Below are 57,671 nucleotides of genomic sequence, written 5' to 3'. Positions count from 1 at the left end.
CATGCCCATGGGTCACACGACCACGGCCGAGACAGGCTCCGGGGGCCTGGCAGCGACCGAGCACCGCTTGGCCAACGGTCTGCGCGTGGTGCTCTCCGAGGACCACCTGACCCCGGTCGCGGCGGTCTGCCTCTGGTACGACGTCGGTTCCCGGCACGAAGTCAAGGGGCGTACCGGCCTGGCTCACCTTTTCGAGCACCTGATGTTCCAGGGCTCCGCCCAGGTGAAGGGCAACGGCCACTTCGAGCTCGTGCAGGGCGCCGGCGGCTCGCTCAACGGCACCACGAGCTTCGAGCGCACCAACTACTTCGAGACCATGCCGGCCCACCAGCTGGAGCTCGCGCTCTGGCTGGAGGCCGACCGCATGGGCTCGCTGCTCGCCGCCCTCGACGACGAGTCCATGGAGAACCAGCGCGACGTCGTCAAGAACGAGCGCCGCCAGCGCTACGACAACGTGCCCTACGGCACGGCCTTCGAGAAGCTGACCGCGCTCGCCTACCCGGAGGGCCACCCCTACCACCACACGCCGATCGGCTCGATGGCGGACCTGGACGCGGCCACCCTGGAGGACGCGCGCGCGTTCTTCCGCACCTACTACGCGCCCAACAACGCGGTGCTCTCCGTCGTCGGCGACATCGACCCGGAGCAGACCCTCGCGTGGATCGAGAAGTACTTCGGCTCCATCCCGGCGCACGACGGCAAGCCCACCCCGCGCGACGGCTCGCTGCCCGACATCATCGGCGAGCAGCTGCGCGAGGTCGTCGTGGAGGAGGTCCCCGCGCGGGCGCTGATGGCCGCCTACCGGCTCCCGGAGGACGGCACGCGCGTGAGCGACGCGGCCGACCTGGCCCTCACCGTCCTCGGCGGCGGCGAGTCCTCCCGCCTCTACAACCGCCTGGTACGGCGCGACCGTACGGCGGTCGCGGCCGGCTTCGGCCTGCTCCGGCTCGCCGGGGCGCCCTCGCTGGGCTGGCTGGACGTGAAGACCTCCGGTGACGTCGAGGTGCCGGTCATCGAGGCCGCCATCGACGAGGAGCTCGCCCGGTTCGCCGAGGAGGGCCCGACGCCCGAGGAGATGGAGCGCGCCCAGGCCCAGTTGGAGCGCGAGTGGCTGGACCGGCTCGGCACCGTCGCGGGCCGCGCCGACGAACTGTGCCGCTTCGCCGTCCTGTTCGGCGACCCGCAGCTCGCCCTGACCGCCGTCCAGCGCGTCCTGACGGTCACCCCGGAGGAGGTCCAGGAGGTCGCCAAGGCCCGCCTGCGCCCCGACAACCGCGCGGTGCTCGTCTACGAGCCGCTGTCCGCGGAGTCCGCGGAGCACACCCAGGAGGCGGGGCGCGGCGAGGACCCGGAGCAGGAAGCGACCGTAGAGGCCGGCAACGAGAACGAGGAGACGGCCAAGTGACCGAGCTCGCCACCATGGACTTCCACCCCCAGCCGCAGCCGGGCGAGGCCAGGCCCTGGGCGTTCCCGGCCCCCGAGCGCGCCACCCTGGACAACGGCCTGACCGTGCTGCGCTGCCACCGCCCCGGCCAGCAGGTCGTCGCCGTCGAGGTGCTCCTGGACGCGCCCCTGGACGCCGAGCCGGCCGGCCTGGACGGCGTCGCCACGATCATGGCGCGCGCCTTCTCCGAGGGCACCGACAAGCACGCGGCCGAGGAGTACGCCGCCGAGCTGGAGCGGGCCGGTGCCACCCTCGACGCGCACGCCGACCACCCCGGCGTCCGCGTCAGCCTGGAGGTCCCCGCCTCCCGGCTGGCCAAGGGCCTCGGGCTGCTCTCCGACGCCCTGAGGGCGCCCGCCTTCGCCGAGAGCGAGGTCGAGCGGCTGGTCCGCAACCGCCTCGACGAGATCCCGCACGAGCTGGCCAACCCCAGCCGCCGGGCCGCCAAGGAGCTCTACAAGGAGCTGTTCCCGTCGACCGCGCGGATGTCCCGTCCCCGCCAGGGCACCGAGGACACCGTCGAGAAGATCGACGCGGCCGCCGTCCGCGCGTTCTACGACCGGCACGTCCGGCCCGCCACGGCCACCGCGGTCGTCGTCGGCGACCTGACCGGCATCGACCTGGACGAGCTGCTCGGCGAGACCCTGGGCGCCTGGCGCGGCTCCACCGCGCAGCCCCGCCCGGTCCCGCCGGTGACCGCCGACGACACCGGCCGGGTCGTGATCGTGGACCGCCCCGGCGCCGTCCAGACCCAGCTCCTCATCGGCCGCGTCGGCTCCGACCGGCACGACCGCGTCTGGCCCGCCCAGGTGCTCGGCACCTACTGCCTGGGCGGCACCCTCACCTCCCGCCTGGACCGCGTCCTGCGCGAGGAGAAGGGCTACACCTACGGCGTCCGTTCCTTCGGGCAGGTCCTGCGGTCCGCTCCCGACGGCACCGGCGCGTCCATGCTGGCCATCAGCGGCTCGGTGGACACCCCGAACACCGGCCCGGCCCTGCTGGACCTGTGGACGGTGCTGCGCACGCTCGCCGCCGAGGGCCTCACGGACGCCGAGCGCGACGTGGCCGTGCAGAACCTCGTCGGGGTGGCTCCGCTCAAGTACGAGACGGCGGCGGCCGTCGCCGGCACCCTGGCCGACCAGGTCGAGCAGCACCTGCCCGACGACTTCCAGGCCACGCTGTACCGGCAACTCGCCAACACGGGCACCGTGGAGGCCACCGCGGCGGTCGTGAACGCCTTCCCGGTGGACCGCCTGGTGACCGTCCTCGTCGGGGACGCGGCACAGATCAAGGAGCCCGTCGAGGCGCTCGGGATCGGCGAAGTCACGGTCGTCGCCGCCGAGTAGCGGCACGCGCGTGTGCGGAGCCCTGGTGACCACCCGGTCACCAGGGCTCTGGAATGTCCGAATTGGGGTGGAGGTTGCCTGTCTGCCCTGTGGGATGCGCGACAAAAACAGGGTTCCGTTTGAGCATTGAAGGCGGGCCCTCGTAGGTTCTTCCGGGCTGTCCGTCAGGCATCGCGCCGCGTCCGCGGCACCGGACAGCCATCGCCGAGTCCCCGTACGGCGCGAGCCAGGGGAGCCGGGGACCCACGCAGTCCCTGGGGTGAATCGGGCGCCCGCGCGTGTCGCGAGGGGGCCCGTAGGAGACCTTCCTGCTCCGAACCCGTCAGCTAACCCGGTAGGCGAGAGGGAAGGAAAGGACCAGCCTCTACATGGCGTTCATGTGCGCCTCCGGGAAGCACCGTCGTCCCGGCCGGGTGAAGCGCACCACCGCGCAGGCCGCCGGTATCGCGGCCCTCACCACCACGGGTGTCATCGGCACCGTCTCCGCCGCTCCGGCGCTCGCCGCCGAGAACTCCGTCGAGCAGACCGGCCTCACCCCGGTCATCACGATCAGTGACTCCGTCGCCGAGCAGATCGACGCCCAGGCCGCCGCCCAGAAGGCGGTCGCCGAGCGCAAGGCGGCCGAGGAGGCCGCCCGCAAGAAGGCCGCGGAGCAGGCCGCAAAGGAGCGCGCGGCCAAGGTACGCGCCGCCCGCGAGGCCGAGCGCAAGCGCCTCAACACCTTCGTCGCGCCGATCAGCGACTCCTACGTCTCCACCGGCTACAAGACCGGCGGCTCCCTGTGGTCCTCGGGCGCCCACACCGGCATCGACTTCCACGCCGCGAGCGGTACGGTCGTGCACGCCGTCGGCACCGGCACGGTCGTCTCCACGGGCTGGGGCGGGGCGTACGGCAACGAGATCGTCATCAAGATGGCCGACGGCATGTACACCCAGTACGGCCACCTGTCGTCCATCGGCGTCTCGGTGGGCCAGAAGGTCACCCCGGGCCAGCAGATAGGTCTGTCCGGCGCGACCGGCAACACGACCGGCCCCCACCTCCACTTCGAGGCCCGCACGACCCCCGAGTACGGCTCCGACGTCGACCCGGTCGCCTACCTCCGCAAGCACGGCGTGAACGTCTGACGGGAGCGGGACGGGCGTCGCGCCGGGACCGACGTGGTTGCGGTGCGTGCCAGGGGTGCGGGTGTGTCGTGGCCGGTCGCGCAGTTCCCCGCGCCCCTTTCAGGGGCGTCACGCGCAGCGCCCCTGAAGGGGCGCGGGGAACTGCGCGAGCAACCCCCACGCGCCCGCACCCGGCCACCGAGGCGAACCCGGCATGGCAACACGCTGCCAGCCCGGCGACAACCCGTGAGATCTTCCGAAGCCCCGGCCTCAGTGCCGGGGCTTTCGTCGTTTTCGTGCCCCCGCTGTCCAAAATATATCCCTGGATTCCGGCCCCCCGTCGGAAATTCCGGCTCATTGCAATAGAGTCACGGAACGGGCGCCACTCGGCGGCGTTTCACGGGGATTAAGGCGGAGGTCGGACATGCGTATTCCGGCGCACTCGGTATGCACGGCGATCCGGGACGACATCGTCGCGGGTGTCTACGAGCGCGGCAGCCGGCTCACCGAGGAACTCCTGGCCCGCCGTTACGGGGTCTCGCGCGTCCCCGTCCGTGAGGCCCTGCGCACCCTGGAGGCCGAGGGCTTCGTAGTGACGCGCCGGCACGCGGGCGCGTGCGTGGCCGAACCGACCGAGCAGGAGGCCGCCGACCTGCTGGAGATGCGCATGCTCCTGGAGCCGCTCGGCGCCTCCCGGGCCGCCCAGCGCCGCACCGAGGCCCACCTCAAGGTGCTGCGCGGACTGGTCAGGCTGGGGCAGGAGCGGGCCAGGCGGGGCAACAGCGAGGACCTGCGCTCGCTGGGCGGCTGGTTCCACGAGACCCTTGCGCAGGCCTCCGGCAGCCACGCCCTGACCTCGACGCTCACCCAGCTCCGCCACAAGATCGCCTGGATGTACACCGTGGAGACGCCGGCCAACCCCGTGGAGTCCTGGACGGAGCACGGCGCCATCGTGGACGCCGTGGCGCGCGGCGACGGCGACCGCGCCCGGGCGATCACGGCCCTGCACACCGAGCGCTCGACGGTCTCCCACCGGCTGCGCTTTCCCGGCGCCACCGAACGGGCGAACGGCGTGAGGACTTCGCAACACCCCGTAAACATGTCGGGCCTGCGGCATTAACACGCGCGCCGTATACAAAGAGGTGTTATTCGGCGGGGGCTGTTTTCCGTGCCCGAATTCACGCGCGCCAGGAATTAGCGGTCGCGCTTCTTTCGTGTGCGCGCGGTAAAGCCGGGCGTCCGGGTCTTCACAAACTCCGGGACGGGGTCGTCGTAAAGCCATGGGCGGCCCCGTCGCGAAGTCATGTGCGGCTGTCATGGAATTGCGGCATGTGACGGCCGGCCCGGGTGGGGCGGCGGGAACGCGGCGAGGCCGCGCCACCCCCGAGGGAGTGGCGCGGCCTCGGACCGTGCGGGCGTCGGGCGCTCAGACGGTCTCGGGGAGCTCCTCGAGACCCTCGGCGACCAGCTTGGCCAGGCGGTCGAGGGCGGCGTCGGCGCCCTCGGCGTCGGAGGCGAGGACGATCTCCTCCCCACCCTGGGCGCCCAGCCCCAGGACAGCCAGCATGGAGGCCGCGTTGACGGGGTTGCCGTCGGCCTTGGCGATCGTCACCGGGATACCTGCGGCCGTGGCGGCCCGGACGAAGATGGAAGCGGGGCGGGCGTGGAGGCCCTCGGCCCAGCCGACGTTGACGCGGCGCTCAGCCATGTGATGCTGCCCTTCGGTGTTCAGGGTTGTCTAGACCAGTTTCCCATATCGTGAAGCATGCCCGGAGGGCGCGTGAACCCCTCCGGGTGTGTCGTCGGACCGCGGCCTCGGTCCGACGTCCGTCCTCCACAGACTGCCTCGCGCCGTTGTCGGACGCGAGCCGTACTCTGGGGCCCATGCAGACCCCGGCGGACCCGCAGGACCGGCACGAGTACCCGTCCCACTGGGAGGCTGACGTGGTGCTGCGCGACGGGGGTACCGCGCGCATCCGGCCCATCACCGTTGATGACGCCGAGCGCCTGGTCAGCTTCTACGAGCAGGTCTCGGACGAGTCGAAGTACTACCGCTTCTTCGCGCCCTACCCCAGGCTCTCCGCCAAGGACGTCCACCGCTTCACGCACCACGACTTTGTGGACAGGGTGGGACTCGCGGCCACCATCGGCGGCGAGTTCATCGCAACCGTACGCTATGACCGCATTGGCGCCGACGGGACGCCCGCCTCCGCGCCCGCCGACGAGGCCGAGGTCGCCTTCCTCGTCCAGGACGCCCACCAGGGCCGGGGCGTCGCCTCCGCCCTCCTTGAGCACATCGCGGCCGTCGCCCGCGAGCGCGGGATCCGCCGCTTCGCCGCCGAGGTGCTGCCCGCCAACACCAAGATGATCAAGGTGTTCATGGACGCCGGCTACACCCAGAAGCGCAGCTTCGAGGACGGCGTCGTGCGTCTTGAGTTCGACCTGGAGCCCACGGACCGCTCCCTCGCCGTGCAGCGCGCCCGCGAGCAGCGTGCGGAGGCCCGTTCGGTACGACGCCTGCTGGCACCGGGGTCCGTGGCCGTGATCGGCGTCGGCCGCGCGCCCGGCGGGGTCGGCCGCAGCGTCCTCGGCAACCTGCGGGACGCCGGCTTCACCGGCCGCCTGCACGCCGTGAACCAAGCCTTCCCGGACGACCTCAAGGAGGTCGACGGGGTGCCCGCGCACCGCTCCGTGCGGGACATCGGCGGGCCTGTCGACCTCGCCGTGGTCGCCGTACCGGCCGAGCACGTCCCCGAGGTCGTCACCGAGTGCGGCGAGCACGGCGTCCAGGGTCTCGTCGTCCTGGCCGCCGGGTACGCGGAGAGCGGTCCCGACGGCAGGGAGCGCCAGCGCGCGCTCGTGCGGCAGGCCCGCACGTACGGCATGCGCATCATCGGCCCCAACGCCTTCGGGATCATCAACACCGCGGCCGACGTCCGGCTGAACGCCTCCCTCGCACCCGAGATGCCCCGCCCCGGCCGCATCGGCCTGTTCGCCCAGTCCGGCGCCATCGGCATCGCCCTGCTCTCCCGGCTGCACCGGCGCGGCGGCGGCGTCACCGGCACCACGGGCGTCTCCACCTTCGTCTCCTCCGGCAACCGCGCGGACGTCTCCGGCAACGACGTCCTCCAGTACTGGTACGACGACCCCGAGACGGACGTCGTCCTCATGTACCTGGAGTCCATCGGCAACCCGCGCAAGTTCACGCGTCTCGCCCGGCGGACGGGAGCGGCGAAGCCGCTGGTCGTGGTGCAGGGGGCGGGGCAGGCGCCCCCGGGCCACGCGGTACGGGCGACGCGGCTGCCGCACGCCACGGTGTCCGCGCTGCTCAGGCAGGCCGGGGTGATTCGCGTCGACACCATCACCGAGCTGGTCGACGCGGGGCTGCTGCTCGCACGGCAGCCGCTGCCGGCGGGGCCGCGGGTGGCGATCCTCGGCAACTCGGAGTCGCTCGGGCTGCTGACGTACGACCGGTGCCTGGCGGAGGGGCTGCGCCCGGCGCGGCCGCTGGACCTGACGACCGGGGCGTCCGCGGCGGACTTCCACCGGGCGCTGTCGCGGGCGCTGGCGGACGAGTCGTGCGACGCGGTGGTCGTCACGGCGATTCCGACGATCGGGGAGGGGACGGTGGGGGACGCGGAGCTGGCGGAGGCGCTCAGGTCGGCGGCGGAGGGGGTTCCCGGGAAGCCGGTGCTTGTGGTGCACGTGGAACTCGGGGGGCTGGCGGAGGCGCTGTCGGCTGCGGGCCGTACCGCACCGCAAGCGGCTGCACCGGCACCCGGTGGCGGTGGCGGTGCCCACCCTCCCCCACTCTCGGCTTCGCTCGAGCGGGGGGACCCCCATCGCCCTGCGGAGCGCCTGCCCACCGCGGTACCGGCGAAACTCCCCTACTCCCGTCTCATCCCCGCCTACCCCGCCGCCGAGCGGGCCGTTCGAGCGCTTGCCGAAGCCGTGAAGTACGCGCAGTGGCAGCGGGAGGCCGCCGAGCCCGGGAAGGTGCCCGAGTTCGACGACATCGACGAGCAGGGCGCCGCCGAGCTGATCGGCGGGCTGCTCGAACGCGGCGAAGGGCTCACCATCGGCGTCGAGGAGACCTGCCGGCTGCTCGGCAAGTACGGCATCGACGTGCACCGCGCGCTGCCCGCCCCTACCCCCGATGCCTCCGTCGCAGCCGCCCGCGACCTCGGCTACCCCGTCGCCCTCAAGGCCACCGCCCCCCACCTGCGCCACCGCGCCGACCTGGGCGGGGTGCGGCTCGACCTGGCGGACGAGGAGCAACTGCGCCGGGCGTACGAGGAGTTGAGCGAGCTGTTCGGCCCGCCCGAGGAGCTGCGGCCGGTGGTGCAGCGGATGGCTCCCCGGGGCGTCGACACCGTCGTACGCGCCGTGATCGACCCGGCCGCCGGAGCCGTGGTGTCCTTCGGCCTCGCCGGGGCCGCCTCGCAGCTGCTCGGGGACATGGCGCACCGACTGGTTCCGGTCACCGACCGGGACGCCACCTCACTGGTGCGTTCGATCCGGACCGCGCCCCTGCTGTTCGGCTGGCGCGGCTCGGCCCCCGTCGACACGCCCGCCCTGGAGGAGCTGCTGCTCAGGGTCTCCCGGCTGGTCGACGACCACCCCGAGGTCGTCGCGGTCACCCTCGAGCCGGTCGTGGTCGCCCGGCAGGGCGTGAGCGTCCTCGGGGCCACCGTGCGCCTCGCGCCTCCGCCGGCCCGCGACGATCTGGGGCCCCGCACCCTGCCCGCCTACTGACCGCCCGCCGACCGGGACGAACGCCCGCACTCCTCGGCGGCGTTCGACGCGGCCGCGGGCGACCGCGGTGGCGCCGGACGCGGCCGCGCACGACTGGCCCGGGTCCCCTTGCCCACGGATTAGGATGGACGCCATGGCCAAGACCAGTACGACGACCCAGGGGCTGCGTGTCGCGATCGAGCGCAGCGGCTACTACCCGGCCCTCGTGGCCGAGGCGGTGGAGGCCGCCATCGGCGGCGAGCCGATCCGGTCGTACCTGGTCCACCAGGAGACGACGTTCGACCAGAACGAGGTGCGGCGGCACGTGACCGTGCTCGTCCTCACCGGCAACCGCTTCATCGTCAGCCACACCGACGAGCAGGCCGCCGACAGCACCTCCCCGACGCCGTACGCGACCACCTCGACCGAGTCGGTCAAGCTCGGCCGGATCTCGTCGGTCGTGGTGAGCCGGGTCGTGGCCAACCCGGAGCAGTACACGCCGGGCACCCTGCCCCGCGAGATCGTGCTGACCATCGGCTGGGGCGCCGTCTCCCGCATCGACCTGGAGCCCGCCGCCTGCGGCGACCCCAACTGCGAGGCCGACCACGGCTACACCGGCAACTCCACGGCGGACGACCTCAGCCTGCGGGTCAGCGAGGCCGGGGACGGCCCGGAGACGGTGCGCCAGGCGCTCGCCTTCGCGCAGGCCATCTCCGAGGCGACCGCGGACGTCACCCGCTGATGGCCTACGCCGCCTGGGACCATCCGGAACCCCTCGCCCTCGGCTCCGCGCCGCTGCCCGAGTACGGCAGCGGTTCCCTCGCCGACCTGCTTCCCACCCTGGCCGCGGGCATGGCCGTACCCGGAATGACCGCGTCGATCGCGGAGCTGACGCCCGCCGACCGCAACTGCGTCTTCCTGATCGACGGTCTGGGATGGGAGCAGATCAAGGCCCACCCGGACGAGGCGCCCTTCCTCACCTCGCTGCTCGGCAGCTCGCGCGGCGGCACGGGACGGCCCCTCACCGCCGGCTACCCGGCGACCACCGCGACCTCCCTCGCCTCCGTCGGCACCGGCCTGCCCCCGGGCGCGCACGGCCTGCCCGGCTACACGGTCCGCAACCCGCAGACCCGGGAGCTGATGAACCAGCTGCGCTGGCAGCCCTGGACCGACCCGGCCGCCTGGCAGCCGTACCCCACCGTCTTCCAGCTCGCCCAGGACGCCGGCGTGCACGCGGCCCAGGTCTCCTCCCCGCACTTCGAGCACACCCCGCTCACCAAGGTCGCGCTCAGCGGCGGAACGTTTCACGGGCGGCTGACCGGCGAGGAGCGGATGGACCTCGCGGCGGAGCAGCTCGCCGCCGCCGACCGTGCCCTGGTCTACACGTACTACGCCGAACTGGACGGGGCCGGGCACCGCTACGGCGTGGACTCCGACACCTGGCGGGGCCAGCTCATGCACGTCGACCGGCTCGTGCAGCGGCTCGCCGAGCAGCTCCCGGCGCGCAGCGCGCTGTACGTCACCGCCGACCACGGCATGGTCGACATCCCCTTCGACGAACAGCACCGCATCGACTTCGACGAGGACTGGGAGCTGAAGGCAGGCGTCGCCCTGCTCGGCGGCGAGGGCCGGGCCCGGCACGTCTACGCGGTGCCCGGCGCCGCGAACGACGTCCTGACCTGCTGGCGCGAGGTGCTCGGCGAGCAGTTCTGGGTGGCCTCGCGGGACGAGGCGATCGCGGCCGGCTGGTTCGGCCCGCCGGACCGGTTCGAGGAGCGGGTCTACGACCGGATCGGCGACGTGGTCGCGGCCGCGCACGACGACGTCCTGATCATCGCCTCCGAGCGGGAGCCCAAGGAGTCGGCGATGGTCGGCAACCACGGTTCGATGACCCCCGCCGAGCAGCTCGTGCCGCTGCTCGAAGTACGCTCCTGACACCCTGCCCCCACGATTCGCCGAAAGGTGCTCAACTTCTCATGCCCGAGCTGGTGTTCTTCTCCGGAACGATGGACTGCGGGAAGTCGACGCTGGCGCTGCAGATCGCGCACAACCGGTCCGCGAGGGGGCTGCAGGGTCTGATCTTCACCCGGGACGACCGGGCGGGGGAGGGGAAGCTCTCGTCGCGGCTCGGGCTGGTGACCGACGCGGTCGAGGCGGTGCCGGGCATGGACCTGTACGCCCACGTCGTCGACCGGGTGTCGCAGGGCGGCAGGGTCGACTACCTGATCGTGGACGAGGCGCAGTTCCTGGAGCCGGAGCAGATCGACCAGCTGGCGCGGGTCGTCGACGACCTCGGCCTGGACGTCTTCTCCTTCGGTATCACCACCGACTTCCGCACCAAGCTCTTCCCCGGCTCGCGGCGGCTGATCGAGCTGGCGGACCGCCTGGAGACCCTCCAGGTGGAGGCGATGTGCTGGTGCGGGGCGCGTGCCACGCACAACGCCCGCACGGTGGGCGGCGAGATGGTGGTGGAGGGCGAGCAGGTCGTCGTCGGTGACGTGAGCAGCCCCGCGGCGGAGGTCGGCTACGAGGTGTTGTGCCGGCGCCACCACCGCCGCCGTGTGACAAGCGCTTCCGCCCATGCCGGCGCGCTCTCGCCGGACGTTCTGCCGGTGACCTCCGACTGATCTTGGGCTTTCCTCCGACGGGCCTCCGGTCGAGGGGGCCCGGCCGGCCCCCGGGGTGTGGCCGGGCAACCGTCGTCGCTCGCAGGTGTGTGCCCGGTCTACCTCCCGTTGCCGGGCGTGGGCAGCCAGTCTTGTGGCACAGCCACGGAGCTGGCGAACGGGGGAAACATGAACGCACAGGTTGTCTCCAGCCACCGAATACGATCAGGCGATCGGGACGTCACCGGCCTGGGTGACGAGTTCAGCGCGGCGCTCTTCGCGTCGTTCCGCCGCAGTGATCAGCGGCTGAAGGCGCGGCACTATCTGAGCGGGCTGCTGGCGGCGAAGGGACGCAAGTCGATCCGGAACATCGCCGCATCCGTCGGCGGGCCCGCGGCCGAGCAGAGCCTGCACCACTTCATCAGCAGCTCCACCTGGGACTGGTCGCCCATCCGCGAGGCGCTCGCCGGCCACGTCACGCAGGCGCTGGCACCACGCGCCTGGGTCGTACGGCCGCTGTTCATCGCGAAGGCGGGCGGGCACTCGGTCGGGGTGGAACGGCAGTTCGCCCCGGAGCACGGACAGGTGCTCAACGGCCAGCTGGCCTTCGGGGCCTGGGCCGCGACCGAGGGGACCAGCGTCCCCCTCCAGTGGCGGCTGCACCTTCCCGAGTCCTGGCTCGGAAACGCGAGCATGCGTCGCAGGGCGGAGATTCCCGACAGCGCCGAGGCGGAGACACCGGACGAGTGTGCGACGGCCACGGCGCTGACCTTGCCGGACCGGTGGGGTGTGCCGAGGCGTCCCGTCGTGCTGGACACCCACGTGACGGGTCTCGGCGGGGTCGTCCGGCCCTTCGCCGAAGCGCGGATCCCCCTGCTCATCCGGGTGACGGCGAGTACCCGGCTGACCGTGGCGGACCGCGCCATGCCCGGGTACCGCGCGGGAACGCTGCCGGCCGGCCGCATCATGGAGTCCGCGCGGGGCCTGCGCCGTCCGGTGGGTGCCGCCCCGGGGCCGGTGCGGGGCACCACGCTCGCGGCGGCGGTCCGGGTACGGCTGCCCCGGCCGGACTCCGGGCCCGAGCTGTCGCTGATCGGCGAGTGGCACGAACGCGGAAAGGCGCCGACGGCGCTGTGGCTCGCGGCTCCGGCGACGGCACCGCTCGGTGATCTCGTGCGGTTGACCTGGCTTGCCCGGCGCGTGGCCCAGGACGAGAAGCAGATCGGCGAGCGGGTGGGCGTCCGCGACTTCGAGGGGCGCTCGTTCAGGGGCTGGCACCGTCACATGACCCTGGCCTCCGTCGCGCACGCCGTGTCGGTACTGGAGTCCGGGGCGGACGAACCGGGCCGGCCGCGTCTTTGCGAGCTGAGGCCCTCCGCCTGACCTTCCTTGCGCCACCGGCCCCTAGTCCGCCGCCCCTTGCGGAGCCTGGTCACCGGTGTTCCCCGCCGCCCCGGAGTTCGCCTGCCGGTGCTGCAGGGTCCGCCGGGTGCGGTGCAGCCGCAGAGCCAGCTGGATCTCCAGTGCCCGCTCGGGTTCCAGCCAGTCGGCTCCGAGGAGTTCGGCGATGCGCTCCAGCCGCCTGGACACCGTGTTGGGGTGGACGTGCAGACTCGCCGCCGCGCGCGTCGGGCTGGCGGAGGAGGCGAAATAGGCGTCGAGGGTGCGGGTCAGCTCGGTGAAGCGCTGGGTGTCGTAGTCCAGTACGGGACCGATCACGGCCTCGATGTAGTCGCCGATGCCGTGGGTCTCGGAGAGCAGGACGCCGAGGAAGCCCATCTGCTGCGGGGTGGCGACACCACCGAGGTTGCCCAGTTCGGTGAGCGCCTCCAGGCAGCTGAGGGCCTCGCGGTGGGCCTGCGCGACGTGGCCCGGGCCCGAGACCGGCCCGGCCGCCCCGACCGTGACGGGATGTCCGACCACCGGCGCGAGCTCAGCGGACACGGCGGTGGCCGCGGCGAGCGGGTCCGCGCCGGGGACCAGCAGCGTCACACAGCCGTCCCGGAACTTCGTGAGCCCGGACATGCGATGGGCGTACGACGACGCCCACGCGGCGGCCCGGCCGCCCGGGCCTCCCTCGGGCCGGGCCACCACCATCACATGCGGTTCGTCGATGGAGATGCCGAGCCGGCGGGCCTGCGTCACCAGATGGCGCGGCAGCGGCCCGACGTCGCCGAGCAACTCCTCCAACAGTTCGTCACGGATCTGGTCGTGGGCCACGGTCGAGGTGCGCTGCAGCAACAGGATGAGGGCGACCGCCCGCGCGGTGAGCTGGAGCAACCGCACTCCGAAGCCGTCCGTGAGCGGTTCGTCGGGGACCAGCAGGACGGCGCCGAGGTTCTCGCCGCCGGCCGTGACCGGCGCGACCCAGCCGCCCTCGGTCATCGGCACCGGGCAGCCGGCCGCGTGGGCGTCGTAGGTCCACCTGAGCACGTCGGCCTCGGCGAGCTCGGGCGGTGTGCCGGTCACGACGACCTTGCGTCCGAGGCAGTCCCTGACGACCATCGCCCCCGACAGCTCCCTGACCGCCGCCTCGGCGAGGGTCTGCGGGTCGCAGCCGCTGAGCACCAGGTCGATCAGCCGGATGTAGGCGGCCTCGACGCGGCGCTGCACGTCGAGACTGCTCCGGGCGCGGGAGGTGTCCAGTTCCAGCTCGGTCACCTCGGCGCGGGTCTCCTCCAGCAGCCTCGCGCGTTCGATGGCGACGCCCGCGAGCTTGCCGAGCGACCGCAGGAGGCTGATCTCGTCCGGCGTGAAGTACCGCACCTTCCGGTCGGCGCCGTAGAGGGTGCCGAAGACCTTGGTGCCGTAGCCGAGCGGAACCGCCAGGATGGCGTGCAGACCCTCGGCCCGAACGACGGCATCGATGTCCGGGGAGTGCGGAATGTCCCTGTCGGTCAGGTAGTCGGGGCTCCAGGCGGGTGCCCCGCTCCGCTGGACGAGACCGCCGAGGCCGGAGTCGTCCGAGGTCTGCAGGCCCACGCTGCGCGAGGTGGTCTCGCCCTCCGCGGCGCGGATGGAGGACGCCCGGCCCTCGGCGTCCGCGTCGCGCAGTCCGATGTAGGCCATGTCGAAGTTCAGCAGCCGGCGTGCCCGGCGTGCGATCTCGTGCAGCAGCGCGTCCATGCCGTGCACCAGGGTGAGGTCGTGGGCGGTGTCCACGAGCGCGGCGAGCCCGGCCTCCCGCTGCTGCGCATGGCCGATCCGGGACTGGACGGACGAGGCCAGGCGGACGGCCTGGTCGAGCTCGGCGAGGGTGTCGTCGGACACCTCCTCCTGCCGGGCGGTGCGCAGCAGTTCCTCGAACCGCGCCGCCGGTGCCCCTTCGGCGAGCAGTTCCAGCACGGACATCGCATCGGGCGACGTGGCCGACACCTGTCCCTTCATCATCTTCCCCCGTGATCAAGCAAGTAGCTCCTTAGAGAGCCTAAGCTTGGGGACCTGCGGCGGCAACCACCGTCCGCGCTCGCCCGAGCGCGCACGGGTGGTGGCCGAGCCACCTCTCTCCCCGGCCGGATGTGTGGTCTGATCACCTGTCGCCCGTCGGGACGGCACGGAAGGATCGTGCCGGGGCCCGTGATCACGGGGATACGAACGGTGACGGGGCACGCCGAAGGCGGTGCCCGTCACACAGAGGGGAACGTCGGGGGACGGATGTCCGAGATCAAGAGTTATCTACGTTCGCTCGAACGCAGCCGTGACTCCATGCGAGCGGAGCACCGGCGCGGGGAGTTCTCGTTGCGCGGCAGGGAGTGGGACCTGCTCGACACGGTCTTCGCCCCCGTGCACGCGGGCACCACCGAGATCGTCCTGGACCTGCTCGGCCTCTCCGATTCCGGCCGCCGCCCCTGGCGCGGCTCGTTCCTGGAGGTCGGCTGCGGCACCGGAGTCGTCGCCGTGACCGCCGCCCTCGCGGGCTGCGAGCGGGTCTTCGCCTGCGACATCAACGCCGAGGCCGTGACGAACACCGTGCTCAACGCGCGTCGGCACGGCGTCGCCGACCGGGTCCTGGCCGTGCACAGCGACCTCTTCGAAGCGCTCCCCGCCGGGCAGCGCTTCGACACCATCGTCTGGAGTTCGCCGTACGTCCGTGCACCGGAGGACTACCGGTTCGTCACTCCCCTGGAACGCGCCTATGTGGACCCCGGATACGAAGCGCACCGCAGGTATGTGGACGAGGCACCGCGCCGGCTGACGGACGACGGCCGGGCCCTGCTGCACTTCAGCAGCAGGGGAGACGCGGACGGACTGCACCGGATCGCCGAGGAAGCGGGACGGCAACTGAGGGTGCTCGCCCGGCACGTCGTCGTCGACCGGGGGGACGCGGTCGAGCACTTCCTGGTGGAGATACGTTCCGGCGAGTCCCGTCCGGAGCGGTACGGCAGTGCCGTGCACCGGACCGGGCTCGTGGCCGGCCCGCTCGGACGGTGACTCAGCCCGTCTGAGTTGCCGTCAGGAGTCGGCTCCACGCGGCACGTTCGCTCTCGATCGCGGCGGTCTCCAGTTCGTGCGCGAGCGAGTCGAAGGCGATGCCGACCCAGCCGTACGCGTCCAGCACCCGGCAGGCCGGGCCGTGTTCACCCGACAGGGTGTCGCCGTGGAACCCCTCGTGGCGTTCCAGCGCTTCGAGCCCCTGCCGGGGCACGGCGTGCGAGGTCATCCAGGCGATGAGCCGTTCGACGCGGGTCACCGCGGCCCGTGGGGACTCCGGCGCGTTCTCCGACGTCCAGAGCAGGCGTTGGGGGCGGGCGCCGCCGGCCACCAGGGAGCGCCAGTGCGGACCGCCGAGGCTCTCCTCGTAACGGCGGTAGACGAGCCGCGCGACGGCCACGCCGGCCTGTCCGCGCAGCGCGGCGGCGCGGGGGTCCGCCGAGCCGTCCAGCACGGCGTCGACGCGGGCGTTCAGATGGCCGACGTCCAGGGAGACGAGGGAGGCGACGGCGGACGCGGGGTGACCGTCGGCCGTGGCGCGCTCCAGGCCGCGGAAGTAGACGTCCACCGCCTGGGCGTACCGCTGCACGGAGTACACGGAGCTGAGGTGCACGCCGACCCCGTGGGCGAGCACGTCACCGGCGGCCGCAAGTCCCCTGCCCACGACGGGAATCCGGATCAGTACGTTGGGGCGGTCGACCATCTCCGCGAGCCGCCTGGAGTGGTCGGCCATGGCCCGGGCGTTCCCGGCCAGCCGGGGCGAGATGCCCAGGGAGACCCAGCCGTGCATGCCCTTCGTCGCCCGGAACACCGGTTCCAGCGCCGCGCAGGCTGCACGGGCGTCCTCGGCGATGAGTGCGTAGACGCGGTCCTCGGCCGGGGCGGCGGCGCCGGAGAGTCCGGTCAGCTGGTCCTGGTAGGCGGTGGTGTCCGAGACGGCGCGGGCGACGGCCGCGGGCCTGGAGATGACCCCGCCGACCAGCCCGTCGGCCACCAGCCGCCGCAGGCTGCCGTCGGCCAGCCGGCCGCGGTGGTAGTCGTCCAGCCAGAGGGTGACCCCCTCCGCCGCGAGCTGGTCCGGGACGCCACTGCGTTGCGAGCGCGGCCACGTGGTCAATGACTGCCTCCGTTCCAGCAGCCGAACAGGATGCAAAGGGCAGCCGTGATTCTAGGCCCTGGCATTTCTCTTTTGTGCATGCGGCGATAACGGCCGAGTTACTGCGTGATCACGTCGCGGCGACCTGACAAAGTATGCGTCACGATTTGCGTGACGGCTCGTCATGTGCCGCGCGGGGCCGTCGGGTGACACCTGACAAACTAAGTCCGGGTGCGTTGCAGGCGGTGAGGGCGGCGTGTGAGGCTCCCGGAGGACTGGTGAGCGAGTAATCGCAGTGTTCTCTGGAGGGGCCTTGACCGCAGAGCTCGACGGACGGTCGCCGGTGATTCGCCGCGACGGCGAGGGGATTTCCCGGCTCTGGGGAAAGGGGTCGGTGGTCACCACCAAACTCGCCGCCGAGGAGACCGGCGGCGCGTTGGGGATCACGCACTTCAGCGCGGTGATGGGGGAGCGCGCACCGCGCCACACCCACACGCTGGAGGACGAGATCTTCATCGTCGAGGGAGGGGAAGTCGTCCTCACCGTCGGAGACCGCACCGAAATCGTCAACGGCGCCGGCGTGCTGTTTCTTCCGCGTGGTGTGCCGCATTCCTACCTGGTGGAGAGCGAAACCGCCCGTTTCTATGTCATCACCACTCCCGGTGGATTCGAGAGGTTCTTCTCGGAGACCGGCTATCCGATTCGACTGCGCGGTTCGGCACCGGTCGGCGACGCGTGGTCGGCCGACCGCACCGCGGAATTTTCGGAGCGTCTCGGACTCGGCCTGATCTGGGGCGACTGACCACCCGGCAATTCCCGGACCCGGTACGGCCGTCCACCCGACCCTGTACGGCTGTCCACAAGCTTGCACCGACACAGAAAGAGAACGCGGTTCCATGAAAAGACGAAGTGTCCTGGCCGGCACGGCCGCCGCGATAGCCGCCACGACCCTGGAGACCGCCCCGACGGCGACGGCCGACACCGCTGCCTCTGCCGCCCCCGACGCTGTCACCGTCCTTCCGGGCGACCCCCGCTACGCCGACCTCGTCGTCGGCAACAACTCCCGCTGGGTGGCCCGGCCCGACTCCGTCCGGCTGGTGCGGACCACCGGGCAGGTGGTGCGCGCCGTTCAGGAGGCCGTGGACGGCAACAAGCGGATCTCGGTGCGCAGCGGCGGCCACTGCTACGCGGACTTCGTCTTCAACCCCGAGGTCCGGGTCGTCATCGACACCTCCCTGCTCGACACCGTCGCCTACGACGAGAAGCTCAACGCCTTCGAAGTGGGCGCGGGAGCGACGCTGCTCCATGTCTACGACTCCCTCTTCAAGGGCTGGGGCGTCACCATCCCCGGCGGCATGTGCTACTCCGTGGGGGCGGGCGGACACATCAGCGGTGGCGGCTACGGAATGCTGTCCCGGCGGCACGGCCTGACCGTCGACCACCTGTACGCGGTCGAGGTGGTCGTCGTGGACGCGAACGGCAGGGCCCGCAGCGTGGTGGCCACGCGCGAGGCCGCCGACCCCAACCGCGACCTGTGGTGGGCGCACACCGGCGGTGGCGGCGGCAACTTCGGCGTCATCACCCGGTACTGGTTCCGCAGCCCCGGTGCCACCGGCACCGACCCCTCCGCGCTCCTGCCCAAGCCCCCGAAGGAGGTTCTCGTCAGCGCGCTCGCCCTGCCCTGGAGCGAGCTGGACAAGGACGCCTTCACGTCGCTCGTGCAGAAGTTCGGCGCCTGGCACGAGAAGAACGGCTCCGCCGACTCCGCCGCGGCCTCGCTGTGCAGCTTCCTGATGATGAACCACCAGGCGAACGGCAGCATCGGCCTGCTCACCCAGATCGACGCCACCGTCCCCGACGCCGAGAAGGTGCTCGACGACTTCCTCACCGAGGTCACCTCCGCGCTGTCCGACACGGCCGTACGCCCGATGTCCGAGCCGGTCGGCGAACTGGCGGCGCTGCCCGACCTGTTCACACCGCAGCGACTCCCGTGGCTGCACTCCGTCAAGCTGCTGGGCACCAGCAACCCGACCCTGACCAATCCGACGCTGCGCGGCCACCACAAGTCCGCCTACCTGCGCAAGAACGTCACCACGGCGCAGGCCGCGGCGATGTACCGGCACCTGACGCGCACCGACCAGGAGAACCCCGCGTCCATGGTCGTCCTCCTCTCCTACGGCGGGAAGATCAACACCGTGGGCTCCGGCGACACCGTGTCGGCGCAGCGGGACTCGATCTTCAAGGGGCTGTTCCAGAGCTTCTGGTCGGGCGCCGACGACGACGCCGCGAACATCGGCTGGGTGCGTGACGTGTACGGCGAGGTCTTCTCGGCCACCGGGGGCTATCCCGTGCCGGGCGCGGCCACGGACGGCTGCTACATCAACTACCCGGACGCCGACATCACCGACCCGAAGGTCAACACCACCGGCGTGCCCTGGTACACGCTCTACTACAAGGGCAACTATCCGCGGCTGCAGCAGATCAAGGCCGCGTACGACCCCCGGAACACCTTCCGGCACTCGCAGTCCATCACCCTTCCCGACCACACGTGAGGCGAGCTGTGCAGCAGCATGACGTCGTCGCGGCCGAGCGGACGGAGCCGCCCCGGACGGCCGCCGAAGCGGCACCCGGCAGGAGACGAGGCGTGGCCTTCGCGCTGCTGGCGTCGGTCCAGTTCGTGCTCATCCTCGCCATGAGCGTGCTCAACGTCGTACTCCCGGACATCCAGCACGAGTTCGGGCTCGACCGGGCGGAACTCGCCCTGCTCTCCGCCTCCTACGGCATGTCGTTCAGCGGACTGCTGCTCCTGGGCGGCCGGCTGTCCGACCTGTACGGCAGCCGGCGGATGTTCCTCCTCGGTACCGGGATCTTCGGGGCGAGCTCGGTACTGGCGGCGGTGTCCCCGGGCCTGTGGACCCTGCTGGCCGCGCGCTTCGCCCAGGGCGCCGGTGCCGCACTCGCCGTACCGGCCGCGATGGCGCTGGTCAGCGTCGTGCACCCCGAACCCGCGCGGCACGCCCGCGCCATGGCGGTCTGGGGCGGGCTCGCGGCCTCCGGCGGGACCGCCGGGATGCTGCTGTCCGGGGTGGTGGCCTCGTCGAACTCCTGGCGCTGGGCGTTCGTCGTGCCCGTCGCGGTGACGGCGGTGACCCTCGTCGCCGCCCCCCGGCTGGTCCCCGAGGGCGCGGCCCCGCGCGGCGGCCGGCTGGACGTCCTCGGGGCCGTCCTGGTCACCACGGGGATCGCGCTGCTCAGCTACGGCCTGGTGGAGGCACCGGAACGCGGCTGGACCTCCCCGGTGGCGCTCTCCACCCTGATCGGCGGCGGTGCGCTGCTGCTGGCGTTCGTCGTCACCGAGGCGCGGGTGCCCCAGCCGCTCCTGCCGCTGTCGTTCCCCGCCTCCCCCCGCAGGGCGATGGCGCTGCTGGCGGTCTTCCTGGGCGCCGCCGGGATCACCACGATCTTCTTCATGCTCGCGCTGTACTTCCAGGAGGTCCGGGGCTACTCCGCGCTGGAGACGTCGGCGGCGTTCCTGCCGTTCGGGCTGACCCTCGTCGTCAGCGGACTGAGCGTGGGCAGGCTGGTGCAGCGCTTCGGGGCGCGCGTGGTGCTGGTCACGGGGCTGGTGCTCGCCGGACTGGGGCTGGCGGCACTGGGCCGGATCGGCACGGACACGCCGTACACGGGCGCGGTACTGGCCGGACTGGTGCTCTTTCCGGCGGGGGTGGCGCTCGTCTTCGCCGGATCCACCGTCACCGCGACCACCGACGTCCCGCAGGAGCAGGCCGGTCTCGCCGGCGCCGTGGTCAACACCGCGCTGGAGGCCGGGCCGGCCATCGGGCTCGCCGTCCTGGTGACCCTGGCCACCGGACGCACCACGGACCTGGTGCACAAGGGCGCGAGCGCGGCGTCCGCCCTGACCTCCGGCTACGGCTTCGCCTTCACCGTCGCGGCCGTGGCCTTCGGTGCCGCCGGGGTCTGCGTGCTCGTCCTGCTGCGCCCGCGCCCGCTTCGGGACGGAAGCTGAAGGAACCCGCTCCCTCCGCCTGCCGGACGGAAGGACCCCGCTCCTTCCGTCGTCACCCCGAGGCACCCTGATTTCCCATCCATCACGACATGTACCGAGGAGCACCCCCCCATGACCGCCCGTTTCAAGGACAAGGTCGTCATCGTCACCGGGGCCGGAGCCGGCATCGGCCGGGCCAGCGCCAGGGCCTTCGCCCGCGAGGGCGCCACCGTGGTCGCTGCCGGAGCCCGGCCGGAATCCATCGAGGAGACCGTGCGTCTCGTCGAAGAGGACGGTGGCACGGCCGACGCCGTCGTCGCCGACGTCACCCGGCCCGAGGACATGGAACGCCTGGTGCGCACCACGGTGGAGCGCCACGGCGGCCTGCACGTCGCGCACAACAACGCGGGCGTCTTCGGCAAGCCCACCCCGGTCGGCGACCTGGACCTGGCGGCGTGGCAGTCCGTACTGGACGTCAACCTCAACGGCGTCCTGATCGGCATGCAGCAGGAGATCAGGCACATGCGGGCGCACGGCGGCGGCGTCATCGTCAACACCGCGTCCAACATCGGCTACCACGGGCGCCGCCCCGGCATGGCCGCCTACGCCGCGTCCAAGGCCGCCGTGAGCACCCTCACCCGCGTCGCCGCCCTGGACCACATCAAGGACAACGTGCGCATCAACGCGGTGAGCCCCGGCGCCACGGACACCAGCATGTCGCTGCGTCCCGGGGAGACCGACGCCGACCGTGCGGCCCGGCTGGCCACGACGGTTCCGATCGCGCGCGTCGCGGCGACCGACGAGATCGTCAACGCGGTGCTGTGGCTGGCGTCCGACGAGTCGAGCTTCGTCGTCGGCCACGACCTCGTCGTCGACGGCGGCGTCACCACCTGATCCCGCCACCGGGTCCCCGCACCCGATTCACGGCGTCCCGGTTTCGTGGCCCATAGGGTCACGAAAGCGGGACGCCGTGCTTTCCGGGAATTCTCGAACCCGGTCGCATGAATTTGCCTCGACCCGTGGGTGAATTCGTCCCGACCCGCCGGGACATGACGAAGTAACGGTTCTCCGCTTTACGGAGGTTCCACGATTCCGCAGAATCGGTGAAGCAACTCACGAGTTCAGCCGAATAAATCCTTCTGCATCCCATGAGAGGAACCGAGTTGGACAGCGAGCTCGCTTACATCGAATCGCTCCCCGCTCTCCAGCAGCCCGACTGGCGAGGCCGTCCCGAAACGGAGCGGGCGAGGCGGGAACTGAGCGCGCTGCCGCCGCTCGTCGAGGCCGCGGACGTGACCCTGCTGCACGACCACCTCGGGACGGTCGCCCAGGGGAACGCCCAGGTCATCCAGGCCGGGGACTGCGCCGAGGACTGGGCGGAGAACGGCCGCGTGGACGTCGCCCGCAAGGCCGCGGTGCTCGACCTCCTGGCGGGTGTCATGCGCGTCAACACGGGCCGCCCCGTGGTACGCGTGGGCCGGCTCGCCGGTCAGTACGCCAAGCCGCGCTCCAGGCCCACCGAAACCGTCCAGGGTGTCGAACTGCCCGTCTACCGCGGGCACATGGTCAACGATCCGAACCCCGACCCGGTACTGCGCCGTCCCGACCCCCGGCGCCTGCTGACCGGCCACCGGGCCGCCGCCGAGGTCATGGCACACCTCGGCTGGGCCGGCAGCGCCCGGCGCGCGCAGGCCCCCGTCTGGACCAGCCACGAGGCCCTCCTCCTCGACTACGAACTGCCCATGCTGCGCCGGCAGGACGACGGCGGCCTGCTGCTCACCTCGACGCACTGGCCGTGGATCGGCGAACGCACCCGGCAGGCGGACGGCGCCCACGTGGCGCTCCTGGCGGCCGTGCGCAACCCGGTGGCCTGCAAGGTGGGGCCGACCATGACACCGGAGGAACTGCTGCGCCTGTGCGAGCGGCTGGACCCCGGCCGGGTCCCCGGGCGGCTGACGCTCATCGCACGGATGGGCGCCGGCACGGCACCCCACAGGCTCCCCGCCCTGGTCGCCGCCGTCCGCGCCGCCGGGCACCCGGTGATCTGGCTGTCCGACCCGATGCACGGCAACACCGAGTGCGGTCCCGACGGCCTGAAGACGCGTTTCGTGAAGAGCCTCGTACGCGAGGTCGAGGAATTCCAGGAATCCGTGGCGGCCGCCGGCGGAATTCCCGGCGGCCTGCACCTGGAAACCACTCCGGACCAGGTCACGGAATGCGTTGCCGACGCAACTCACCTGGATTCGGTCGGAGACAAGTACACGAGCTTCTGCGACCCGCGGCTCAATCCCCGGCAGGCCGTGGAAGTCGCCTCGGCCTGGCGCCGCTGAAAGGAGACCTGTTCATCATGCAGGAAAAGATCGCGCTGGTCACGGGAGCCGCAGGCGGAATAGGCGAGGCCGTCGTCCGCACCCTCGGCGAACGCGGGGCCTCGGTGGCCGCGGTGGACAAGGACGCCGGCCGGCTGAGCGAGGTGACCGGGAAACTGGCCGCCGCCGGGCTCCGGGTACGGGCGTTCCCCGCCGACGTCACCACGAGTGCGGCGGCCGAGCGCCTGGTCGCGGACGTCGAGGACACCCTGGGGCCGCTCGACCACCTGGTCAACGGGGCGGGCGTACTGCGCCTGGGCAAGGCCCGGGACCTCACCGACGAGGACTGGGCGGCGACCTTCGCCGTCAACACCACCGGTGTGTTCTTCATGTCGCGCGCCGCGGTCGACCGCATGGTCCCGCGGCGCTCGGGGTCCGTCGTCACCATCGCCTCCAACGCGGCCGGCACGGCACGCGTGGACATGGCCGCGTACGCGGCGTCCAAGGCCGCCGCGACCATGTTCACCAAGTGCCTCGGCCTGGAGGTCGCCCGGTACGGCATCCGGTGCAACGTGGTCGCGCCCGGCTCCACCGAGACGCCGATGCTCACGTCCATGTGGAAGGACGACCACGGGCGCACCGCGACCCTCGACGGATCGCCCGACGCCTACCGGGTCGGCATCCCGCTCGGCAAGCTGGCCCGTCCCTCGGACGTGGCCGAGGCGGTGGCGTTCCTCCTCTCGGACCAGGCCGCGCACATCACGATGCACGACCTCACCGTCGACGGCGGCGCGAGCCTCGGCGTCTGACGGACCCGTCGACCCCTCGCCCTGCCGCCCCACCGAGCCAGGGGCACATCGGCACATCGGCACATCGATTCAGCGATACGAGGAAGGCCATGCCAGGCATACCCCCCATCCAGCCCTATCCGCTGCCCCGGGCCGGCGACCTGCCCGCCAACACGGCGGTCTGGAAAGCCGATCCGGACCGCGCGGTCCTGCTCGTCCACGACATGCAGCGGTACTTCCTCCGGCAGTTCCCCGAGGACCGGGCTCCCGGCGCCGACCTGGTGCGGAACGCGACCCGGCTCCGCGAACAGGCGCTCGCCTCCGGCATGCCCGTCGCGTACACCGCGCAGCCGGGTGGCATGACCGACGAACAGCGCGGACTGCTCAAGGACTTCTGGGGGCCGGGCATGGACGTCGCTCCCGCCGACCGGGAGATCGTGGCGCCCCTCACCCCCGGACCGGACGACTGGCTGCTCACCAAGTGGCGCTACAGCGCGTTCTTCCGGTCCGACCTGCTGGACCGGATGCGCGCCCACGGACGCGACCAGCTCGTCCTCTGCGGCGTGTACGCGCACATCGGCGTCCTGTCCACCGCGGTGGAGGCCTTCACCAACGACATCGAGACGTTCCTGGTGGCCGACGCCGTCGCCGACTTCACCGAGGCCTACCACCGGCTGGCCCTCGACTACGCCGCTGAGCGCTGTGCCCTGGTCACCACGACGACGGAAGTGATCGAGGAGCTCGGCCGATGAACGCGCCGATCAACGAGCCGATGAACGAGGAGACCCCCCGTATGGCACCCGACCCGCTCGACCGGATCCTCGGGCCGCGGCCGCCCGCCTTCGCGCTGCTGCACCGTCCCGAAGCCGGCGGCGCGGACACCCTGGAGGTCCTGTGGGGTACGACGTCGACGGTGGACGCCGTCGCCCGGATACCCCTGAGCGAGGCGCCCGATCCCGATGCCGGGGCGCGCCACGAGGTCCTGGCGCTGATCCCCTACCGCCAGGTCGCCGAGCGCGGCTACGCCTGCGCCGACGACGGCGAACCGCTGATCGCGATCACCGTGGCGGAGCAGACCTCTGTCCCGCTGGGCGACGCCCTGCGGCGGCTGCCGGACGAGCCGGTCGTGCTCGGCGGCGGCGACTTCGACCTGGACGACGACGAATACGCCGGAATCGTCCGCAAGGTGATCACGGACGAGATCGGCACGGGCGAGGGAGCGAACTTCGTCATCAAGCGGTCGTTCGTCGCCGACATCACCGGCTACACCGTGCACAGCGCCCTGGCGTTCTTCCGGCGGCTGCTGGAGCGGGAGCAGGGCGCGTACTGGACGTTCGTCGTGCACACCGGCGACCGCACCTTCGTCGGCGCCTCCCCCGAGCGGCACGTGAGCCTGCGGGCCGGCCGCGCCGTGATGAACCCGATCAGCGGCACCTACCGCTACCCGCCCTCCGGTCCCACCCTGCCGGGGGTGATGGAGTTCCTCGCCGACCGCAAGGAGACCGACGAGCTGTACATGGTCGTCGACGAGGAGCTCAAGATGATGGCCCGCGTCTGCGACCCCGCTCCCCGGGTCGTGGGGCCGTATCTGAAGGAGATGGCGCGGCTCGCCCACACCGAGTACTTCATCGAGGGCGCGAGCGACCACGATCCCCGCACCATCCTGCGGGAGACCCTGTTCGCCCCGACGGTGACGGGCAGTCCGCTGGAGAGCGCCTGCCGGGTGATCAACCGTTACGAGCCCCGCGGGCGCGGCTACTACAGCGGCGTGGCCGCCCTGATCGGGCAGGACGAGCAGGGACGGCGCACGCTCGACTCCGCGATCCTGATCCGCACCGCCGACATCGACGACACGGGCCGGCTGAGCATCGGCGTCGGTGCCACCCTGGTACGGCACTCGGACCCGGGCTCGGAGGTCGACGAGACGCGGGCCAAGGCGGCCGGCCTCCTCGCCGCCCTGGGCGCCGAGGACCCCACGCGCCTCGCCGACCACCCGCGGGTACGCCAGGCCCTCGGCCGGCGCAACGACTCGATCGCCGGGTTCTGGATCGGCGAGCGCGCCCACCGGGCCGGCCCCAGGTCCGAACTGGCCGGCCGCCGGGTCCTCGTGGTGGACGCGGAGGACGCCTTCACCTCCATGATCGGCCACCAGCTGCGGGCCATGGGGCTGAAGCCGACCGTGCGGCGCTTCGACGAGCCCTACTCCTTCGACGGCCACGAACTCGTCGTCATGGGCCCCGGCCCCGGTGATCCGCGCGACACCGGGCACCCCAAGATCGCACACCTGCGGTCCGCGATCCGCGCGCTGCTGGACCAGCGTCGGCCCTTCCTCGCCGTCTGCCTGAGCCATCAGGTGCTCAGCACCCTGCTCGGCCTGGAACTGGTGCGCCGTCCGGTGCCCAACCAGGGGGTCCAGCGGGAGATCGACCTGTTCGGGGCGCGGGAACGGGTGGGCTTCTACAACACGTTCGCCGCCCGCGGCACACAGGACGAGTTCGAGGTTCCGGGCACGGGGATCGTCGAGGCGAGCCGGGACGGCGCCACCCAGGAGATCCACGCGCTGCGCGGGCCGGGTTTCGCCTCCATGCAGTTCCACGCCGAGTCCGTGCTCACCCAGGACGGCGTACGCATCGTCGGGGACGCGCTCGAAGGGGTGCTGCGCACGTGCACGTGGTGATCGCCTGGTGGCAGCTCGACCGGTCCGCGCAGACCATCGCCTCGCTCCGGAACTTCCTGCGCGACGAGGCCGTGGACCGTTTCTCCCGGGTGCCGGGGCTGCGCCTGAAGGTGTGGATCTCGGACGAGCGCACCGACCGGTGGGGCGCCGTCTTCCTGTGGGAATCGGCTGAGGCCGCGGCCGCGCCCCTGCCGGCCCGGGCCGCCGAACTCATCGGCTACCCGCCCACCGAACGGCACGCCTTCGACGTCGAGGCCACCACGGAGGGCACGTACGACACCGTGCGGCTGGCCCGCCTGGGCCTCGCCTTCGCCGGCTGAGCCCGCGCTCCCGTCGCAACCGCGACGGATCCTTCCCCCGACCTCCCGACCAGCTTCCCCACAACGACAAGGATGACGATGAAGGTACTCATTGCCGGGGGCGGTATCGGCGGCCTCGCGGCGGCGCTGAGCATCGCGCGCCACCACCAGGTCGTCGTACTGGAACGCAGGGACGCCTTCGGCGAACTGGGCGCGGGCATCCAGCTGGGCCCGAACGCCTTCCACGCCCTGGACCGTCTCGGCGTCGGCGCGGCGGCCCGTCGGCACGCGGTGTACACCGACGAGCTGAGGTTCATGGACGGCACCACCGGACAGCGGGTCGCGAGCATGCCGCTCACCAGCGCATACCGCACCCGCTTCGGGAACCCCTACGCCGTCGTGCACCGCGGCGACCTCTACCAGACGCTCCTGGACGGCTGTGCAGCCGAGCGGAACATCACGCTCCACACCAACTCCTCCGTGACCCGGTACGAACAGGACCCGGCCGGCGTCACGGCGATCACCGACACCGGGCGGCGTTTCACCGGCTCCGCGCTCGTCGGCGCCGACGGCATCCGCTCCGCCGTGCGCGGCCAACTCGTCGGAGACGGCGCGCCTCGCGTGTCCGGCCACACGATCTACCGGTCCGTCATCCCCATGGAGCGGGTCCCGCGGGAACTGCGCTGGAACACCGTCACCGTGTGGGCCGGCCCCAGGTGGCACTTCGTCCACTACCCCATCGGCAGCGGGAAGTTCCTCAACCTGGCGGTCACCCGCGACGACGGCGCCCGGGACGTCGTGGTCGGCAGGCCCGCGGAGCGGACGCACGTCCTGTCCGAGTTCCCCGGACTGAGCGACACCGCCCGGCAACTGCTGGAACTGGGGACCGACTGGAAGGAGTGGGTCCTGTGCGACCGCGACCCGGTCGAACGCTGGACGGACGGCCGCGTCGCCCTCCTCGGCGACGCCGCGCACCCGATGCTCCAGTACGCGGCCCAGGGCGCCTGCATGGCCCTTGAGGACGCCGTCCTCATCGGCCAACTGCTCGCGGGCGCGGCGGGGGACGTCCCGCAACGCCTGGAGAAGTACAACGCCGAGCGGTACGAGCGTGCCGCCAGGGCCCAGTTGGTGTCCCGTGCCATAGGCGAACAGCTCTACCACCCGGCCGGAGACGCCGCTGCCGCCCGCAACACCATGCTGTCCGGCCTCACGGTCGACGAGCTGTACGACAAGGTCGAGTGGCTGCACGGGGCGCGCATCGGCGGGTCGGGAGAACAGCGTTGACCAGGGCGCCCCGCCGACCACCCCTCCGTTCCCTGGATTTAACCCGGGACTCCTTGGCGACCCCCCATCTACACGCGTAACTTGGGTCGGCCTCCCCCCACGCGCCCGGTTCAAGCGCCGCCCACCCGCGGCGCGTTGAAGCATCCGACGTCCGAGGAGACCGCAAGCGTGTCCAGACCCGCAGGGAGCAGATCCCGCATGCGCCGCGCCGCCTACCCGCTGATTTCCGTGAGCGTGGCGAGCGCGTTCGCGATGACCGCCCTTCCCGCCGCGTACGCCACGCCGTCCGCCTCGGCGGTGATCGCCGAGGTGTACGGCGGTGGCGGCAACTCCGGCGCGACCCTGACCCGGGACTTCGTGGAGCTCGGCAACGCCGGGTCCGCGGCCTACAGCCTGGCCGGCTACAGCGTGCAGTACCTGCCCGGGGCGCCGTCGGCGTCCTCGCAGTGGCAGGTGACCGCACTCGGCGGGTCCGTCGCGCCCGGCGGCCGTTTCCTGGTCGCCGAGTCGCAGGGCAGCGGCGGCACCACGGCCCTGCCGACCCCGGACGCGACCGGCTCGATCGCGATGAGCGCGACCATCGGCACCATCGCCCTCGTCTCCGGCACCACCGCGCTGACCTGCAAGACCGCCGCCGACTGCGCGGCCGACAGCCGTATCGTCGACCTGGTCGGCTACGGCACCGCGGTGGTCCGCGAGGGCAGCGGCCCGGTCACCGGCGCCTCCAACACCGCCTCCGTGGCCCGGTCCGAGACGCCGGCCGACACGGACGACAACGCGGCGGACCTCACCGCCGGCACGCCCTCGCCGGTCAACTCGGCTGGACAGACACCGGGTTCGGGTGACGGCGGCGGGGGAGGGGACGACGACCCGACCCAGCCGGGCACCGTCCGCGTCCACGACATCCAGGGCACCACCCGCAGGTCCCCGCTCGCCGGGCAGACCGTCGCCAAGGTGCCGGGCATCGTCACCGGCGTCCGTACGTCCGGCTCCAAGGGCTACTGGATCCAGGACCCGACGCCGGACGCCGACCCGCGCACCAGCGAGGGCGTCTTCGTCTACACCGGCTCGGCCGCCCCCACCGTGGCGGTCGGCGACTCGGTGCTGGTCAGCGGCAAGGTCAGCGAGTACTACCCGAGCAGCACCAGCCAGTCGGTCACCGAGATCGACGGACCGACCGCGACCGTGCTCTCCGGCGGCAACGCGCTGCCCGCGGCCGTCACCCTGGACGCGGCCTCCGTACCGGACGCGTACGTCCCCACCGCCGACGGCGGCAGCATCGAGTCCCTCGCCCTCCAGCCGGCCGTCTACGCCCAGGACTTCTACGAGTCCCTGGAGGGCATGCGGACGACGTTCGCCGACGCCCGGGTGGTCGGCGCGAGCGACGCGTACGGCGAACTGTGGGTCACCGTCAAGCCCGACGAGAACCCGACCCCCCGCGGCGGCACCCTTTACTCCTCCTACGACCAGCCCAACACCGGCCGCATCGAGGTGATGTCCCTGGACACCGCCACCGCCTTCCCGGCCGCCGACGTGGGCGACGAGCTGTCCGGCACCACGACCGGCCCGCTCGACTACTCCACCTACGGCGGCTACAACGTCCAGTCCACCCAGCTCGGCACCCTCGTCGACAACGGCCTGAAGCGGGAGGTCACCCGCCGCCAGAAGGGCGACGAGCTCGCGGTCGCCACCTACAACGTGGAGAACCTGGACGCGCTGGACGACCAGGAGAAGTTCGACCGGCTCGCCGAGGGCGTCGCGGTCAACCTCAACTCGCCCGACATCGTGGCCCTGGAGGAGATCCAGGACGACAACGGCGCGACGGACGACGGCACCGTCACCGCCGAGGCGACCCTCAAGAGGTTCACCGACGCCATCCGCGCGGCCGGCGGCCCGCGTTACTCCTGGCGCTACATCTCACCGGAGAACGACAAGGACGGCGGCGAGCCCGGCGGCAACATCCGCCAGGTCTTCCTCCTCAACCCGAAGCGGGTCTCCTTCACCGACCGTCCCGGCGGCGACGCCACCACGGGCACGGGTGTCGTCACGACGCACAAGGGGGCCCGGCTCACCTACTCTCCCGGCCGGATCGACCCGACCAGCGACGCCTGGGACGACAGCCGCAAGCCGCTGGTGGGCGAGTTCGTCTTCCACGGCCAGACCGTCTTCGTCGTCGCCAACCACTTCGTCTCCAAGGGCGGTGACCAGCCCCTGCACGGCCGCTACCAGCCGCCGGCCCGCGGCTCGGAGGCCCAGCGCGCGGCCCAGGCCACCGAGGTCAACACCTTCGTCAGGTCGCTGCTCAAGGCGGACGAGGACGCCAAGGCCGTCGTCCTCGGCGACCTGAACGACTACGAGTTCTCGCAGACGGTGACCGACCTGACGGACGGCGGCGTCCTGACCCCGCTGATCACCACCCTGCCGGCCGCCGAGCGCTACACCTACGTCTACGACGGCAACTCGCAGACCCTGGACCACATCCTGACCAGCCCGGCGGTGACCCACGTCGACTACGACGTGGTGCACATCAACGCCGAGTTCGCCGACCAGGCCAGCGACCACGACCCGCAGATCGTACGGATCGACGTCAGCAAGTGCCGTAAGCACTGAGCGACGTCTCCGCGGCGGGGGGGGGGGGGGGGCCCCCCCCCCCCCCCCCCCCCGGGGGCCCCCCCCCCCCCCCCCCCCCCCCCCCCCCCCCCCCCCCCGCCCCGCCCCCGCCCCCCCCCCCCCGCCCCCCCCGCCGGCCGCGGCGGGGGGGGGGGGGGGGGGGGGCCCCCCCCCCCCCCCCCCCCCGGCGGTGGCTCAGCGCGGCCCCTGGACCACCGAGAAGACCGCGCCCTCCGGGTCGGCCACCGTCGCGACCCGCCCGTGTGCGCTGTCCCGGGCCGGCTTCAGCACCTGCCCGCCCAGCTCGGCGACCTCCCGCAGGGTCGCGTCCGCGTCGGCCACCTCGAAGTACGTCAGCCAGTGCGGCCCCCGGTCCCGGGGCAGCGAGAGGCCGACGCCGTGGATGCCGGCCACCGGGCGGCCCCCGACGTGCAGGGTCACGTAGTCGAAGTCGGCGGACACCACCGGCTCCTCCTCGTAACCGAACACCGTCTCGTAGAACTTGGCGACGCTCGACGTCTCGAAGGTGAGCAGCTCGTCCCAGACCGGTGTGCCCGGGACGCCGGTCACGGTCGTGCCGAGATGGGCCGATCCCTGCCAGATGCCGAACACCGCGCCCGAGGGGTCGGAGGCGATCGCCATCCGCCCGGCCTCGGCCGCGTCCAGCGGGCCGACGCCCACCGTGCCACCGCACAGCCGGGCCGTCTCGGCCGTCAGGTCCACGTCGTCCGAGGCGAAGTACGGCGTCCACGCGATCGGCAGACGCAGGTCCGGCGACAGCTGCCCGATCCCCGCGACCTCCTGCCCGTCGAGCAGCGCCCGGACATACGGGCCGAGCTGCTGGGGGCCGGGCTCGAACTCCCAGTCGAACAGGGTTCCGTAGAACTCCTCGGTCGCGGTCAAGCCGTGCACCATCAGACTCACCCAGCAGGGGGTGCCGGGCGCGCGCCGAGCGTGCGTGCCGCCGTTCGCGCCCGCCGATCCCCGTACCTCGGTCATCGTCACTCTCTCCTCGGCCCCTCACGGTGGCCGTGTCGCTTCCGCTCTCCGGACCGGCTGTGCCGCAGCCGCGGGCACGCCCCGTGCCGATGCTCGCACCCTCCGTGGCGCTCTGCGTGCACGACCGTGGGGCGGCTTCGCCGCGAGGATGCCTGGTCTGCCGCTTCTCGCCCGTTTCCGGTCGATTGCCGTCGGGTGTCCATCAGCTGTACAGCATGTGCCCGATCCCGTACGCCCGGTGATCGAGCCTGTCCGGCCGAGCAGAGTAGTCGGACCTGGACGATGCGGCCACCCCTGGCGTAAGGATGGGGCCATGGAAGCCATCATCACCGCAACCGAACTCGCCGACGTCCTGACCGGGCCGACTCCGCCCGTCCTGCTGGACGTCCGCTGGCAGCTGACCCCGCCCGGCACCCCGCCCTTCGACGGCCGGGCGGCCTACGCGGCCGGGCACCTGCCGGGCGCCGTCTACGTGCACCTGGACGGCGAACTCGCCTCGCCGCCCGGCGGGAACGGCCGGCATCCGCTGCCCGACCTGACGGTCTTCGGTGCGGCGATGCGCCGCGCGGGGGTGTCGGCGGACCGTCCGGTCGTGGTGTACGACGGCGGACAGGGCTGGGCGGCGGCGCGCGCCTGGTGGCTGCTGCGCTGGACGGGTCACCCGGACGTGCGGGTCCTCGACGGCGGGTTGCCGTCCTGGACCGGCGCTCTTTCGGCCGACGTCACCGAGCCGGCCGAGGGTGACTTCGAACCGGCCCCCGGTGCCGGGCAGTTGCTCGACGCGGACGGGGCGGCGGCGCTGGCTCGTTCAGGTGTGCTGTTCGACGCCCGTGCGGGGGAGCGGTACCGGGGTGACGTGGAGCCGATCGACCGGGTCGGCGGCCACATCCCGGGCGCCGTGTCGGCGCCGACCACGGAGAACGTCGGCCCGGACGGCCGCTTCCTGCCCGCGGCCGAACTCCGTGACCGCTTCAAGGGCCTGGGCGCCTCGGAGGGGGCCGAGGTGGGCGTGTACTGCGGCTCGGGCGTCTCCGGTGCCCACGAGGTGCTGGCGCTGGCCGTCGCGGGCATTCCGGCGGCGCTGTACGTCGGTTCGTGGTCGGAGTGGTCCGCCGACCCGTCCCGTCCGGTGGCGGTCGGCCCCGACCCGCAGTAGCGCAACGAAGGGAGGGGGCACGCGTGCGTGCCCCCTCCCTCCTGCTTCAGCCTCTTACTCCTGCTTCTTGCGCCGCGTCCCGAAGACGATCTCGTCCCAGCTCGGCACCGCGGCCCGGCGGCCGGGCCGGACGCCGTCCGCCTCGGCCTGGCGGTCGGTGGCACCGATCAGCCGGTCGCGATGGCTGCCGACGGAGCGGGGCATGAGGACGTCCGCGTAGGCGGAGCCCGCCGAGGCCGCCGGCGCCGGGGGCTCCTCCGCGGCCGGTTCCGGAGCGGGCTCCTCCGGCACCTCCACCGGGCGCTCCGGGACCACCATGTCGCCCCGGAAGCTCGGCACCGCCTCCAGCAGGCTGGTCAGCGAGTCGCGTTCGCCGGTCGTCTCCTCGACCGGTTCGGACGACTGCGCGGGCAGGCTCGGCCGCTCACGGTCCCGGTCGCCGGAACGGTCCAGCGGACGGTCGCGCGGCAACCGCGCGATGCGCGGCACGAACGGAAAGCTGGGCTCCGGTACGGCGAGGTCGTCGGACTCGCCGATCAGCGAGCGCGCCTCGTCGTCGACCGCCTGGACGAGCCGCCGCGGCGGGTCGTAGGTCCAGCTCGCCGAGTGCGGTTCGCCCGCGACCCGGTAGACGAGCAGGACCTCCCAGGTGCCGTCGTCGCGGCGCCAGGAGTCCCACTGCACGGTGTCCTTCTCGGCACCGCGCAGCACCAGCCGCTCCTGCACGGCCTCGCCGAGCAGCGGCCCGGAGTTCTCGCCGGGCCTGCGGACCGGCGTCTTGCGGGCCCGCTCGGCCATGAAGGCGCGCTCGGCCAGTACCGGACCCTCGAAGCGCCGCACCCGGTCGACGGGGATCCCGGCGAGTTGCGCGACCTCTTCGGCCGTCGCGCCCGCTCGTATCCGCGCCTGGATGTCTCGGGGCCGGAGATGGCTCTCGACCTCGATCTCGATCTGACCGAGCCGGGGCCGGTCGCCGCGTACGGCGGCACGGAGCCGTTCGTCGATCGGAAGGGTGTACTCCGTTGAGTCGGCAGCCTTGAGCACCAGCCGTGTGCCGTCATTGGAGACGGCCACGACACGCAGTTCGGGCATGGGGACCTCCCGGGTGGTGCCTGCCGACGTCACGTGCGTCGCTGCTTCCGCTAGTCGAGTGTGGCCTGCCCGGGTGCAGCCTGCCACAACCTTGCCGAGTTGCCCGGCGTGTCGGGCACGGGCCCTGCACCGCCGTTATGGCACGGTTACCTATTCGCAACGCTAAGTGACCAACTCCGTCACCCTGTGCAACTAGCCCCCTCCCGGCGGTCCTGCAAGGCCTCGGACGCCCTGGCGGGAGACCGGACCCAGGGCTCGCAACAGTACTCCATTCGGGCCACGCGCGTGGATTGGCGCGCCGTCCAACTTCTGGCAACAACCGCCCCCCGGCCGCCGTTTGCCCCTATCGGGCGATCTTGAACGTGGCGTACTTCACGCAATCCACAGAAACGGAACTAATGGTTTCGTCCGTACGTCCCTTTCTTTTGCAGTCGATCGAACAAGTGCGGGAAAGGCAGGCAAGGTTCGGGAATGCGCGAAAGGCCCGGTTCCGGTGACGCGACCAGTACGGGGGAGGAGGTGAAGGGAAGTCCGAAGCGGATCGACCTCAGCGTGCCCCAGGTCGCGGGCAGCGCGGTGGCCGCGGTGGTGGCCGCCAAACTCGCGTCCTACTTCGGGGTGTACGGCACGATCCTCGGCGCCGGAGTCGTCAGCGTGATCGCCACCTGCGGCGGCTCGGTGTTCCAGCACTTCTTCAGGCGCACCGGCGAACAGTTCCGCGACGCGGCGGTGACCGGGTCCAGAACCCCGCCTCCCCGGGAGCAAGCGCCCCCGGCCTCCGGCGAGTTCACCGAGGGCACCGTCTACCGCGCCCGAGTGCGGACCCGGCGCCGCCCGCTGGTCGCGGCCGCTCTGGTGTTCGCGGTGACCATGGCCGGCGTAACGACGTACGAACTGGTCTCCGGCAACAGCTTCAGCGGCGGCTCCGGTACGACGGTGGGCGGGGCGGTCACCGGCACCACCACGTCGCCGGGGTCGTCCGACTCCACGGACCCGTCGGACCCACCGACCCCGTCGGCCCCTGCGGATTCCACGGATTCCACGGGTGCTTCGGGCTCCTCCGGCTCGAAGTCCGGTGTCGGCACGGCCGCTTCGCCGACCCCGTCTCCGTCGGCAACCCCGAGCGGGTCCGCGAGCGGGGAGCCGAGCACGGCCCCCGCGCCCGACGGCTCCTCGGCTACTGCCCCAGAACCCTCCGCAGATAGTCGTTCTGGAACAGCCGGTCCGGATCGAGCCGATCCCGCAGCGCCGTGAACTCGCCGAAGCGCGGGTAGACCTCGGCGAAGTAGTCCGCGTCCCGGGTGTGCACCTTGCCCCAGTGCGGACGGCCCTCGTGCGCGGTGAAGATGCGCTCGGCGGCGGTGAAGTACGCCTGGTACGGCGTACCCCGGAACATGTGCACGGCGACGTAGGCGCTGTCCCGGGCGGAGGCGGTGGACAGGGCGATGTCGTCGGCGGGGGCGGTGCGTACCTCGACCGGGAAGTTCACCCTGAGGCCGGAACGGTCGACCATCGCCCTGAGTTCCCGCAGCGTGTCCACCAGCGCCTCGCGGGGCACCGCGTACTCCATCTCCACGAACCGCACCCGGCGCGGGGACGTGAAGACCTTGTACGGAATGTCCGTGTACGACCGCGCGGACAGCGCCGTGCTGGAGATCCGGGCGACCGTCGGGACGACGGCGGGCACCGCGCGGCCGAGCAGCTGCGCGGCGTGGAAGACCCCGTTGGAGAGGAACTCGTCCTCGAACCAGCCGGCCAGCTGCCCCACCGGCTGCGGCGGGCCCGCACTGCGGTTGTTGCGCTTGGTGTTGGTGTTGCCGGTGTGCGGGAACCAGTAGAACTCGAAGTGCTCGTTCTCGGTCCGGAGCTGGTCGAACTCGGCGAGTACCCGGTCCAGGGGCATCGGCTCCTCGCGCGCGGTGAGCAGGAAGACCGGCTCCACCGCGAACGTGATCGCGGTGACGATGCCCAGCGCGCCGAGGCCGACCCGCGCCGCCGCGAAGACCTCCGGGTTCTCCTTCTCGGAGCAGGTGAGCACCGAGCCGTCCGCGGTGACCAGTTCGAGTTCCCTGATCTGGGCGGCGAGCGAGGCGGACTCGCGGCCGGTGCCGTGGGTGCCGGTGCTGGTGGCCCCGGAGACCGTCTGCTCCATGATGTCGCCCATGTTGGTCAGCGACAGGCCCTCACGGGCCAGGGCCACGTTGAGTCTCTTGAGCGGGGTGCCGGCCTCGACCGTGACCGTCATGGCCTTGCGGTCGATGTTGCGTATGCCGGTCAACAGCTGCGGGCGGACCGAGACACCGTCGGTCGCGGCGATCGAGGTGAAGGAGTGGCCGCTGCCGACCGCCTTCACCTTCAGGCCGTCCTCGGCCGCCTGCCGTACGGCCGCCGCCAGCTCGTCCACGGAGGCGGGCACGATCTCCCGCGCGGGGCGGACGGTGACGTTCCCTCCCCAGTTACGCCACGTGCCGCTCTTCCCGCTCGCTGTACTGCTCAACGGTGCCTCCCCGACCCGTGACCGGCCTGCTGAGCCGGCGGTACCCGAGGAAACCGACCGCGACCGCGACGGCACCGGACACGGCCGGAACCCCGTACCCGGCACGGGCGCCGGCCGCGTCGATCACCCAGCCGGCGACCGAGGAGCCGAGCGCCACCCCGACCGCGAGGCCGGTGCTCACCCAGGTCATGCCCTCGGTGAGTTTCGCGCGAGGTACGTGCTTTTCGATGAGGGACATCGTCGTGATCATCGTCGGTGCGATGGACAGGCCCGCAACGAACAGCGCCACGGCCAGAAGCGGCAAGTTTCCGACCAGTAGGAGGGGGATCATACTCACGGCCATCGCACATATGCCCAGCAGCCACCTGCGTTCCGGCTTCCCCGCGAACCTCATGAGCCCGAAGACCGCTCCGGCGACGCAGGAGCCCGCCGCGTACAGCGCCAGGACGACGCTGGAAGCGCCCTTGTGGCCGCGTTCGTCGGCGAAGGCGACGGTCACCACGTCGACCGCCCCGAAGATCGCCCCGGTGGCCACGAAGGTCGCCACCAGCACCTGGAGGCCGGGCGCGCGCAGCGCCGAACCGCCTCCGTGGTGCCCGCGCGGGTGCGGCTCGGGCTCGGTGGCCCGCTGGGCGGTCAGCCAGAAGACGCCGGCGGCGAGGAAACCGGCGGCCAGCAGCGGACCCGCCTCCGGGAACCAGGTCGTGGACAGGCCGATGGAGAGGATCGGCCCGAAGATGAAGCAGACCTCGTCGACGACGGACTCGAACGAGTAGGCGGTGTGCAGCTGCGGGGTGCCCCCGTAGAGGGCGGCCCAGCGGGCCCGGATCATCGCGCCCAGGCTCGGCACCGCGCCGATCCCGGCGGCGCACACGAACAGCACCCAGTCCGGCCACCCGTAGTGCGCGGCGAACAGCAGCCCGGCCGCCGCGGCGAGCGCGAGCAGGGTCGCGGGGCGCAGGACGCGGCGCTGGCCGTGCAGGTCGACCAGCCGGGACACCTGCGGCCCGATCGCCGCGGCGGACAGCGCGATGGTGGCCGACAGCGCGCCCGCGAGCCCGTACCGCCCGCTGAGCTGGGAGATCATCGTGACCACGCCGATGCCCATCATGGACAGCGGCATCCGGCCGACGAAGCCCGCGGCGGAGAAGCCCTTGCTGCCGGGGGCGGCGAACAGAGCACGATAGGGGCTGGGCACGGGGATCTCCGACGACTGAGCTGGGTAAGGCGCGACTGCGGCTGATACAGCTTACGAGTGCGGTCACCCGGATGCACCCGCTGGGTGCCGGGGGATAAACCTCCGGAATCCGACTCTTCACGCTCCTGTTTCCGGGCCGTCAGTGCCGGGTGGCAGGATCGGCTCATGTCAGACGCGCTCGATGCCACCCCCTACGACGCCCTGCTCCTGCTCTCCTTCGGCGGCCCGGAAGGCCCGGACGACGTGGTCCCGTTCCTGGAGAACGTGACGCGCGGGCGCGGTATCCCGAAGGAACGTCTCAAGGAAGTCGGGCAGCACTACTTCCTGTTCGGCGGGGTCAGCCCGATCAACGACCAGAACCGCGCCCTGCTGGACGCCCTGCGCAAGGACTTCGCCGAGCACGGCCTGGACCTGCCGATCTACTGGGGCAACCGCAACTGGGCGCCGTACCTGACGGACACCCTGCGCGAGATGGTCGCCGACGGCCGCCGCCGCATCCTGGTGCTCGCCACCAGCGCCTACGCCTCCTACTCGGGCTGCCGCCAGTACCGCGAGAACCTCGCGGACTCGCTGGCCGCGCTGGAGGCCGAGGGGCTCGAACTCCCCAAGGTCGACAAGCTGCGGCACTACTTCAACCACCCCGGCTTCCTCGACCCGATGATCGACGGAGTGCTGGCATCCCTCGCCGACCTCCCCGACGACGTCCGCGCGGGCGCCCACATCGCCTTCACCACCCACTCCATCCCGACCGCGAGCGCCGACACCTCCGGCCCGGTCGAGACGCACGGCGAGGGCGGCGCGTACGTCGAGGAGCATCTGGACGTGGCCGAGCTGATCGCCGACGCGGTCCGGGAGCGCACCGGCATCGACCACCCCTGGCGGCTCGTCTACCAGTCCCGCTCCGGCGCCCCGCACATCCCGTGGCTGGAGCCGGACATCTGCGACCACCTGGAGGCGTTGCACGGCGCCGGGGTACCGGCCGTCGTCATGGCCCCCATCGGCTTCGTCTCCGACCACATGGAGGTCCTCTACGACCTCGACACGGAGGCCACGGCCAAGGCCGGGGAGCTCGGTCTGCCGGTACGGCGGTCCGCGACCGTCGGGGACGACCCGCGGTTCGCCGCCGCGATCCGCGAGCTGGTCCTGGAGCGCGCCGCCGCGGAGAGCGGGCGGGAGGTCACGCCGTGCGCCCTGGGCGCGCTCGGCGCGAGCCACAACGTCTGCCCGGTCGGCTGCTGCCCGGCCCGCGCCCCCCGCCCGGCCGCGGCCGGCGCCGACAGCCCCTACGCGTGAGGAACCCCGTGACCGACGCCCTGCACACGGACCTGCTGGACCTCGCCCGGGAGGCGGCCGCCCGCGCGGGCGAGCTGCTGCGGGACGGCCGCCCGGCCGACCTCGCCGTGGCCCGGACCAAGTCCAGCCCGATCGACGTCGTGACCGAGATGGACATCGCGGCGGAGAAGCTGATCACCGACCTGATCGCCGGCCACCGTCCCGGCGACGGCTTCCTCGGCGAGGAGGGCGCGTCGACGGAGGGCACGAGCGGCGTCCGCTGGGTGATCGACCCGCTCGACGGCACGGTCAACTACCTGTACGGACTGCCGACCTGGGCGGTTTCCATCGCCGCCGAGCAGGACGGGGAGACCGTGGTCGGCGTCGTGGCGGCCCCGATGCGCGGTGAGACGTACCACGCGGTGCGCGGCGGCGGGGCCTGGGCGACCGGGGCGTGGGAGGGCGAGCGTGAGCTGCGCTGCCGTCCGGCGCCGCCGCTGGACCAGGCGCTGGTGTCGACCGGCTTCAACTACGTCACCGCCGTCCGCACCCACCAGGCCGAGGTCGCGGCCCGGCTGATCCCGCTGCTCCGCGACATCCGGCGCAGCGGGTCGGCCGCGATCGACCTGTGCGACGTGGCCTGCGGCCGGCTGGACGGCTACTACGAGCGCGGGCTGAACGCGTGGGACTGGGGCGCGGGGGACCTCATCGCCCGTGAGGCCGGCGCCCTGACCGGCGGCCGCCCCGGAGAAGGCCCCGCACGCGCCCTGACGGTCGCCGGCACCCCGGGCGTCTTCGAGCCCCTCCAGCGCCTCCTGGAGGACTTCGGGGCGTGGCACGACTGAGGGACGCTGCCCGCCGGAGCTGAGGCGGGCACGGCACTGCCGGTCACCGCCGGTCACCGGCATGACGGCCGAGCGCCGTTGCGGCGCGGAAAGATCCCGCTCCTTTCCGGCGGCAGGAATCGAACGCTGTTGCGGTGGGAAAGGATCAGGTACGAGCAGGGCCCCGGCGCTGGATTCGCCGGGGCCCTGTTCGTGATGCGGTGTTGCGGGACTGTCAGACGCTGGTCGCGCCGACTTCCACACCGTGTTCGGCTGCGAGGCGGCGCAGGTCGTCGAGCTCGGCCTGCTCCACTTCGACGAGGAAGTCGTCACCCTCGTCACGAGCCCGGGTGATGTCGGACTCGGTCGCCTTTATGCGCTGCAGAAGTCCTGCGGTGAATGCGTCCATGCTGCGCCCCCTCGTCCTGGGTCGTGGGTCGGTGGCACGGGGGTGTGCCGTTCGGAAGGGGCGATCACGTCTCTCGCGGGTGCCCAGCGCTGCCCTGCTGGGCGGCGACGGTGCCGGACACCCCCATCGTCCACTCTGCTGTAGCGGCGGTGTACGTACCGCATGGTGCTGCGGCACATGCAGAGCGTGATCGCGGGGTGTACATGCCGTCCTCCCCCCGCTCCTCTCCGTGGAAACCTCAACCGCAGGAGAAAATCCCGCATTCCCGCCCGACGGCCTCGGATCCGGCCGCCCAGGCCCCTGTCTTACTGCCGACTTATGGCCGAAAAGGGCAGGATGGAGGTCACACATCCCAAGAAGACCCCTGCCCGGGTGCGCCGGTGCGCGCTACGCGGGTGGACAGAGGAAGGACAAGCGACGTGCGCGTACTCGTCGTCGAGGACGAGCAACTGCTCGCCGATGCGGTGGCCACCGGACTGCGCCGGGAGGCCATGGCAGTCGACGTCGTGTACGACGGTGCGGCCGCCCTGGAGCGCATCGGCGTCAACGACTACGACGTGATCGTCCTCGACCGCGACCTCCCCCTCGTGCACGGCGACGACGTCTGCCGCAAGATCGTCGAGCTCGGCATGCCCACCCGCGTGCTGATGCTCACCGCCTCCGGCGACGTCAGCGACCGCGTCGAGGGCCTGGAGATCGGCGCCGACGACTACCTCCCCAAGCCCTTCGCCTTCAGCGAGCTGATCGCGCGCGTGCGCGCCCTCGGCCGCCGTACCAGCGTGCCGCTGCCGCCCGTCCTGGAGCGCGCCGGCATCAAGCTGGACCCGAACCGCCGCGAGGTCTTCCGCGACGGCAAGGAAGTCCAGCTCGCGCCCAAGGAGTTCGCGGTGCTGGAGGTGCTGATGCGCAGCGAGGGCGCCGTGGTCTCGGCCGAGCAGCTCCTGGAGAAGGCGTGGGACGAGAACACCGACCCCTTCACCAACGTCGTACGCGTGACCGTGATGACCCTGCGCCGCAAGCTGGGCGAGCCCCCGGTGATCGTCACCGTCCCCGGCTCGGGTTACCGGATCTGATGACCGTGGCCGCCACCCCCGCACCCCCACAGGCACCCCCCAAGCCCACCTGGGACCCCCGAAGGCCGCAGCCCGTCCTGCCGTGGCTGCGCCCGACCATCCGCATACGGCTCACCCTGCTGTACGGCGGCATGTTCCTGATCGCCGGCATCCTGCTGCTGTCGATCATCTACCTGCTCGCCGCCCAGGCGATCAGCACCGGCAACCAGCCGCTTTTCAAGATTGTCGGCTTCGACAAGCTGTCGGTCTCCAGCGACAACTGCCCCGCGATCAACATGGCCGGCACGGCCAGCTCCGTGTCCCTGGGGGACTTCAACAACGCGATCGCCCAGTGCGTGGACCACCAGCGCCAGGCTGCGCTCGACGACCTGCTGAGCCGCTCACTCCTCGCCCTGCTGGGCCTGGCCGTGATCGCCTTCGCGTTCGGCTACGCGATGGCCGGCCGCGTGCTCTCCCCGCTCGGCCGCATCACCCGCACCGCCCGCGCGGTGGCCGGCTCGGACCTGTCCCGCCGGATCGAGCTGGACGGCCCGGACGACGAGCTGAAGGAGCTCGCGGACACCTTCGACGACATGCTGGAGCGGTTGCAGCGGGCCTTCACCGCCCAGCAGCGGTTCGTCGGCAACGCCTCGCACGAGCTGCGCACGCCCCTGGCGATCAACCGCACACTCCTGGAGGTGCATCTCTCGGACCCGGGCGCGCCCGTGGAGCTGCAGCAGCTCGGCAAGACGCTGCTGGCCACCAACGAGCGCAGCGAGCAGCTCGTGGAGGGCCTGCTGCTGCTCGCCCGCAGCGACAACCAGATCGTCGAGCGCAAACCGGTCGACCTGGCCGAGGTGGCCTCCCAGGCCGTCGACCAGGTGCACACCGAGGCGGAGGCCAAGGGCGTGACGATCCGGGGCGTACGGAAACCCGCCGTGGTCCAGGGCAACGGTGTGCTCCTGGAGCGGATCGCCCTGAACCTGCTGCAGAACGCGGTGCGCTACAACGTGCCCGAGGACGGGTGGGTCGAGGTCAACACCGAGGTCCAGCACGGGCAGGCGGTGCTCTACGTCGCGAACACCGGTCCGGTGGTCCCGGCATACGAGATCGACAACCTCTTCGAGCCCTTCAGGCGGCTCCGTACCGAGCGGACGGGCAGCGACAAGGGAGTGGGCCTCGGCCTGTCCATCGTGCGTTCCGTGGCCCGGGCGCACGGCGGGCACATCGTGGCCCAGCCCCGGGAGGGTGGCGGTCTCGTGATGCGGGTCACGTTGCCGGTCTGACGCCGTTACAAGATCGCGACACACGCGGGGGATGTTCGCTTTGCGCTGAATTTTCCAGCGGCGCGGCACGTTCCCCTCTGTGTGATCGATCACAAGGGCGGATTTCCGGCCATCTACTCTCCGTGATCATGGCCAGGGGAATAAAGCCGGGAAAATCCCTGTTTTCAGGGGTCTTGATCACGGGAAGTACAGGGTGAGGCGCCTTTGAAGTGTCTCGACAGGACCGTGTACGGTCCCCATCGCCATTCAACCTGATCGCTCTCGAGGGGTCCGGTTGGGTGTCGATTGAGTAACAGACCTTGATGTGAGGCAAAATCTCCGCCTCGGGTCGGGCACAAGTCCGGCCTCTCACGCGTTACGTGCGCTGGAGACACCGCAGACACCCAGAGGGGGAGAGCGACATGGCAACCGATTACGACACTCCACGCAAGACCGACGACGACGTCGACTCGGACAGCCTTGAAGAGCTGAAGGCCAGGCGGAACGACAAGTCGACGTCCTCGGTGGACGTCGACGAGTTCGAGGCCGCCGAAGGCCTGGAGCTGCCCGGCGCGGACCTCTCGAACGAGGAGCTGGCCGTCCGGGTGCTGCCCAAGCAGCAGGACGAGTTCACCTGCATGAGCTGCTTCCTGGTGCACCACCGCAGCCAGCTGGCCCGGGAGAAGAACGGTCAGCCGATCTGCCGCGACTGCGACTGAGGACGGGTCGGGCATGACCGGCTCGACCCCACCTCGGAAGCGCCGCTTCCCTTTGCCGGGAGCGGACTCTGGGCCGTCCGACGGCCCACGCGCGCGTGATGACGAGCGGGGCTCACCCGATGCGGGAGCCTCGCTCGAACCGGCGGCCGGCCGGGGTGACCTCCCGGCGCCGGCGCCGGCGGACAGGCCCGCGCCCGTCGCCCGGACGGGGGTCCCCCCGCTCGAGCGAAGTCGAGAGCGGGGGAGGGCCGCGGCCATCCGTGACAAGGCCGTGGACATGGCCCGGGAAGGGGCCCGTAAGGGCGGCAGCCGGGCGAAAGCGGGGCTGGCGTACCTCGCGGACCGGATCATCGAGATCGCCCCGCGTGTCCCCGTACGTGACCTCGGGACCCTGCGTCGGCAGTTCCCGGGCCTCGGGCCCGAGCAGCTGGCCGACAAACTGGTGGCGGGCGCGGCGGGCGCGACCTCGGCGGTCGGGGCCGGTGTCGGAGCGGCGGCGATGCTGCCGGTGCCGCCGGCGATGCCGACCGAACTGGCCGCGGAGATCACCGGGGTCGCGGCGATCGAGCTGAAGATGATCGCCGAGCTCCACGAGGTGTACGGCGTGCGGCCGCCGGGGAACCTGAAGGCCCGTAGCACCGCGTATCTGTCCTCCTGGTCGGGGGAGCGCGGGATCGACGTGATGAAGCCGTCGACGGTCAACAACGCCCTCGGCGGGCAGATGAAGCGTGAGCTGCGCCAGCAGATCATGAAGCGGATGGTGCGGGACCTGCCCAACCTGATGCCGTTCATGGTGGGCGCGGCGGTGGGGGCGGTCATGAACCGCCGGGACACCAGAAAGCTCGCCGCGCGGATCCGGGCGGACCTGAGAAAGATCCAGGTGCCGTGGGAGGAACTGCCGGAGCTGCCGCCGCTGGAGAAGCCGGCGGAGCCGCTGCCGATCGCCGAGCTGCCGGAGGACTTCGGAGGCTGACGGCCGTCCCGGCGGACACCGGACACCTTGGAAGTCGGCGCGGCCCCCGGCGGGGCCGGCACGGCGCCGAGCGCGCCGCTGGGAGTGCCGCGATATGCCGTCTGCCGCGCCGTCGTGGCTGGTCGCGCAGTTCCTCCCCCAGCCTTGCGGCCGGGGGACCCCCGGCGCCCCTTCGGGGGCGCTGCCCCGCTCAGGCCTTCGTGCTGCTCTTCGCCGCCTCGATCGCCGCCGCCAGGGCTTCCGGCTCCCGGGTCGACAGGTACAGGTACGGGGTCGGGTCCTCCGGGTCCGTGACCTCCACCCGCAGGGCCCTCGGGATGTAGGAGCGCAGCAGCAGGAAGGCGCGGACGTCGGCCTTGTACGTGCGCCAGGCGCGCGCCTCGTCCGGGTCCAGGATCTCCGCCGGGCCGAGGGCCGACACCGGGATCTTCGCCTCGCCCGCGATCAGCGAGTCGCCGACGACCCGGATGCGCGGGGAGCCGTACGAACTGGCCACCACCGCCGCCGCCGCGGTGCCGCCGGCCAGGCCGCCCAGCATCGGCAGGGTGCCGAACGGCAGCAGGATCAGGGCGAACGAGACGCCGACCAGGAAGCTGATGAACCACCAGGACCGGGGGGCGGTGAGGCGTTCTTCGTACGGGGTGGCGGAGAGCTGCATGGAGCCAAGCTTGGCACGGTGTCCGGATTCACCGGACGCGCGGGTAAGGTCTGCGGCTGTGAGTGGTAGTTCCGCAGCTCTTCAGCCTCCTGCCAGTGCCCGGAAACCGGAGCGGCACCCCGACGCGCCCGCGCCCGGCGAGCTCATCGGCGCACACTACGAACAGTGTTTCGGGTGTGGCCATGAGCAGTCCCACGGGCTGCACCTGGAGGTACGGGCCGGCGAGGGTGTCTCCCTCACCGCCGAGTTCGCCGTGCGCCCCGCGCACCAGGGCGCTCCGGGCCTCGCGCACGGCGGGGTGCTCGCCACCGCCCTGGACGAGACGCTGGGCTCGCTCAACTGGCTGCTGCGGAAGATCGCCGTGACCGGACGGCTGGAGACCGACTTCGTGCGGCCCGTGCCCGTGGGCACCACGCTCCACCTGGAGGCCGAGGTGGTCGCCGTGGCCGGCCGGAAGATCTACTCGACCGCCACCGGGCGCGTGGACGGCCCCGAGGGGCCCGTCGCCGTCCGCGCCGACGCCCTCTTCGTCGAGGTCCCGGTCGAGCACTTCGTCGACAACGGCCGCGAGGAAGAGATCCGGGCCGCGATGAAGGACCCGGACCAGGCCCGGCGCGCCCGCGCCTTCGAGGTGAATCCGTGAACCCTGCAGAATTCCCGGCCCCGGCCCGCTCGGCGGCCCCGCTCGGCGTCCTCGTCCGCCGTGTCGACCCCGACGTACCGCTTCCGGCGTACGAGCACCCCGGTGACGCGGGTGCCGATCTGCGCACCACCGAGGCGTGCGAGCTGAAGCCCGGGGAACGGGCCGTACTGCCCACGGGGGTGTCGATCGCCCTCCCGGAGGGGTACGCGGCCTTCGTACACCCTCGTTCGGGGCTCGCCGCCCGGTGCGGTGTGGCCCTCGTGAATGCCCCGGGGACGATTGATGCCGGGTACCGTGGGGAGATCAAGGTGATCGTGGTGAATCTCGACCCGCGCGAGGCGGTGCGGTTCGAGCGCTTCGACCGGATCGCCCAACTGGTCGTCCAGCAGGTCGAGAGGGTCCGCTTCCACGAGGTGGCGGAACTTCCCGACTCGGCGCGGGCCGAGGGGGGCTTCGGGTCCACCGGCGGTCATGCCGCGGTGGGCGACGTGAGCGGCACAAGCGGTCAGGCCGCCGAGGGCGGTCGGACGGGTGGGAATCGATACGCTTCGGTCGTATCCGACCGGGAAGGACAGTGACGTGTTCGGACGTCGCAAGAAGAAGGGTGCCGCCGAGGACGCGGCCGGCGAGGCCGAGCAGGTCGTCGACAGCGTCGACACCGAGGCGGACGAGGAAGCTGAGGGCGAGCGCGAGCGCGTTCGTCTGGAGCCGGAGCCCCGGCCCGACGGGCCGTGGGACGACACCGAGGTGCGCGAGCCCGGCGAGGGCCGGGTGGACCTGGGCGGTCTGTTCGTGCCGGGCGTGGACGGCATGGAGCTCCGGGTCGAGGTCGCGGGCGACGCGATCGTCGCGGCGACCGTCGTGCTGCGCGACAGCGCCGTCCAGCTGCAGGCCTTCGCCGCACCCAAGCGCGAGGGCATCTGGGGCGAGGTCCGCGAGGAGATCGCGACCGGCATCACTCAGCAGGGCGGCATCGTCGACGAGGTCGAGGGTCCGCTGGGCTGGGAGCTGCGCGCCCAGGTGCCGGTACAGCTGCCGGACGGCACGGGCGGCTTCCAGGTGGTGCGGTTCGTCGGTGTGGACGGTCCCCGCTGGTTCCTGCGCGGGGTGATCTCCGGGCAGGGGGCGGTGCAGCCGCAGGCGGCCGGTCTCCTCGAGCAGATCTTCCGGGACACCGTCGTGGTCCGCGGCGAGGGCCCGATGGCGCCCCGCGACCCGATCGTCCTGAAGCTGCCCAACGACGCCCAGATGGTCCCCGAGGGCGTCCAGCAGGAGGAGTCCTCGCGCTTCTCCGGCGGCATGGGCCAGCTCCAGCGCGGACCGGAGATCACCGAGGTCCGCTAGGAGCTCCGCGGGGAGAACCGTCCGAGAGCCGCACCCTTCGGGGTGCGGCTCTTTTGCGTGCGCGACCCCTTGACGGCGAATTGGTCTGTACCTACGGTCACGGCTCAACGCGCCGTTCATAAAGGCGCCTCGCGTTCACTTATATGAACGAAAGGCCTTCAGGTATGCGCAGAACCGGACTCCTCGTGGCCGTCGTCGCCCTCCTCGCCGGAGCCCTCTCCTGGCCGGCGCAGGCCGCCCCCAGCACCTTCGTGCACCCCGGGGTCACCGTCTCCAGGAGCCAGCTGGACTTCGCCCGCACCGAGGTGCTGGCCGGTGCCCAGCCCTGGAAGGCGGCCTACGACCAGATGATGGCGAGCAAGTACGCCGACCTGAACCGCACGCCGACCCCCTGGGCGACCGTCGAGTGCGGCTCGTACTCGAACCCCGACCACGGCTGCACCGACGAGCGCGAGGACGCGATCGCCGCCTACACCGACGCCCTCGCCTGGTACATCACCAAGGACGCCCGCTACGCCCAGAAGGCCATCCAGATCATGGACGCCTGGTCGGCCACCATCACCGGCCACACCAACAGCAACGCGCCCCTGCAGACCGGCTGGGCGGGCTCCTCCTGGCCCAAGGCGGCCGAGATCATCAGGTACACGTACACCGGCACCTGGGCGAACGAGGCCCGCTTCGCCACCATGCTGCGCAACGTCTACCTCCCCACCGTCATCAAGGGCTCCAACTCCAACGGCAACTGGGAGCTGTCGATGATGGAGGCCGCCGTCGGCATCTCCGTCTTCCTGGAGGACAAGGCGTCGTACGACACGGCCATGGCCAGGTTCCGCACCCGCGCCGCCGCCTACGTCTACCTGGCCTCCGACGGGTCGGTGCCGAAGACCGTACCCAGCCAGAACCTGGACACCACCGCCAAGATCGTCTCCTACTGGCAGGGCCAGTCCACCTTCGTCACCGGCCTCACCCAGGAGACCTGCCGGGACTTCACGCACACCGGGTACGGCATCTCCGCGATCTCGCACGTCGCCGAGACCAGCCGGATCCAGGGCCAGGACCTGTACGGCACCGACGTCGGCGAGCGGCTGCGGCAGGCGCTCGGCTTCCAGGCCAAGTACCAGCTGGGCACCGCCGTCCCCGGCTGGCTCTGCGGCGGCTCCCTGAACCTCGGGCTCGGGCCCGTCACCGAGGTCGGCTACAACGCCCTCCACAACCGCCTCGGCATCGCCATGACCAACACCCAGACGCTGACCCTGAACAACCGCCCCGCGGGCACCAACAACCTCTTCGTCGCCTGGGAGACCCTCACCCACGGCGACAACCCCAACTGAACCGACGGCACGGGCGCCGGAGCCGCGGCACCGGCGCCCATCAGGGTTGCGTCAAAGATGCCCGCTGCCGGGGTCCCTGCACCATTCGCCGGGATTGTTGGCCGTAAGGTCGACGCTGCGTTGACGGCAGTTGCAGGAAGACAATAGGACCATGGCACGCGGCAGGCTTCGGATCTATCTCGGTGCGGCACCGGGTGTGGGCAAGACCTACGCCATGCTCTCCGAGGCGCACCGGCGCGTGGAGCGGGGCACCGACTGCGTGGTCGCCTTCGTCGAGCACCACGACCGGCAGCGCACCGAGGTGATGCTGCACGGCCTGGAGCGGATCCGGCGCAAGGAACTGGACTACCGGGGCGCCGTGTTCACGGAGATGGACGTGGACGCCGTCCTGCACCGGGCCCCCGCCGTCGCCCTGGTGGACGAACTCGCCCACACCAACATCCCCGGCTCCCGCAACGCCAAGCGCTGGCAGGACGTGGAAGAGCTGCTGGCGGCCGGGATCGACGTGATCTCGACCGTCAACATCCAGCACCTCGAATCCCTCGGCGACGTCGTCGAGTCCATCACCGGCGTGCGCCAGCGCGAGACGGTGCCCGACGAGGTGGTACGGCGCGCGGACCAGATCGAGCTGGTCGACATGTCGCCCCAGGCGCTGCGCCGGCGCATGGCGCACGGCAACATCTACCAGTCGGACAAGGTCGACGCGGCCCTGTCCAACTACTTCCGGCCGGGCAACCTCACCGCCCTGCGCGAGCTGGCGCTGCTGTGGGTGGCCGACCGGGTCGACGAGTACCTGAAGCAATACCGCAGCGAGCACCAGGTCTCGGCGATCTGGGGCTCGCGGGAGCGGATCGTCGTCGGGCTCACCGGCGGACCGGAGGGGCGGACGCTGATCCGGCGGGCCGCACGGCTCGCCGAGAAGGGCGCCGGCGGCGAGGTGCTCGCCGTCTACATCTCCCGCAGCGACGGCCTGACCTCGGCCTCCCCGAAGGAACTCGCCGTCCAGCGCACCCTGGTCGAGGACCTCGGCGGCACCTTCCACCACGTCGTCGGCGAGGACATACCCGCGGCCCTGCTCGACTTCGCGCGCGGCGTCAACGCCACCCAGATCGTGCTCGGCTCCTCACGCCGCAAGGCCTGGCAGTACGTCCTCGGACCCGGCGTCGGCGCCACCGTCGCCCGCGAGTCCGGACCCGACCTGGACGTCCACATCGTCACCCACGGCGAGGCCGGCAAGGGCCGCGGGCTGCCGGTGGCCCGGGGCGCCCGGCTCGGGCGGGGCCGGATCATCGCGGGCTGGCTGGTCGGCCTGGTCGGCCCCGCCGTCATGGCGGTGCTGCTCAACACCGTCGACCTCGGCCTCGCCAACGACATGCTGCTCTTCCTGACCCTCACGGTCGCGGCCGCGCTGCTCGGCGGGCTCTTCCCGGCGCTGGCCTCGGCGGCCTTCGGGTCGCTGCTGCTGAACTACTTCTACACCCCGCCCCTGCACCGGCTGACCATCGCCGACCCGAAGAACATCGTGGCCATCGTGATCTTCTTCGGGGTCGCGCTGTCCGTCGCCTCGGTCGTGGACCTCGCGGCCCGCCGCACCCACCAGGCGGCCCGGCTGCGCGCCGAGTCGGAGATCCTCTCCTTCCTCGCCGGCAACGTGCTGCGCGGCGAGACGAGCCTGGAGGAACTGCTCGAACGGGTCCGGGAGACCTTCGGCATGGAGTCCGCCGCCCTCCTGGAGCGGGCGAGCGACGTCGAGCCGTGGAGCTGCGCCGGGCGCGCCGGTTTCGGGCCCGCTCTGGAACGGCCCGAGGACGGCGACGTCGACATGCCGATAGGCGACCACATGGCCCTTGCGCTGACCGGCCGGGTGCTGCCCGCCGAGGACCGCCGGGTGCTGGCCGCCTTCGCCGCCCAGGCGGTCGTCGTCCTGGACCGCAGGCGCCTGCAGGAGGAGGCCGAGCAGGCCCGCGCGCTCGCCGAGGGCAACCGGATCCGTACGGCCCTGCTGGCCGCCGTCAGCCACGATCTGCGCACCCCGCTGGCCGGCATCAAGGCGGCGGTCACGTCGCTGCGCTCGGACGACGTGGACTGGTCCGAGGAGGACCGGGCGGAGCTGCTGGAGGGCATCGAGGAGGGCGCCGACCGGCTGGACCACCTCGTCGGCAACCTGCTCGACATGTCCCGGCTGCAGACCGGCACCGTCACCGCGATCGTCCACGAGACCGACCTCGACGAGGTGGTCCCGATGGCGCTGGTCGGGGTGCCGGACGGCAGCGTGGACCTCGACGTCCCCGAGACCCTGCCGATGGTGGAGGCCGACGCCGGGCTCCTGGAGCGGTCGGTGGCCAACCTGGTCGAGAACGCCGTCAAGTACAGCCCCTCCGAACGGCCCGTGCTGGTCTCCGCCAGCGCCATCGCGGACCGCGTGGAGGTACGGATCGTGGACCGCGGGCCCGGCGTGCCCGACGAGGCCAAGGAGCGCATATTCGAGCCCTTCCAGCGCTACGGTGACGCTCCGCGCGGCGCCGGGGTCGGACTCGGACTCGCGGTCGCCCGGGGCTTCGCGGAGGCGATGGGCGGCACCCTGAACGCCGAGGACACGCCCGGCGGCGGGCTCACCATGGTCCTCAGCCTCCGCGCGGCAGGATCGGTCACCGAAGCGGCGCAAGCCGTGGCAGAACCCTTGGCAGAACCGGAAAGGCAGGCCTCATGACCCGTGTGCTCGTGGTCGACGACGAGCCGCAGATCGTGCGCGCCCTCGTGATCAACCTCAAGGCGCGCAAGTACGAGGTCGACGCGGCCCCCGACGGCCGTACCGCCCTCGAACTGGCCGCCTCCCGCCATCCCGACGTGGTCGTCCTCGACCTCGGCCTGCCCGACATGGACGGCGTCGAGGTGATCAAGGGGCTGCGCGGCTGGACCCGGGTGCCGATCCTGGTCCTCTCCGCCCGGCACTCCTCCGACGAGAAGGTCGAGGCGCTCGACGCGGGCGCCGACGACTACGTCACCAAGCCCTTCGGCATGGACGAGCTGCTGGCCCGGCTGCGGGCCTCCGTACGCCGCGCCGAGCCCGTCGCGGGGGGCGGTGAGGACGACGTCCTGGTGGAGACCGAGGGGTTCACCGTCGACCTGGCCGCGAAGAAGGTCAACCGGGCCGGCCGGGACGTCCGGCTCACCCCGACCGAGTGGCACCTGCTCGAGGTGCTGGTCCGCAACACCGGGCGGCTGGTCAGCCAGAAGCAGCTGCTGCAGGAGGTGTGGGGGCCGTCGTACGGGACGGAGACCAACTACCTGCGGGTGTACATGGCACAGCTGCGCCGGAAGCTGGAGTCGGATCCCTCGCACCCGAAGCACTTCATCACCGAACCCGGGATGGGGTACCGGTTCGAGAGATAGGACGGTTCGAGAAGTGAGGCGGGTCGCGAAGTGAGCTGGACTACGGCGGTGTCGGTGTGCCCCGGTACGCTTCAGACATGAGTGCTGTTCCTCGTTCCGAGAAGCCGGCCGGCCGGTTCCGGCGCATGCTCGACCGGCTCTCCTCGTCCCAGGAGGACCTGGAGTCGGAGGAGCTGCGCGAGGACGCCGACACCGCGGGCTGCATCCGGATCGGCGACTGCCACGACCGGCAGATCGTCACGGTAACTGGTACCTTGCGCACGGTCACCCTGCGGCCGCGCGCCGGAGTCCCGGCCCTGGAGGCCGAGCTGTTCGACGGCTCCGCCGCGCTGGACGTGGTGTGGCTCGGCAGGCGTTCCATCGTCGGCATAGAACCGGGACGCAGGCTCATCGCATCGGGCCGGATCTCGCTGAGCCGGGGCCGCCGGGTGCTGTTCAATCCCAAGTACGAACTGAGACCCCTCGGTAGGGAGTAGCCGGTGACGTCGCTCGACAAGCCGACCGAAGACACACAGGCGGAGGACGCCCGGGCGGAAGACGCGCGGGCGGTGACCGAGGCCGCGCTCTTCGAGGCGTTCGGCGGTGTCCGGGGCATGGTCGAGACGGTCCTGCCCGGCCTGCTCTTCGTCACGATCTTCACCATCAACAAGGACCTGCACTGGTCGGCGATCGCCGCGCTGGCGGTCTCCGTGGTGCTGGTCGTGGTCCGCCTCGCCATGCGGGACACCGTCAAGCACGCCTTCAGCGGGGTCTTCGGCGTCGCCTTCGGCGTCGTCTTCGCGATGATGACCGGCAACGCCAAGGACTTCTACCTCCCCGGCATGCTCTACACGCTGGGTCTGGCGCTGGCCTACATCGTCACGACCCTGTGCGGGGTCCCGCTGATCGGCCTGATCCTCGGCCCGGTCTTCAAGGAGAACCTCTCCTGGCGCACCCGCAACCCCGGCCGCAAGAAGGCGTACGCCAAGGCCAGCTGGGCGTGGGGTCTGATCCTGCTCGCCAAGTGCGCGATCCTCTTCCCGCTCTACTGGTGGGCCAACACCGCCCAGCTCGGCTGGGTGCTCGTCGCCCTGAAGATCCCGCCCTTCCTGCTCGCGGTCTGGCTCACCTGGGTCTTCCTGGCGAAGGCGCCGGCGCCGATCGACGTGTTCGCGGAGATGGAGGCGGCCGAGAAGGCCGAGGAAGAGCGCAAGGCGGCGCTGGCCGCGGAGAGCGCTGACGCCTCCGGCGGCCGCCACCGCAAGTAGTCCGGTCACGGGAGAAGGGCGCCCCCTCCGCAGCGGAGGGGGCGCCCTTCTCCCGTGCGTGTCGTCAGCTGTCTTCGCGCCGTACCGACAGCAGGTCCTCCAGCTGCTCCTCGCGGGCCTGGGCCGCCACGAACAGCAGCTCGTCGCCCGCTTCCAGGGAGTCCTCCTTGGACGGGGTGAGGACCCGGGTGCCGCGGATGATCGTGACCAGCGAGGTGTCCTCGGGCCACTCCACGTCGCCGACCTGGGTGCCGGCCAGGGCCGACTCCTCGGGCAGCGTCAGCTCCACCAGGTTCGCGTCGCCGTGGCTGAAGCGCAGCAGGCGGACCAGGTCGCCGACCGACACCGCCTCCTCCACCAGGGCCGACATCAGGCGCGGGGTGGAGACGGCGACGTCCACGCCCCAGGCCTCGTTGAACAGCCACTCGTTCTTGGGGTTGTTGACCCGGGCGACGACGCGCGGAACGCCGTACTCCGTCTTCGCGAGCAGCGAGACGACCAGGTTCACCTTGTCGTCGCCGGTCGCGGCGATCACGACGTTGCAGCGCTGCAGCGCCGCCTCGTCGAGGGAGGTGATCTCACAGGCGTCGGCCAGGAGCCACTCCGCCTGGGGGACCCGTTCCACCGAGATGGCGGTCGGGGCCTTGTCGATCAGCAGGACCTCGTGGCCGTTCTCCAGCAGCTCGCCCGCGATGGAGCGGCCGACGGCACCGGCCCCGGCAATGGCGACCCTCATCAGTGACCGCCCTCCTCTTCCGGACCCCCGGCGAAGGCGGCCTCGACCTTGTCGACGTCGTCCGTCCGCATCATCACGTGCACCAGGTCGCCCTCCTGCAGGACCGTCTGCGAGGTGGGCAGCATCGCCTCGCCGAGCCGGGTCAGGAACGCGACCCGGACCCCGGTCTCCTCCTGGAGCTTGCTGATCTTGTGGCCGACCCACTTCGGGGAGGCGTGCACCTCGGCGAGCTGGACCCCGCCGGTGGGGTCGCGCCACAGCGGCTCGGCGCCCGAGGGCAGCAGCCGGCGCAGCATCTGGTCGGCGGTCCAGCGGACCGTGGCCACGGTCGGGATGCCGAGGCGCTGGTAGACCTCGGCACGCCGGGGGTCGTAGATCCGGGCGGCCACGTTCTCCACGCCGAACATCTCGCGGGCGACCCGCGCGGAGATGATGTTCGAGTTGTCACCGCTGGAGACGGCGGCGAAGGCGCCGGCCTCCTCGATGCCCGCCTCGCGCAGGGTGTCCTGGTCGAAGCCGACTCCGGTGACCCGGCGGCCGCCGAAGCCCGGGCCCAGCCTGCGGAAGGCGGTGGGGTCCTGGTCGATCACGGCGACCGTGTGCCCCTGTTGCTCCAGGGTCTGGGCGAGAGCGGAACCCACTCTGCCGCAGCCCATGATGACGATGTGCACGACCGTCCTTCCGGTGTTCAAAAGTTACTGCTCAGCCCCATCAGGTTCTCAGACCGAGGCCCAAGCTACACACGCACCGACCCGGGCGGGCACCCCTGTGCCGCGCTCATCGCCGAGTGATGCTGCGCACGCTCCACGCGGTGAGGATTCCGAGGCCGACGAGGGCGACCGTGGCGCCGATCAGCTCTGCGGTCGCGGGCATGGGACCTCCGAAGTGCGAAGACAGGCGGGATCTGTCATCTAGGCACGGATCGGGCGTAAGCTGCGGAATCCGCAGTTCCAGCCGTCACCTTTTTCACTCGGGAGGCAGATCCCGCACTGCGGCTGGAGACCTGGCAGGTGGAAGGCCTACGATCCTCTCTCGTGTCCAAACTGACCGACGTGCCCAAACGGATCCTGATCGGGCGCGCTCTGCGCAGTGACCGGCTGGGCGAAACCCTCCTGCCGAAGCGCATCGCACTCCCCGTCTTCGCTTCCGACCCGCTGTCCTCCGTCGCCTACGCGCCGGGGGAGGTCCTGCTGGTCCTGTCCATCGCGGGCGTGTCGGCGTACCACTTCAGCCCCTGGATCGCGGTCGCGGTCGTCGTGCTGATGTTCACGGTGGTCGCCTCATACCGGCAGAACGTGCACGCCTACCCGAGCGGCGGCGGCGACTACGAGGTCGCCACCACGAACCTCGGCTCCAAGGCGGGCCTCACCGTCGCGAGCGCGCTGCTCGTCGACTACGTCCTGACCGTCGCCGTCTCCATCGCCTCCGGCATCGAGAACCTCGGCTCCGCGGTCCCCTTCGTGGTCGAGCACAAGGTGCTCTGCGCGGTCACCGTGATCGTGCTGCTGACGCTGATGAACCTGCGCGGCGTGAAGGAGTCCGGCAAGCTCTTCGCGATCCCGACGTACGTGTTCGTCGGCGGCGTTTTCATCATGATCGCGTGGGGTGCGTTCAGGGGCCTGGTCCTCGGGGACACGATGCGCGCCCCGACCGCCGGCTACCACATCAAGGCCGAGCACCAGGGCCTGGCCGGCTTCGCCCTGGTCTTCCTCCTCCTGCGGGCCTTCTCCTCCGGCTGTGCCGCGCTCACCGGCGTCGAGGCCATCTCCAACGGCGTCCCGGCCTTCCGCAAGCCGAAGTCGAAGAACGCGGCGACCACGCTGGCCATGATGGGCCTGCTGGCCGTCACCATGTTCTGCGGCATCATCGCGCTCGCCGCGTTCACCAAGGTCCGCATGGCAGAGAACCCGGCCACCGACCTGATCCGGGGCGGCGTCCCGATCGGCTCCGGCTACGTCCAGAACCCGGTGATCTCCCAGGTCGCCGAGGCCGTCTTCGGCAAGGGCAGCTTCCTGTTCATCGTGCTCGCCGCCGCCACCGCCCTCGTCCTCTTCCTGGCCGCGAACACCGCGTACAACGGCTTCCCCCTCCTCGGCTCGATCCTCGCCCAGGACCGCTACCTGCCGCGCCAGCTGCACACCCGCGGCGACCGCCTCGCCTTCTCCAACGGCATCGTGCTGCTCGCCGGCGCGGCCGCCCTGCTCACGGTGATCTACGGCGCCGACTCGACCCGCCTGATCCAGCTGTACATCGTCGGCGTGTTCGTCTCCTTCACGCTCAGCCAGACCGGCATGGTCCGGCACTGGAACCGCCACCTGGCGGTGGAGAAGGACCCGGCCAAGCGCAGCCACATGATCCGCTCCCGCGCGATCAACGCGTTCGGCGCCTTCTTCACCGGCCTGGTGCTGGTCGTCGTCCTGGTCACGAAGTTCACCCACGGCGCCTGGGTGGCGCTGCTCGGCATGTGCATCTTCTACGCCACGATGACCGCGATCCGTAAGCACTACGACCGCGTCTCCGAGGAGATCTCGGCCCCCGAGGAGCCCGACGACGACCTGGTACGGCCGTCCCGCGTGCACTCCGTCGTGCTGATCTCCAAGATCCACCGCCCCACCCTGCGCGCCCTGGCCTACGCCAAGCTGATGCGCTCGGACACCCTGGAGGCGCTCACCGTCAACGTCGACCCGGCCGAGACGAAGGCGCTGCGCGAGGAGTGGGAGCGGCGGGGCATAGACGTACCCCTGAAGGTCCTCGACTCGCCGTACCGCGAGATCACCCGGCCGATCATCGAGTACGTCAAGGGCCTGCGCGCCCAGTCCCCGCGGGACGCGGTCTCCGTGATCATCCCGGAGTACGTCGTCGGCCGCTGGTACGAGCACATCCTGCACAACCAGAGCGCGCTGCGGCTCAAGGGCCGGCTGCTGTTCACGCCCGGTGTGATGGTGACCTCCGTGCCCTACCAGCTGGCGTCCTCCGAGGCGGCCAAGATCCGGGCCCGCAAGCGCCAGGAGTGGAACGCACCGGGTGCGGTACGGCGCGGTCCGGCCGAGCACCGGCCCAAGGAGCACAGCGGGGGCTGAGCGGGGCGGGGAGGGCCGGCGACCCCGTAGACTGGTGGGCTGTCGTCGGCCCTCGCCCGGGCCGTTTCCCTCCCCCTTGATCTGGAGTCACCCCGCCATGCAGGCAGAACCGAAGAAATCGCTGGTGGGGACGGAGTACGAGGTCGAGGTCGGCCCGGTCGCGCACGGCGGGCACTGCATCGCCAGGACCGCCGAGGGCCAGGTGCTGTTCGTCCGGCACGCGCTGCCCGGCGAGCGGGTCGTGGCCAAGGTGACCGAGGGCGAGGAGGGGGCCCGCTTCCTGCGCGCCGACGCGGTCGACATCGTGGACGCCTCCAAGGACCGCGTCGAGGCCCCCTGCCCCTACGCCGGCCCCGGCCGCTGCGGCGGCTGCGACTGGCAGCACGCCAAGCCGGGCGCCCAGCGCCGGCTCAAGGGCGAGGTGATCGCCGAGCAGCTGCGGCGGCTGGCCGGCCTCACCCCCGAGGACGTCGGCTGGGACGGCACGGTCATGCCCGCCGAGGGCGACAAGCTCCCCGCGGGCGAGGTGCCGCAGTGGCGGACCCGGGTGCAGTACGCCGTCGACGCCGACGGCAACGCGGGACTGCGCCGGCACCGCTCGCACGAGGTGGAGCCGATCGAGCACTGCATGATCGCGGCGCCGGGCGTCAGCGAGCTGGGCATCGAGGAGCGCGACTGGTCGGGCATGGTCTCGATCGACGCGATCGCCGCGACGGGCTCCCAGGACCGCATGGTCATCCTGGAGCCGCGCCCGGGCGCCCGTCTGCCCCTCGTCGAACTCGACCGGCCCGTCTCGGTCATGCGGGTCGACGAGCACGACGGCGGCATCCACCGCGTCCACGGCCGCGCCTTCGTCCGCGAACGCGCCGACGGCCGCACCCACCGGGTCGGCAGCGGCGGCTTCTGGCAGGTCCACCCGAAGGCCGCGGACACCCTGGTCACGGCGGTCATGCAGGGCCTCCTCCCGCGCAAGGGCGAGATGGCGCTGGACCTCTACTGCGGCGTCGGCCTCTTCGCCGGCGCCCTCGCCGACCGCCTCGGCGAGAAGGG

The 57,671-nt window shown here is 71.7% G+C and carries 50 protein-coding genes and 1 riboswitch (1 of these 51 running past the window's edge); of the genes, 39 read left to right on the top strand and 11 right to left on the bottom strand.

The window, feature by feature from the left end; genetic code table 11:
• Position 1 precedes the first annotated feature (1 nt).
• From ACZ4UV_RS42305 to ACZ4UV_RS42290, 4 genes are all read left to right on the top strand, one after another.
• The gene (locus tag ACZ4UV_RS42305) at positions 2-1,405 is read left to right on the top strand and encodes a M16 family metallopeptidase (RefSeq protein WP_390035067.1); all 1,404 of its coding nucleotides are present in this window, start codon (positions 2-4) and stop codon (positions 1,403-1,405) included.
• Positions 1,402-2,790: a M16 family metallopeptidase gene (locus ACZ4UV_RS42300; protein WP_390035066.1), complete on the top strand. Its 1,389-nt coding sequence runs from the start codon at positions 1,402-1,404 to the stop codon at positions 2,788-2,790. The genes ACZ4UV_RS42305 and ACZ4UV_RS42300 overlap by 4 nt, the downstream gene beginning before the upstream one ends.
• 192 nt (positions 2,791-2,982) lie before the next feature.
• A riboswitch (cyclic di-AMP (ydaO/yuaA leader) is annotated at positions 2,983-3,146 on the top strand.
• A 12-nt stretch (positions 3,147-3,158) separates the two neighbouring features.
• Positions 3,159-3,914 carry a M23 family metallopeptidase gene (locus tag ACZ4UV_RS42295; protein WP_467845424.1) on the top strand — a complete coding sequence of 252 codons (756 nt, stop codon included), beginning with the start codon at positions 3,159-3,161 and terminating at the stop codon, positions 3,912-3,914.
• A gap of 403 nt (positions 3,915-4,317) precedes the next feature.
• Positions 4,318-5,013, top strand: coding sequence for a GntR family transcriptional regulator (locus ACZ4UV_RS42290; protein ID WP_351502842.1), 696 nt, complete (start codon positions 4,318-4,320; stop codon positions 5,011-5,013).
• A 306-nt stretch (positions 5,014-5,319) separates the two neighbouring features.
• Here ACZ4UV_RS42290 and ACZ4UV_RS42285 read toward each other — a convergent pair whose 3' ends face one another.
• Positions 5,320-5,601: an HPr family phosphocarrier protein gene (locus ACZ4UV_RS42285; protein WP_007385204.1), complete on the bottom strand. Its 282-nt coding sequence runs from the start codon at positions 5,599-5,601 to the stop codon at positions 5,320-5,322.
• A gap of 176 nt (positions 5,602-5,777) precedes the next feature.
• Between ACZ4UV_RS42285 and ACZ4UV_RS42280 the strand changes: the two genes are divergently transcribed.
• The 5 genes from ACZ4UV_RS42280 to ACZ4UV_RS42260 all read left to right on the top strand — a co-directional run bounded on the left by ACZ4UV_RS42280 (position 5,778) and on the right by ACZ4UV_RS42260 (position 12,616).
• Complete coding sequence (locus tag ACZ4UV_RS42280) at positions 5,778-8,648, top strand: bifunctional acetate--CoA ligase family protein/GNAT family N-acetyltransferase (protein ID WP_451018904.1); 2,871 nt, start codon at positions 5,778-5,780, stop codon at positions 8,646-8,648.
• A 124-nt stretch (positions 8,649-8,772) separates the two neighbouring features.
• Positions 8,773-9,369: a DUF5998 family protein gene (locus ACZ4UV_RS42275; RefSeq protein WP_093498645.1), complete on the top strand. Its 597-nt coding sequence runs from the start codon at positions 8,773-8,775 to the stop codon at positions 9,367-9,369.
• Complete coding sequence (locus ACZ4UV_RS42270) at positions 9,369-10,562, top strand: alkaline phosphatase family protein (protein ID WP_390035062.1); 1,194 nt, start codon at positions 9,369-9,371, stop codon at positions 10,560-10,562. Before ACZ4UV_RS42275 ends, ACZ4UV_RS42270 begins: the two co-directional genes overlap by 1 nt.
• Positions 10,563-10,603: 41 nt before the next feature.
• Positions 10,604-11,254, top strand: a complete 651-nt coding sequence (locus ACZ4UV_RS42265; protein WP_351499019.1) for a thymidine kinase — start codon at positions 10,604-10,606, stop codon at positions 11,252-11,254.
• A 168-nt stretch (positions 11,255-11,422) separates the two neighbouring features.
• A complete protein-coding gene (locus tag ACZ4UV_RS42260) occupies positions 11,423-12,616 on the top strand; it encodes an IS701 family transposase (RefSeq protein ID WP_451018903.1) in 1,194 nt (397 codons plus the stop codon).
• Between the two features lie 21 nt (positions 12,617-12,637).
• Here ACZ4UV_RS42260 and ACZ4UV_RS42255 read toward each other — a convergent pair whose 3' ends face one another.
• Positions 12,638-14,608 carry a helix-turn-helix domain-containing protein gene (locus tag ACZ4UV_RS42255; protein ID WP_467845418.1) on the bottom strand — a complete coding sequence of 657 codons (1,971 nt, stop codon included), beginning with the start codon at positions 14,606-14,608 and terminating at the stop codon, positions 12,638-12,640.
• Positions 14,609-14,887: 279 nt separating this feature from the next.
• On the opposite strand from ACZ4UV_RS42255, the gene ACZ4UV_RS42250 reads away from it, so the two are divergent.
• The gene (locus ACZ4UV_RS42250; RefSeq protein ID WP_451018901.1) at positions 14,888-15,664 is read left to right on the top strand and encodes a 50S ribosomal protein L11 methyltransferase; all 777 of its coding nucleotides are present in this window, start codon (positions 14,888-14,890) and stop codon (positions 15,662-15,664) included.
• A 1-nt stretch (position 15,665) separates the two neighbouring features.
• On the opposite strand, the gene ACZ4UV_RS42245 is transcribed toward ACZ4UV_RS42250, so the two are convergent.
• A complete protein-coding gene (locus tag ACZ4UV_RS42245) occupies positions 15,666-16,781 on the bottom strand; it encodes a transaldolase family protein (RefSeq protein ID WP_451018900.1) in 1,116 nt (371 codons plus the stop codon).
• Between the two features lie 292 nt (positions 16,782-17,073).
• Between ACZ4UV_RS42245 and ACZ4UV_RS42240 the strand changes: the two genes are divergently transcribed.
• From ACZ4UV_RS42240 to ACZ4UV_RS42190, 11 genes are all read left to right on the top strand, one after another.
• A complete protein-coding gene (locus ACZ4UV_RS42240; protein WP_451018899.1) occupies positions 17,074-17,562 on the top strand; it encodes a cupin domain-containing protein in 489 nt (162 codons plus the stop codon).
• A 94-nt stretch (positions 17,563-17,656) separates the two neighbouring features.
• Complete coding sequence (locus ACZ4UV_RS42235) at positions 17,657-19,312, top strand: FAD-binding oxidoreductase (RefSeq protein WP_467845416.1); 1,656 nt, start codon at positions 17,657-17,659, stop codon at positions 19,310-19,312.
• A gap of 8 nt (positions 19,313-19,320) precedes the next feature.
• Positions 19,321-20,787, top strand: coding sequence for an MFS transporter (locus ACZ4UV_RS42230; protein WP_451018897.1), 1,467 nt, complete (start codon positions 19,321-19,323; stop codon positions 20,785-20,787).
• Between the two features lie 111 nt (positions 20,788-20,898).
• Complete coding sequence (locus ACZ4UV_RS42225) at positions 20,899-21,660, top strand: SDR family NAD(P)-dependent oxidoreductase (RefSeq protein ID WP_390035054.1); 762 nt, start codon at positions 20,899-20,901, stop codon at positions 21,658-21,660.
• A gap of 269 nt (positions 21,661-21,929) precedes the next feature.
• Entirely contained in the window at positions 21,930-23,096 is a 1,167-nt protein-coding gene (locus tag ACZ4UV_RS42220; RefSeq protein WP_351499037.1) for a 3-deoxy-7-phosphoheptulonate synthase, read from the top strand.
• Between the two features lie 17 nt (positions 23,097-23,113).
• A complete protein-coding gene (locus ACZ4UV_RS42215) occupies positions 23,114-23,884 on the top strand; it encodes a 2,3-dihydro-2,3-dihydroxybenzoate dehydrogenase (RefSeq protein WP_451018895.1) in 771 nt (256 codons plus the stop codon).
• Between the two features lie 89 nt (positions 23,885-23,973).
• On the top strand, positions 23,974-24,615 hold the full coding sequence (locus ACZ4UV_RS42210; RefSeq protein ID WP_390035051.1) for an isochorismatase family protein: 642 nt from the start codon (positions 23,974-23,976) through the stop codon (positions 24,613-24,615).
• A 41-nt stretch (positions 24,616-24,656) separates the two neighbouring features.
• Complete coding sequence (locus tag ACZ4UV_RS42205; RefSeq protein WP_451018906.1) at positions 24,657-26,540, top strand: anthranilate synthase family protein; 1,884 nt, start codon at positions 24,657-24,659, stop codon at positions 26,538-26,540.
• A complete protein-coding gene (locus ACZ4UV_RS42200; RefSeq protein WP_390035050.1) occupies positions 26,528-26,860 on the top strand; it encodes a hypothetical protein in 333 nt (110 codons plus the stop codon). The genes ACZ4UV_RS42205 and ACZ4UV_RS42200 overlap by 13 nt, the downstream gene beginning before the upstream one ends.
• 78 nt (positions 26,861-26,938) lie before the next feature.
• On the top strand, positions 26,939-28,123 hold the full coding sequence (locus ACZ4UV_RS42195) for a 3-hydroxybenzoate 6-monooxygenase (RefSeq protein WP_451018894.1): 1,185 nt from the start codon (positions 26,939-26,941) through the stop codon (positions 28,121-28,123).
• 198 nt (positions 28,124-28,321) lie between these two features.
• Complete coding sequence (locus ACZ4UV_RS42190; protein ID WP_467845516.1) at positions 28,322-30,733, top strand: endonuclease/exonuclease/phosphatase family protein; 2,412 nt, start codon at positions 28,322-28,324, stop codon at positions 30,731-30,733.
• A gap of 195 nt (positions 30,734-30,928) precedes the next feature.
• Here ACZ4UV_RS42190 and ACZ4UV_RS42185 read toward each other — a convergent pair whose 3' ends face one another.
• Positions 30,929-31,732 (bottom strand): VOC family protein, encoded by an 804-nt coding sequence (locus ACZ4UV_RS42185; RefSeq protein ID WP_467845412.1) that lies wholly within the window; start codon positions 31,730-31,732, stop codon positions 30,929-30,931.
• 313 nt (positions 31,733-32,045) lie between these two features.
• Between ACZ4UV_RS42185 and ACZ4UV_RS42180 the strand changes: the two genes are divergently transcribed.
• Positions 32,046-32,888, top strand: a complete 843-nt coding sequence (locus ACZ4UV_RS42180; RefSeq protein ID WP_451023067.1) for a sulfurtransferase — start codon at positions 32,046-32,048, stop codon at positions 32,886-32,888.
• A 54-nt stretch (positions 32,889-32,942) separates the two neighbouring features.
• Here the strand turns inward: ACZ4UV_RS42180 and sepH are convergent, their stop codons facing one another.
• Positions 32,943-33,980 (bottom strand): septation protein SepH, encoded by a 1,038-nt coding sequence (sepH, locus tag ACZ4UV_RS42175; protein WP_390035047.1) that lies wholly within the window; start codon positions 33,978-33,980, stop codon positions 32,943-32,945.
• A 471-nt stretch (positions 33,981-34,451) separates the two neighbouring features.
• Between sepH and ACZ4UV_RS42170 the strand changes: the two genes are divergently transcribed.
• Positions 34,452-35,234: a hypothetical protein gene (locus tag ACZ4UV_RS42170; protein ID WP_467845409.1), complete on the top strand. Its 783-nt coding sequence runs from the start codon at positions 34,452-34,454 to the stop codon at positions 35,232-35,234.
• Here the strand turns inward: ACZ4UV_RS42170 and ACZ4UV_RS42165 are convergent.
• Entirely contained in the window at positions 35,158-36,477 is a 1,320-nt protein-coding gene (locus ACZ4UV_RS42165; RefSeq protein WP_451020886.1) for a D-arabinono-1,4-lactone oxidase, read from the bottom strand. The two genes, ACZ4UV_RS42170 and ACZ4UV_RS42165, sit on opposite strands and share 77 nt — an antisense overlap.
• Complete coding sequence (locus ACZ4UV_RS42160; RefSeq protein ID WP_390035044.1) at positions 36,437-37,675, bottom strand: MFS transporter; 1,239 nt, start codon at positions 37,673-37,675, stop codon at positions 36,437-36,439. The genes ACZ4UV_RS42165 and ACZ4UV_RS42160 overlap by 41 nt, the downstream gene beginning before the upstream one ends.
• Before the next feature lie 165 nt (positions 37,676-37,840).
• Between ACZ4UV_RS42160 and ACZ4UV_RS42155 the strand changes: the two genes are divergently transcribed.
• Both ACZ4UV_RS42155 and ACZ4UV_RS42150 read left to right on the top strand, forming a co-directional pair.
• The gene (locus ACZ4UV_RS42155; protein ID WP_451020887.1) at positions 37,841-38,968 is read left to right on the top strand and encodes a ferrochelatase; all 1,128 of its coding nucleotides are present in this window, start codon (positions 37,841-37,843) and stop codon (positions 38,966-38,968) included.
• A gap of 8 nt (positions 38,969-38,976) precedes the next feature.
• Positions 38,977-39,792: an inositol monophosphatase family protein gene (locus ACZ4UV_RS42150; RefSeq protein WP_451020888.1), complete on the top strand. Its 816-nt coding sequence runs from the start codon at positions 38,977-38,979 to the stop codon at positions 39,790-39,792.
• Between the two features lie 214 nt (positions 39,793-40,006).
• Here ACZ4UV_RS42150 and ACZ4UV_RS42145 read toward each other — a convergent pair whose 3' ends face one another.
• The gene (locus tag ACZ4UV_RS42145; RefSeq protein WP_167450044.1) at positions 40,007-40,180 is read right to left on the bottom strand and encodes a hypothetical protein; all 174 of its coding nucleotides are present in this window, start codon (positions 40,178-40,180) and stop codon (positions 40,007-40,009) included.
• Between the two features lie 419 nt (positions 40,181-40,599).
• Between ACZ4UV_RS42145 and ACZ4UV_RS42140 the strand changes: the two genes are divergently transcribed.
• The 4 genes from ACZ4UV_RS42140 (at position 40,600) to ACZ4UV_RS42125 (ending at position 44,189) form a co-directional block, all read left to right on the top strand.
• A complete protein-coding gene (locus ACZ4UV_RS42140; protein WP_356203304.1) occupies positions 40,600-41,253 on the top strand; it encodes a response regulator transcription factor in 654 nt (217 codons plus the stop codon).
• Between the two features lie 5 nt (positions 41,254-41,258).
• Positions 41,259-42,518 carry a sensor histidine kinase gene (locus ACZ4UV_RS42135; protein WP_451020893.1) on the top strand — a complete coding sequence of 420 codons (1,260 nt, stop codon included), beginning with the start codon at positions 41,259-41,261 and terminating at the stop codon, positions 42,516-42,518.
• A gap of 401 nt (positions 42,519-42,919) precedes the next feature.
• Positions 42,920-43,216: a DUF4193 domain-containing protein gene (locus ACZ4UV_RS42130; RefSeq protein WP_003997302.1), complete on the top strand. Its 297-nt coding sequence runs from the start codon at positions 42,920-42,922 to the stop codon at positions 43,214-43,216.
• 13 nt (positions 43,217-43,229) lie between these two features.
• Positions 43,230-44,189 (top strand): hypothetical protein, encoded by a 960-nt coding sequence (locus ACZ4UV_RS42125; protein WP_451020889.1) that lies wholly within the window; start codon positions 43,230-43,232, stop codon positions 44,187-44,189.
• 190 nt (positions 44,190-44,379) lie between these two features.
• Here the strand turns inward: ACZ4UV_RS42125 and ACZ4UV_RS42120 are convergent, their stop codons facing one another.
• Positions 44,380-44,847: a DUF3093 domain-containing protein gene (locus ACZ4UV_RS42120; protein WP_351491955.1), complete on the bottom strand. Its 468-nt coding sequence runs from the start codon at positions 44,845-44,847 to the stop codon at positions 44,380-44,382.
• Between the two features lie 58 nt (positions 44,848-44,905).
• Between ACZ4UV_RS42120 and ACZ4UV_RS42115 the strand changes: the two genes are divergently transcribed.
• The 8 genes from ACZ4UV_RS42115 (at position 44,906) to ACZ4UV_RS42080 (ending at position 52,805) form a co-directional block, all read left to right on the top strand.
• Positions 44,906-45,490 (top strand): PaaI family thioesterase, encoded by a 585-nt coding sequence (locus tag ACZ4UV_RS42115; protein WP_351491953.1) that lies wholly within the window; start codon positions 44,906-44,908, stop codon positions 45,488-45,490.
• Complete coding sequence (gene dut, locus ACZ4UV_RS42110; RefSeq protein WP_351491951.1) at positions 45,487-46,068, top strand: dUTP diphosphatase; 582 nt, start codon at positions 45,487-45,489, stop codon at positions 46,066-46,068. The genes ACZ4UV_RS42115 and dut overlap by 4 nt, the downstream gene beginning before the upstream one ends.
• 1 nt (position 46,069) lies before the next feature.
• Complete coding sequence (locus ACZ4UV_RS42105; RefSeq protein ID WP_351491948.1) at positions 46,070-46,834, top strand: DUF3710 domain-containing protein; 765 nt, start codon at positions 46,070-46,072, stop codon at positions 46,832-46,834.
• A gap of 164 nt (positions 46,835-46,998) precedes the next feature.
• Entirely contained in the window at positions 46,999-48,165 is a 1,167-nt protein-coding gene (locus tag ACZ4UV_RS42100) for an alginate lyase family protein (RefSeq protein WP_451020890.1), read from the top strand.
• A 151-nt stretch (positions 48,166-48,316) separates the two neighbouring features.
• Complete coding sequence (locus ACZ4UV_RS42095) at positions 48,317-50,875, top strand: ATP-binding protein (protein WP_467845399.1); 2,559 nt, start codon at positions 48,317-48,319, stop codon at positions 50,873-50,875.
• On the top strand, positions 50,872-51,558 hold the full coding sequence (locus tag ACZ4UV_RS42090) for a response regulator (RefSeq protein WP_351491941.1): 687 nt from the start codon (positions 50,872-50,874) through the stop codon (positions 51,556-51,558). Before ACZ4UV_RS42095 ends, ACZ4UV_RS42090 begins: the two co-directional genes overlap by 4 nt.
• A 77-nt stretch (positions 51,559-51,635) precedes the next feature.
• On the top strand, positions 51,636-52,034 hold the full coding sequence (locus ACZ4UV_RS42085; protein ID WP_093498625.1) for an OB-fold nucleic acid binding domain-containing protein: 399 nt from the start codon (positions 51,636-51,638) through the stop codon (positions 52,032-52,034).
• A 3-nt stretch (positions 52,035-52,037) separates the two neighbouring features.
• Positions 52,038-52,805: a DUF3159 domain-containing protein gene (locus ACZ4UV_RS42080; protein ID WP_390035038.1), complete on the top strand. Its 768-nt coding sequence runs from the start codon at positions 52,038-52,040 to the stop codon at positions 52,803-52,805.
• A gap of 64 nt (positions 52,806-52,869) precedes the next feature.
• Here ACZ4UV_RS42080 and ACZ4UV_RS42075 read toward each other — a convergent pair whose 3' ends face one another.
• Positions 52,870-53,541 carry a potassium channel family protein gene (locus ACZ4UV_RS42075; RefSeq protein WP_351491936.1) on the bottom strand — a complete coding sequence of 224 codons (672 nt, stop codon included), beginning with the start codon at positions 53,539-53,541 and terminating at the stop codon, positions 52,870-52,872.
• Positions 53,541-54,212 carry a potassium channel family protein gene (locus tag ACZ4UV_RS42070; RefSeq protein ID WP_089104280.1) on the bottom strand — a complete coding sequence of 224 codons (672 nt, stop codon included), beginning with the start codon at positions 54,210-54,212 and terminating at the stop codon, positions 53,541-53,543. The genes ACZ4UV_RS42075 and ACZ4UV_RS42070 overlap by 1 nt, the downstream gene beginning before the upstream one ends.
• A gap of 363 nt (positions 54,213-54,575) precedes the next feature.
• Here ACZ4UV_RS42070 and ACZ4UV_RS42065 point away from each other — a divergent pair, with 363 nt between their 5' ends.
• Positions 54,576-56,621, top strand: a complete 2,046-nt coding sequence (locus tag ACZ4UV_RS42065) for an APC family permease (protein ID WP_451021717.1) — start codon at positions 54,576-54,578, stop codon at positions 56,619-56,621.
• Positions 56,622-56,718: 97 nt separating this feature from the next.
• A protein-coding gene (locus ACZ4UV_RS42060) for a class I SAM-dependent RNA methyltransferase (RefSeq protein ID WP_451021718.1) crosses the window boundary here: on the top strand, positions 56,719-57,671 show its 5' portion. It continues 376 nt past the right edge of the window; 953 of the gene's 1,329 nt are visible here — the first part of the coding sequence; the start codon lies at positions 56,719-56,721; the stop codon falls past the right edge of the window.

The sequence above is a fragment of the Streptomyces sp. NPDC028289 genome, assembly GCF_055565975.1.
This window is presented reverse-complemented; position numbering and strand designations above follow the sequence as displayed.

Coding starts and splice junctions, on each gene's coding strand:
- ACZ4UV_RS42305 (WP_390035067.1), top strand. CDS start 2: ATGCCCATGGGTCACACGACCACGGCCGAGACAGGCTCCGGGGGCCTG.
- ACZ4UV_RS42295 (WP_467845424.1), top strand. CDS start 3,159: ATGGCGTTCATGTGCGCCTCCGGGAAGCACCGTCGTCCCGGCCGGGTG.
- ACZ4UV_RS42290 (WP_351502842.1), top strand. CDS start 4,318: ATGCGTATTCCGGCGCACTCGGTATGCACGGCGATCCGGGACGACATC.
- ACZ4UV_RS42285 (WP_007385204.1), bottom strand. CDS start 5,601: ATGGCTGAGCGCCGCGTCAACGTCGGCTGGGCCGAGGGCCTCCACGCC.
- ACZ4UV_RS42280 (WP_451018904.1), top strand. CDS start 5,778: ATGCAGACCCCGGCGGACCCGCAGGACCGGCACGAGTACCCGTCCCAC.
- ACZ4UV_RS42275 (WP_093498645.1), top strand. CDS start 8,773: ATGGACGCCATGGCCAAGACCAGTACGACGACCCAGGGGCTGCGTGTC.
- ACZ4UV_RS42270 (WP_390035062.1), top strand. CDS start 9,369: ATGGCCTACGCCGCCTGGGACCATCCGGAACCCCTCGCCCTCGGCTCC.
- ACZ4UV_RS42265 (WP_351499019.1), top strand. CDS start 10,604: ATGCCCGAGCTGGTGTTCTTCTCCGGAACGATGGACTGCGGGAAGTCG.
- ACZ4UV_RS42260 (WP_451018903.1), top strand. CDS start 11,423: ATGAACGCACAGGTTGTCTCCAGCCACCGAATACGATCAGGCGATCGG.
- ACZ4UV_RS42250 (WP_451018901.1), top strand. CDS start 14,888: ATGTCCGAGATCAAGAGTTATCTACGTTCGCTCGAACGCAGCCGTGAC.
- ACZ4UV_RS42235 (WP_467845416.1), top strand. CDS start 17,657: ATGAAAAGACGAAGTGTCCTGGCCGGCACGGCCGCCGCGATAGCCGCC.
- ACZ4UV_RS42225 (WP_390035054.1), top strand. CDS start 20,899: ATGACCGCCCGTTTCAAGGACAAGGTCGTCATCGTCACCGGGGCCGGA.
- ACZ4UV_RS42215 (WP_451018895.1), top strand. CDS start 23,114: ATGCAGGAAAAGATCGCGCTGGTCACGGGAGCCGCAGGCGGAATAGGC.
- ACZ4UV_RS42210 (WP_390035051.1), top strand. CDS start 23,974: ATGCCAGGCATACCCCCCATCCAGCCCTATCCGCTGCCCCGGGCCGGC.
- ACZ4UV_RS42205 (WP_451018906.1), top strand. CDS start 24,657: ATGGCACCCGACCCGCTCGACCGGATCCTCGGGCCGCGGCCGCCCGCC.
- ACZ4UV_RS42195 (WP_451018894.1), top strand. CDS start 26,939: ATGAAGGTACTCATTGCCGGGGGCGGTATCGGCGGCCTCGCGGCGGCG.
- ACZ4UV_RS42190 (WP_467845516.1), top strand. CDS start 28,322: ATGCGCCGCGCCGCCTACCCGCTGATTTCCGTGAGCGTGGCGAGCGCG.
- ACZ4UV_RS42185 (WP_467845412.1), bottom strand. CDS start 31,732: ATGACCGAGGTACGGGGATCGGCGGGCGCGAACGGCGGCACGCACGCT.
- ACZ4UV_RS42180 (WP_451023067.1), top strand. CDS start 32,046: ATGGAAGCCATCATCACCGCAACCGAACTCGCCGACGTCCTGACCGGG.
- sepH (WP_390035047.1), bottom strand. CDS start 33,980: ATGCCCGAACTGCGTGTCGTGGCCGTCTCCAATGACGGCACACGGCTG.
- ACZ4UV_RS42170 (WP_467845409.1), top strand. CDS start 34,452: ATGCGCGAAAGGCCCGGTTCCGGTGACGCGACCAGTACGGGGGAGGAG.
- ACZ4UV_RS42155 (WP_451020887.1), top strand. CDS start 37,841: ATGTCAGACGCGCTCGATGCCACCCCCTACGACGCCCTGCTCCTGCTC.
- ACZ4UV_RS42145 (WP_167450044.1), bottom strand. CDS start 40,180: ATGGACGCATTCACCGCAGGACTTCTGCAGCGCATAAAGGCGACCGAG.
- ACZ4UV_RS42130 (WP_003997302.1), top strand. CDS start 42,920: ATGGCAACCGATTACGACACTCCACGCAAGACCGACGACGACGTCGAC.
- ACZ4UV_RS42125 (WP_451020889.1), top strand. CDS start 43,230: ATGACCGGCTCGACCCCACCTCGGAAGCGCCGCTTCCCTTTGCCGGGA.
- ACZ4UV_RS42120 (WP_351491955.1), bottom strand. CDS start 44,847: ATGCAGCTCTCCGCCACCCCGTACGAAGAACGCCTCACCGCCCCCCGG.
- ACZ4UV_RS42100 (WP_451020890.1), top strand. CDS start 46,999: ATGCGCAGAACCGGACTCCTCGTGGCCGTCGTCGCCCTCCTCGCCGGA.
- ACZ4UV_RS42095 (WP_467845399.1), top strand. CDS start 48,317: ATGGCACGCGGCAGGCTTCGGATCTATCTCGGTGCGGCACCGGGTGTG.
- ACZ4UV_RS42090 (WP_351491941.1), top strand. CDS start 50,872: ATGACCCGTGTGCTCGTGGTCGACGACGAGCCGCAGATCGTGCGCGCC.
- ACZ4UV_RS42085 (WP_093498625.1), top strand. CDS start 51,636: ATGAGTGCTGTTCCTCGTTCCGAGAAGCCGGCCGGCCGGTTCCGGCGC.
- ACZ4UV_RS42075 (WP_351491936.1), bottom strand. CDS start 53,541: ATGAGGGTCGCCATTGCCGGGGCCGGTGCCGTCGGCCGCTCCATCGCG.